Annotated in this window: 65 protein-coding genes and 1 other RNA gene (1 of these 66 running past the window's edge); 46 read left to right on the top strand and 20 right to left on the bottom strand. The window is 62.3% G+C overall.

Annotated features, from left to right (window positions below):
• Positions 1–53 precede the first annotated feature (53 nt).
• The 31 genes from V8J82_RS03355 to V8J82_RS03205 all read left to right on the top strand — a co-directional run bounded on the left by V8J82_RS03355 (position 54) and on the right by V8J82_RS03205 (position 26,566).
• Positions 54–419 carry an NADH-quinone oxidoreductase subunit A gene (locus tag V8J82_RS03355; RefSeq protein WP_339972146.1) on the top strand — a complete coding sequence of 122 codons (366 nt, stop codon included), beginning with the start codon at positions 54–56 and terminating at the stop codon, positions 417–419.
• Between the two features lie 315 nt (positions 420–734).
• The gene (locus V8J82_RS03350; protein WP_339972144.1) at positions 735–1,268 is read left to right on the top strand and encodes a NuoB/complex I 20 kDa subunit family protein; all 534 of its coding nucleotides are present in this window, start codon (positions 735–737) and stop codon (positions 1,266–1,268) included.
• 13 nt (positions 1,269–1,281) lie between these two features.
• Complete coding sequence (locus V8J82_RS03345; RefSeq protein WP_339972142.1) at positions 1,282–1,893, top strand: NADH-quinone oxidoreductase subunit C; 612 nt, start codon at positions 1,282–1,284, stop codon at positions 1,891–1,893.
• On the top strand, positions 1,890–2,312 hold the full coding sequence (locus V8J82_RS03340) for a GFA family protein (protein WP_339972140.1): 423 nt from the start codon (positions 1,890–1,892) through the stop codon (positions 2,310–2,312). The genes V8J82_RS03345 and V8J82_RS03340 overlap by 4 nt, the downstream gene beginning before the upstream one ends.
• A 65-nt stretch (positions 2,313–2,377) precedes the next feature.
• Entirely contained in the window at positions 2,378–3,253 is an 876-nt protein-coding gene (locus V8J82_RS03335; protein WP_339972138.1) for a sulfotransferase family protein, read from the top strand.
• A complete protein-coding gene (locus tag V8J82_RS03330) occupies positions 3,253–4,494 on the top strand; it encodes an NADH-quinone oxidoreductase subunit D (protein ID WP_439650028.1) in 1,242 nt (413 codons plus the stop codon). Before V8J82_RS03335 ends, V8J82_RS03330 begins: the two co-directional genes overlap by 1 nt.
• Positions 4,495–4,625: 131 nt before the next feature.
• Positions 4,626–4,931, top strand: a complete 306-nt coding sequence (locus tag V8J82_RS03325; RefSeq protein ID WP_339972136.1) for a hypothetical protein — start codon at positions 4,626–4,628, stop codon at positions 4,929–4,931.
• Positions 4,932–5,215: 284 nt separating this feature from the next.
• Entirely contained in the window at positions 5,216–5,695 is a 480-nt protein-coding gene (locus tag V8J82_RS03320) for a hypothetical protein (RefSeq protein ID WP_339972134.1), read from the top strand.
• 102 nt (positions 5,696–5,797) lie between these two features.
• On the top strand, positions 5,798–6,904 hold the full coding sequence (locus V8J82_RS03315; RefSeq protein ID WP_339972132.1) for an NADH-quinone oxidoreductase subunit E: 1,107 nt from the start codon (positions 5,798–5,800) through the stop codon (positions 6,902–6,904).
• Positions 6,905–7,049: 145 nt separating this feature from the next.
• On the top strand, positions 7,050–7,739 hold the full coding sequence (locus V8J82_RS03310) for a helix-hairpin-helix domain-containing protein (RefSeq protein WP_339972130.1): 690 nt from the start codon (positions 7,050–7,052) through the stop codon (positions 7,737–7,739).
• Between the two features lie 34 nt (positions 7,740–7,773).
• The gene (locus tag V8J82_RS03305; RefSeq protein ID WP_339972128.1) at positions 7,774–8,322 is read left to right on the top strand and encodes a helix-hairpin-helix domain-containing protein; all 549 of its coding nucleotides are present in this window, start codon (positions 7,774–7,776) and stop codon (positions 8,320–8,322) included.
• Between the two features lie 4 nt (positions 8,323–8,326).
• Positions 8,327–8,572: a DUF5337 domain-containing protein gene (locus tag V8J82_RS03300; protein WP_339972126.1), complete on the top strand. Its 246-nt coding sequence runs from the start codon at positions 8,327–8,329 to the stop codon at positions 8,570–8,572.
• A gap of 30 nt (positions 8,573–8,602) precedes the next feature.
• On the top strand, positions 8,603–9,898 hold the full coding sequence (gene nuoF / locus V8J82_RS03295; RefSeq protein ID WP_339972124.1) for an NADH-quinone oxidoreductase subunit NuoF: 1,296 nt from the start codon (positions 8,603–8,605) through the stop codon (positions 9,896–9,898).
• 194 nt (positions 9,899–10,092) lie between these two features.
• Positions 10,093–10,605, top strand: coding sequence for a DUF3291 domain-containing protein (locus tag V8J82_RS03290; RefSeq protein ID WP_339972122.1), 513 nt, complete (start codon positions 10,093–10,095; stop codon positions 10,603–10,605).
• A 119-nt stretch (positions 10,606–10,724) separates the two neighbouring features.
• Positions 10,725–11,036, top strand: a complete 312-nt coding sequence (locus V8J82_RS03285) for a hypothetical protein (RefSeq protein ID WP_339972120.1) — start codon at positions 10,725–10,727, stop codon at positions 11,034–11,036.
• Between the two features lie 126 nt (positions 11,037–11,162).
• Positions 11,163–11,594: a DUF5333 domain-containing protein gene (locus tag V8J82_RS03280; RefSeq protein ID WP_339972118.1), complete on the top strand. Its 432-nt coding sequence runs from the start codon at positions 11,163–11,165 to the stop codon at positions 11,592–11,594.
• Positions 11,595–11,651: 57 nt separating this feature from the next.
• Complete coding sequence (gene nuoG, locus V8J82_RS03275; protein ID WP_339972116.1) at positions 11,652–13,670, top strand: NADH-quinone oxidoreductase subunit NuoG; 2,019 nt, start codon at positions 11,652–11,654, stop codon at positions 13,668–13,670.
• Between the two features lie 62 nt (positions 13,671–13,732).
• On the top strand, positions 13,733–14,071 hold the full coding sequence (locus V8J82_RS03270) for a YNQ4 family lipoprotein (protein WP_339974499.1): 339 nt from the start codon (positions 13,733–13,735) through the stop codon (positions 14,069–14,071).
• A gap of 42 nt (positions 14,072–14,113) precedes the next feature.
• On the top strand, positions 14,114–15,151 hold the full coding sequence (gene nuoH, locus V8J82_RS03265) for an NADH-quinone oxidoreductase subunit NuoH (protein WP_339972114.1): 1,038 nt from the start codon (positions 14,114–14,116) through the stop codon (positions 15,149–15,151).
• A gap of 245 nt (positions 15,152–15,396) precedes the next feature.
• Positions 15,397–15,891 carry an NADH-quinone oxidoreductase subunit NuoI gene (gene nuoI / locus V8J82_RS03260; protein ID WP_339972112.1) on the top strand — a complete coding sequence of 165 codons (495 nt, stop codon included), beginning with the start codon at positions 15,397–15,399 and terminating at the stop codon, positions 15,889–15,891.
• Complete coding sequence (locus V8J82_RS03255) at positions 15,888–16,274, top strand: carboxymuconolactone decarboxylase family protein (RefSeq protein WP_339972110.1); 387 nt, start codon at positions 15,888–15,890, stop codon at positions 16,272–16,274. Before nuoI ends, V8J82_RS03255 begins: the two co-directional genes overlap by 4 nt.
• The gene (locus V8J82_RS03250) at positions 16,271–16,684 is read left to right on the top strand and encodes a carboxymuconolactone decarboxylase family protein (protein WP_339972108.1); all 414 of its coding nucleotides are present in this window, start codon (positions 16,271–16,273) and stop codon (positions 16,682–16,684) included. The genes V8J82_RS03255 and V8J82_RS03250 overlap by 4 nt, the downstream gene beginning before the upstream one ends.
• Position 16,685: 1 nt before the next feature.
• On the top strand, positions 16,686–17,303 hold the full coding sequence (locus tag V8J82_RS03245; protein WP_339972106.1) for an NADH-quinone oxidoreductase subunit J: 618 nt from the start codon (positions 16,686–16,688) through the stop codon (positions 17,301–17,303).
• A 2-nt stretch (positions 17,304–17,305) separates the two neighbouring features.
• Positions 17,306–17,740, top strand: a complete 435-nt coding sequence (locus tag V8J82_RS03240; RefSeq protein ID WP_339972104.1) for a hypothetical protein — start codon at positions 17,306–17,308, stop codon at positions 17,738–17,740.
• A 119-nt stretch (positions 17,741–17,859) separates the two neighbouring features.
• Entirely contained in the window at positions 17,860–18,168 is a 309-nt protein-coding gene (gene nuoK, locus V8J82_RS03235) for an NADH-quinone oxidoreductase subunit NuoK (RefSeq protein ID WP_339972101.1), read from the top strand.
• Positions 18,169–18,171: 3 nt separating this feature from the next.
• On the top strand, positions 18,172–20,343 hold the full coding sequence (nuoL, locus tag V8J82_RS03230; protein WP_339972099.1) for an NADH-quinone oxidoreductase subunit L: 2,172 nt from the start codon (positions 18,172–18,174) through the stop codon (positions 20,341–20,343).
• Positions 20,344–20,349: 6 nt separating this feature from the next.
• Positions 20,350–21,894, top strand: coding sequence for an NADH-quinone oxidoreductase subunit M (locus tag V8J82_RS03225; RefSeq protein ID WP_339972097.1), 1,545 nt, complete (start codon positions 20,350–20,352; stop codon positions 21,892–21,894).
• An 11-nt stretch (positions 21,895–21,905) separates the two neighbouring features.
• Positions 21,906–23,351: an NADH-quinone oxidoreductase subunit NuoN gene (gene nuoN / locus V8J82_RS03220; RefSeq protein ID WP_339972095.1), complete on the top strand. Its 1,446-nt coding sequence runs from the start codon at positions 21,906–21,908 to the stop codon at positions 23,349–23,351.
• Position 23,352: 1 nt separating this feature from the next.
• Entirely contained in the window at positions 23,353–24,093 is a 741-nt protein-coding gene (locus V8J82_RS03215; protein WP_339972093.1) for a biotin--[acetyl-CoA-carboxylase] ligase, read from the top strand.
• A 20-nt stretch (positions 24,094–24,113) separates the two neighbouring features.
• Positions 24,114–24,893 (top strand): type III pantothenate kinase, encoded by a 780-nt coding sequence (locus tag V8J82_RS03210; protein ID WP_339972091.1) that lies wholly within the window; start codon positions 24,114–24,116, stop codon positions 24,891–24,893.
• Positions 24,890–26,566: a ribonuclease J gene (locus V8J82_RS03205; protein WP_339972089.1), complete on the top strand. Its 1,677-nt coding sequence runs from the start codon at positions 24,890–24,892 to the stop codon at positions 26,564–26,566. Before V8J82_RS03210 ends, V8J82_RS03205 begins: the two co-directional genes overlap by 4 nt.
• 6 nt (positions 26,567–26,572) lie before the next feature.
• Here V8J82_RS03205 and V8J82_RS03200 read toward each other — a convergent pair whose 3' ends face one another.
• From V8J82_RS03200 to V8J82_RS03175, 6 genes are all read right to left on the bottom strand, one after another.
• Positions 26,573–28,420 (bottom strand): DEAD/DEAH box helicase, encoded by a 1,848-nt coding sequence (locus tag V8J82_RS03200; protein ID WP_339972087.1) that lies wholly within the window; start codon positions 28,418–28,420, stop codon positions 26,573–26,575.
• A gap of 153 nt (positions 28,421–28,573) precedes the next feature.
• Complete coding sequence (locus V8J82_RS03195; RefSeq protein WP_339972085.1) at positions 28,574–29,080, bottom strand: hypothetical protein; 507 nt, start codon at positions 29,078–29,080, stop codon at positions 28,574–28,576.
• A gap of 35 nt (positions 29,081–29,115) precedes the next feature.
• Positions 29,116–29,730 carry a hypothetical protein gene (locus tag V8J82_RS03190; RefSeq protein ID WP_339972083.1) on the bottom strand — a complete coding sequence of 205 codons (615 nt, stop codon included), beginning with the start codon at positions 29,728–29,730 and terminating at the stop codon, positions 29,116–29,118.
• Positions 29,731–29,922: 192 nt separating this feature from the next.
• The gene (locus V8J82_RS03185) at positions 29,923–31,524 is read right to left on the bottom strand and encodes a peptide chain release factor 3 (RefSeq protein ID WP_339972081.1); all 1,602 of its coding nucleotides are present in this window, start codon (positions 31,522–31,524) and stop codon (positions 29,923–29,925) included.
• Positions 31,525–31,574: 50 nt separating this feature from the next.
• The gene (locus V8J82_RS03180) at positions 31,575–31,877 is read right to left on the bottom strand and encodes a hypothetical protein (RefSeq protein ID WP_339972079.1); all 303 of its coding nucleotides are present in this window, start codon (positions 31,875–31,877) and stop codon (positions 31,575–31,577) included.
• A gap of 158 nt (positions 31,878–32,035) precedes the next feature.
• Complete coding sequence (locus tag V8J82_RS03175; protein ID WP_339972077.1) at positions 32,036–32,413, bottom strand: hypothetical protein; 378 nt, start codon at positions 32,411–32,413, stop codon at positions 32,036–32,038.
• Between the two features lie 221 nt (positions 32,414–32,634).
• On the opposite strand from V8J82_RS03175, the gene V8J82_RS03170 reads away from it, so the two are divergent.
• The 8 genes from V8J82_RS03170 to V8J82_RS03135 all read left to right on the top strand — a co-directional run bounded on the left by V8J82_RS03170 (position 32,635) and on the right by V8J82_RS03135 (position 38,819).
• Entirely contained in the window at positions 32,635–33,003 is a 369-nt protein-coding gene (locus tag V8J82_RS03170; protein ID WP_339972075.1) for a SnoaL-like domain-containing protein, read from the top strand.
• Positions 33,004–33,121: 118 nt separating this feature from the next.
• The gene (locus V8J82_RS03165; RefSeq protein WP_339972073.1) at positions 33,122–33,901 is read left to right on the top strand and encodes an SDR family oxidoreductase; all 780 of its coding nucleotides are present in this window, start codon (positions 33,122–33,124) and stop codon (positions 33,899–33,901) included.
• A gap of 100 nt (positions 33,902–34,001) precedes the next feature.
• On the top strand, positions 34,002–35,135 hold the full coding sequence (locus tag V8J82_RS03160; protein ID WP_339972071.1) for a YhaZ family DNA alkylation repair protein: 1,134 nt from the start codon (positions 34,002–34,004) through the stop codon (positions 35,133–35,135).
• 38 nt (positions 35,136–35,173) lie between these two features.
• Positions 35,174–36,256, top strand: a complete 1,083-nt coding sequence (locus V8J82_RS03155) for an ABC transporter ATP-binding protein (RefSeq protein ID WP_339972069.1) — start codon at positions 35,174–35,176, stop codon at positions 36,254–36,256.
• Between the two features lie 120 nt (positions 36,257–36,376).
• Complete coding sequence (locus V8J82_RS03150; RefSeq protein WP_339972067.1) at positions 36,377–36,610, top strand: twin-arginine translocase TatA/TatE family subunit; 234 nt, start codon at positions 36,377–36,379, stop codon at positions 36,608–36,610.
• 33 nt (positions 36,611–36,643) lie between these two features.
• Positions 36,644–37,093 (top strand): Sec-independent protein translocase protein TatB, encoded by a 450-nt coding sequence (gene tatB / locus V8J82_RS03145; protein ID WP_339972065.1) that lies wholly within the window; start codon positions 36,644–36,646, stop codon positions 37,091–37,093.
• Positions 37,090–37,971 carry a twin-arginine translocase subunit TatC gene (gene tatC / locus V8J82_RS03140; protein WP_339972063.1) on the top strand — a complete coding sequence of 294 codons (882 nt, stop codon included), beginning with the start codon at positions 37,090–37,092 and terminating at the stop codon, positions 37,969–37,971. The genes tatB and tatC overlap by 4 nt, the downstream gene beginning before the upstream one ends.
• A gap of 5 nt (positions 37,972–37,976) precedes the next feature.
• Positions 37,977–38,819 (top strand): ATP-binding protein, encoded by an 843-nt coding sequence (locus V8J82_RS03135; protein ID WP_339972061.1) that lies wholly within the window; start codon positions 37,977–37,979, stop codon positions 38,817–38,819.
• On the opposite strand, the gene V8J82_RS03130 is transcribed toward V8J82_RS03135, so the two are convergent.
• Positions 38,816–40,033 carry an alkane 1-monooxygenase gene (locus tag V8J82_RS03130; protein ID WP_339972059.1) on the bottom strand — a complete coding sequence of 406 codons (1,218 nt, stop codon included), beginning with the start codon at positions 40,031–40,033 and terminating at the stop codon, positions 38,816–38,818. The two genes, V8J82_RS03135 and V8J82_RS03130, sit on opposite strands and share 4 nt — an antisense overlap.
• Positions 40,034–40,191: 158 nt before the next feature.
• Between V8J82_RS03130 and ftsY the strand changes: the two genes are divergently transcribed.
• From ftsY to V8J82_RS03110, 4 genes are read left to right on the top strand one after another with little or no spacing between them, the layout of a single operon-like run.
• Positions 40,192–41,346 carry a signal recognition particle-docking protein FtsY gene (gene ftsY / locus V8J82_RS03125; RefSeq protein WP_339972057.1) on the top strand — a complete coding sequence of 385 codons (1,155 nt, stop codon included), beginning with the start codon at positions 40,192–40,194 and terminating at the stop codon, positions 41,344–41,346.
• Entirely contained in the window at positions 41,343–42,230 is an 888-nt protein-coding gene (locus tag V8J82_RS03120) for a hypothetical protein (protein ID WP_339972055.1), read from the top strand. Before ftsY ends, V8J82_RS03120 begins: the two co-directional genes overlap by 4 nt.
• Before the next feature lie 12 nt (positions 42,231–42,242).
• Positions 42,243–43,145, top strand: a complete 903-nt coding sequence (locus V8J82_RS03115; protein WP_339972053.1) for an EamA family transporter — start codon at positions 42,243–42,245, stop codon at positions 43,143–43,145.
• A gap of 9 nt (positions 43,146–43,154) precedes the next feature.
• Complete coding sequence (locus tag V8J82_RS03110; protein WP_339972051.1) at positions 43,155–43,775, top strand: inner membrane-spanning protein YciB; 621 nt, start codon at positions 43,155–43,157, stop codon at positions 43,773–43,775.
• On the opposite strand, the gene V8J82_RS03105 is transcribed toward V8J82_RS03110, so the two are convergent.
• Positions 43,735–44,538: a pseudouridine synthase gene (locus V8J82_RS03105; protein ID WP_339972049.1), complete on the bottom strand. Its 804-nt coding sequence runs from the start codon at positions 44,536–44,538 to the stop codon at positions 43,735–43,737. The two genes, V8J82_RS03110 and V8J82_RS03105, sit on opposite strands and share 41 nt — an antisense overlap.
• 52 nt (positions 44,539–44,590) lie before the next feature.
• Here V8J82_RS03105 and V8J82_RS03100 point away from each other — a divergent pair, with 52 nt between their 5' ends.
• A complete protein-coding gene (locus V8J82_RS03100; protein WP_339972047.1) occupies positions 44,591–45,040 on the top strand; it encodes a nucleoside deaminase in 450 nt (149 codons plus the stop codon).
• A 167-nt stretch (positions 45,041–45,207) separates the two neighbouring features.
• Here V8J82_RS03100 and rnpB read toward each other — a convergent pair.
• The 6 genes from rnpB to V8J82_RS03070 all read right to left on the bottom strand — a co-directional run bounded on the left by rnpB (position 45,208) and on the right by V8J82_RS03070 (position 49,531).
• An RNA gene (rnpB, locus tag V8J82_RS03095) (RNase P RNA component class A) lies at positions 45,208–45,570 on the bottom strand.
• 101 nt (positions 45,571–45,671) lie between these two features.
• Entirely contained in the window at positions 45,672–46,394 is a 723-nt protein-coding gene (locus V8J82_RS03090; protein WP_339972045.1) for an N-acetylmuramoyl-L-alanine amidase, read from the bottom strand.
• 6 nt (positions 46,395–46,400) lie between these two features.
• On the bottom strand, positions 46,401–47,000 hold the full coding sequence (locus tag V8J82_RS03085) for a hypothetical protein (RefSeq protein WP_339972043.1): 600 nt from the start codon (positions 46,998–47,000) through the stop codon (positions 46,401–46,403).
• 36 nt (positions 47,001–47,036) lie between these two features.
• On the bottom strand, positions 47,037–48,521 hold the full coding sequence (gene gatA, locus V8J82_RS03080; protein ID WP_339972041.1) for an Asp-tRNA(Asn)/Glu-tRNA(Gln) amidotransferase subunit GatA: 1,485 nt from the start codon (positions 48,519–48,521) through the stop codon (positions 47,037–47,039).
• Complete coding sequence (gene gatC / locus V8J82_RS03075; RefSeq protein WP_339972039.1) at positions 48,522–48,809, bottom strand: Asp-tRNA(Asn)/Glu-tRNA(Gln) amidotransferase subunit GatC; 288 nt, start codon at positions 48,807–48,809, stop codon at positions 48,522–48,524.
• Positions 48,810–48,868: 59 nt separating this feature from the next.
• Positions 48,869–49,531, bottom strand: coding sequence for a hypothetical protein (locus tag V8J82_RS03070; protein WP_339972036.1), 663 nt, complete (start codon positions 49,529–49,531; stop codon positions 48,869–48,871).
• A gap of 69 nt (positions 49,532–49,600) precedes the next feature.
• Between V8J82_RS03070 and V8J82_RS03065 the strand changes: the two genes are divergently transcribed.
• Positions 49,601–50,296, top strand: a complete 696-nt coding sequence (locus tag V8J82_RS03065) for a metal-dependent hydrolase (RefSeq protein ID WP_339972034.1) — start codon at positions 49,601–49,603, stop codon at positions 50,294–50,296.
• 169 nt (positions 50,297–50,465) lie between these two features.
• On the opposite strand, the gene V8J82_RS03060 is transcribed toward V8J82_RS03065, so the two are convergent.
• From V8J82_RS03060 to V8J82_RS03035, 6 genes are all read right to left on the bottom strand, one after another.
• Positions 50,466–51,002, bottom strand: a complete 537-nt coding sequence (locus V8J82_RS03060) for a GNAT family N-acetyltransferase (RefSeq protein WP_339972032.1) — start codon at positions 51,000–51,002, stop codon at positions 50,466–50,468.
• Positions 51,003–51,082: 80 nt separating this feature from the next.
• A complete protein-coding gene (gene rpmG / locus V8J82_RS03055) occupies positions 51,083–51,250 on the bottom strand; it encodes a 50S ribosomal protein L33 (protein WP_011454349.1) in 168 nt (55 codons plus the stop codon).
• A gap of 104 nt (positions 51,251–51,354) precedes the next feature.
• A complete protein-coding gene (gene chrA / locus V8J82_RS03050) occupies positions 51,355–52,638 on the bottom strand; it encodes a chromate efflux transporter (protein WP_339972030.1) in 1,284 nt (427 codons plus the stop codon).
• Positions 52,635–53,330, bottom strand: coding sequence for a rhodanese-like domain-containing protein (locus V8J82_RS03045; protein WP_339972028.1), 696 nt, complete (start codon positions 53,328–53,330; stop codon positions 52,635–52,637). Before V8J82_RS03045 ends, chrA begins: the two co-directional genes overlap by 4 nt.
• Positions 53,331–53,491: 161 nt before the next feature.
• Positions 53,492–54,277: a Bax inhibitor-1/YccA family protein gene (locus V8J82_RS03040; protein WP_339972025.1), complete on the bottom strand. Its 786-nt coding sequence runs from the start codon at positions 54,275–54,277 to the stop codon at positions 53,492–53,494.
• 140 nt (positions 54,278–54,417) lie between these two features.
• Entirely contained in the window at positions 54,418–54,654 is a 237-nt protein-coding gene (locus V8J82_RS03035) for a DUF1127 domain-containing protein (protein ID WP_339972023.1), read from the bottom strand.
• Positions 54,655–54,777: 123 nt separating this feature from the next.
• Here V8J82_RS03035 and V8J82_RS03030 point away from each other — a divergent pair, with 123 nt between their 5' ends.
• On the top strand, positions 54,778–55,153 hold the start of the coding sequence (locus V8J82_RS03030) for a LysR family transcriptional regulator (RefSeq protein WP_339972021.1). It continues 479 nt past the right edge of the window; only the first 376 of its 855 coding nucleotides appear in the window; its start codon is at positions 54,778–54,780; the stop codon falls past the right edge of the window.

The raw sequence follows: 55,153 nt of genomic DNA, 5'->3' as shown, positions 1-55,153 counted from the left end.
GACCGGCCCAGGCGGCTTGCGTAAACCGCTGCTGGACGACCAAAGGACGATCTATGTCTGAGCTTCTTTCGAATTACGCACCGATCCTTATTTTCCTGGCCTTGGCGATTGGCCTGGGATTGGTGCTGATCCTGGCTGCGGTGGTTTTGGCCGTGCGCAACCCCGATCCCGAGAAGGTCTCGGCCTATGAATGCGGGTTCAACGCCTTCGATGACGCGCGGATGAAATTCGACGTGCGCTTCTACCTGGTCTCGATCCTGTTCATCATCTTCGATCTCGAAATCGCATTCCTGTTTCCTTGGGCCGTCGCGTTCCCGGGCCTGAGCGATGTGGCCTTCTGGTCGATGATGGTGTTCCTGGCCGTCCTAACGGTCGGTTTCGCCTATGAATGGAAGAAAGGCGCGCTCGAATGGGAATAGATGCGCCGAATGTCGCGTCTGGCCCGAGTGCCGTTAAGATTTAGTCGTGATCGGTTTCGGACGCAGTGATGGCTGAAACGTCATCGACGGCGATCTTCCGGTTATGAAATACGGCTTTTGATATCCATTTGACGTCAACCAATCTCGAAACCTGTCAGTCTCGGTCGGACAAAGACGTGGCAAAGCGTCGGCTTGATGCCATGCGCTGCGATGTCAGGTGCGACAAGGATACCCGGTGGCAATTGGGCCGCCCACGTTGACCGCCGGGGCCTGCGGTCGTATCTGATCATCAAAGGACCAAAAGGGTGAGCCACAATGGGTGTAGCGACCAACCCCAACCATGCCGGAGTTGACCTGGAGGTCGGCACCGCCGAGCTGAACCGCGAATTGCAGGACAAGGGCTTCCTCGTCACGTCGACGGAAGACATCATCAATTGGGCGCGCACGGGCTCGTTGCATTGGATGACCTTCGGCCTGGCCTGCTGCGCGGTTGAGATGATGCACACCTCCATGCCGCGCTATGATGCCGAACGCTTCGGAATCGCACCGCGCGCCAGCCCACGCCAATCGGATGTGATGATCGTGGCGGGCACGCTGACCAACAAAATGGCCCCGGCGCTCCGCAAGGTCTACGATCAGATGCCAGAGCCGCGCTACGTGATTTCGATGGGATCCTGCGCCAATGGCGGCGGTTACTACCATTACAGCTATAGCGTCGTGCGTGGCTGCGACCGGATCGTGCCCGTGGACATCTATGTGCCCGGCTGCCCGCCGACAGCCGAAGCGCTGCTTTACGGTATTCTTCAGTTGCAGCGTAAGATCCGCCGCACCGGCACGATTGTCCGTTGAGGGGAGCGATCTGATGACCCAAGCCCTGCAAGAGCTTGCCGATTACCTGTCCGAGAAACGTGCCGATGACGTGATCTCCACCGCGATCAATGCGGTCGGTGAATTGTCGGTCGAGGTCGCGCCCGCAGAGATCGCGGGCTTTGTCGAGTTTCTGAAAACCGACCGGACCTGCCGCTTTTCGACCCTGACTGACATAACGGCCGTCGATTACCCGACCCGCGACCGCCGCTTCGATGTCGTCTATCATTTCCTCAGCATGTATCAGAACCACCGCATCCGCCTGCGCGTGGCGATCCGCGAGGATGAAACGCTGCCGTCGATCAGCGGCATCCACTCCTCGGCGGGCTGGTACGAGCGCGAGATCTACGACATGTTCGGCATCCTGTTCACCGGCCATGCCGATCTGCGGCGTATCCTGACCGATTACGGGTTCCGCGGGCATCCGTTGCGCAAGGATTTCCCGACCACGGGCTATACCGAGGTTCGGTATGATGAAGAGTTGAAGCGCGTTGTCTATGAGCCGGTGAAACTGGTCCAGGAATACCGCCAATTCGATTTCATGTCGCCCTGGGAAGGTGCGGAATATGTGTTGCCTGGCGACGAAAAGGCGGAGGAAAAGGCATGAGCACCCCGCAAACCGGCACCTGCTTGTGCGGGGCCTGCACCTTCACCGCGGTTCCGATGGACAATGCGGGCGCGTGCCATTGCGGGATGTGCCGTAAATGGTCGGGCGGTATGTATCTGTCGGTGTCCTGCGAAGATGTGAAGATCGCCGAGGGCGCGCCGATTGGCATCTATCGCGGCAGCCCCTGGGGCGAGCGTGTGTTTTGCCGGGAATGCGGCGCCTCGCTGATGTGGCGGTCTCAGGACGGGGCACATAACAACGTGTCAATTCAAGCCTTTGAGGATCCCAGCCAGTTCGAGCTGGAGATGCAGCTGTTCATCGACAAGAAGCCCGCCAATTACGCGCTGACCAATCAGACGAAGACGATGACGGAAGCCGATGTGTTCGCCCTCTATGCCCCGCAGGACGACGCGCAATGAGCGATCTTGGTCCTTCTGCCGGTATCTCTCGCGCCGGGCCTTCGGGCACTGCGAAGGGATAGGCTGTGGCGGGGTCACCGATCATCATGCTGGGTGTTGGGGCCACCAAGGCCGGGACAAGTTGGCTTCACCGCTATCTGTCCAGCCATCCAGATTGCCATTTCCGCTTGATGAAGGAATTGCACTATTTCAATTCCATCGATTTTGGCCGGGTCGATCGGCGCATAGATGAATTGACGGCTGAGATCGACAGCATCGAGGCGCGGATGTCGCGCGAGGCGCCCACAGCTCAGATGATCACGCGCCAAACCGACCGCGCGGATCTGCGCCAGCTTTTGATGCGGGGCGACGATGCGGAAGGGTATCTGGCCTATCTGCGCGAAGGGGCGGGCGAGGCGCCTGTCGTGGGCGAGGTGACGCCTGCCTATGCCCTGCTGTCATGGCCGCGCCTGCGCGCGATGGCACAGATGGCCGCGGATGTGCGGTTCGTGTATCTTATCCGCGATCCCGTGGCTCGGTTGTGGAGCCATGTGCGTATGATCGCAACGCGCCGCGGCGACGGTCTGACGCCCGACCCCCGGCGGGCTGCGCGGATCCTCAAGCGCGTTTTGCGTGGCGACGAACAGGAAATCGCGCGCCGGGGGGATTATCGCGCGGCCCTGGAAAAGCTGTCGAAGGCCGTCGACCCGAAAAAGCTATGTGTGATCGCCTTCGAAGATCTTGTTTCGGGGCGGGATATCGACCGGCTGTGTCGGTTTCTGGGTCTGAAGCCTCACGCGCCTGACCTAAGGCCGGTCAATGCCGGTGACGACATGACGATGACATCCGAGCAACGGCACGATGCGCGCCGCTGGCTTGACGACCAATATGAATTTGTTGCCGATTGGCTGGGGCGGCGCCCTACCGGTTGGGCATATGAGCTTGCAGAGGAAAGCGACTGATGGACGGCGATATTCGCACGAACACCTATGACGACGGCTCGACCGACGCGCAAACCGGCGAGCAGCAGATCCGCAACTTCAACCTGAATTTCGGGCCTCAGCACCCGGCGGCCCACGGCGTGTTGCGCCTGGTGCTGGAGCTGGACGGCGAGATTTGTGAACGCTGCGATCCGCATATCGGTCTGCTGCACCGCGGCACCGAAAAGCTGATGGAAAGCCGGACCTACCTGCAGAACCTGCCCTATTTCGACCGTCTGGATTACGTGGGGACGATGAACCAGGAACATGCCTGGTGCCTGGCCATCGAGAAGCTGACCGAGACCGAAGTGCCGCGCCGGGCGCAGTTGATCCGGGTTCTGTATTGCGAGATCGGGCGCATCCTGAACCACCTGCTGAACGTCACGACGCAGGCGTTGGATGTCGGTGCGCTGACCCCGCCGCTCTGGGGGTTCGAGGAGCGCGAAAAGCTGATGATCTTCTACGAGCGGGCCTCGGGCGCGCGTCTGCATGCGGCCTATTTCCGGCCCGGCGGCGTGCATCAGGATCTGCCGCCCGAGCTGATCGATGATATTGATGAATGGGCGGATAATTTCCCCAAGGCGCTGGATGATATCGACACGCTGCTGACGGAAAACCGCATCTTCAAACAGCGCAATGCGGATATCGGGATCGTCACCGAGGAGGACATCCAGGATTGGGCGTTCTCGGGTGTGATGGTGCGCGGATCGGGCTTTGCCTGGGATCTGCGCCGCGCGCAGCCCTATGAATGCTACGATGAGTTCGAGTTCCAGATCCCCGTCGGCAAAAACGGCGATTGTTATGATCGCTATCTCTGCCGCATGGCCGAGATGCGCGAGAGCCGCAAGATCATCAAACAGGCCTGCGAAAAGCTGCGGATGCCGGAAAACCAGGGCGATATCATGGCGCGCGGCAAGATGACCCCGCCGACGCGCGGCGACATGAAGACCTCCATGGAGGCGCTGATCCACCACTTCAAACTTTACACCGAAGGCTTCCACGTGCCCGAGGGTGAGGTTTATGCCGCCGTCGAAGCCCCGAAGGGCGAGTTTGGCGTGTATCTGGTCGCCGACGGCACCAACAAACCGTACCGTGCGAAGTTGCGCGCACCCGGCTTCCCGCATCTGCAAGCGATGGATTACCTGTGCAAGGGCCACCAATTGGCCGATGTGTCGGCGATCTTGGGCTCACTCGACATCGTGTTCGGGGAAGTGGATCGGTGAAGCCTTCGGCTGTGGCGTTGGCCCGTGCCGGTTCCGATCAGCATTTGCATCGGTCCGCGCGGGGCTCGGATCCACGCGCAGGCATGGCGAAACACCGTCGAAGGGGCATTTTTGCGGGGCGCCCGTCCCGGTTGTCTACCCTCATCGCCTGTTTGACGATCTGCCCTGCGGCGACGGCTCAAATCGCGGCAGCCCCCACGCCCATCGGCCATCCCGGCCATGACATCGCGCAGGTGATTGCGCAGGCGGGATGCGTTCTGACCGAGGACAACACCAATCTGCTGCTGTTCGAGGCTGGCATTCAGCCCGATGACTTTCCGCCCATGCTGGTGGCCCTGATCCAGGATGGGATCATCCGCCCCACCGGCAATGGCACGCTGACCCTGGTCAATTGGGGCCCGTGCACCGGCGGCGATCTGCCTGCTCCGACAGAATAGGTTACGGATTCCCTCCGTTGTGGCTCGGCCACATCGCAAGGCATGCTGATCTCACAGCGACGTGAGCGTCGTGTGAGCATGCCCCGGTCGACACCCCTTCGGAACCCCGTCGCCCTTTGCGGATATGCCACGAAATCGAATGATATTCGCCTGGCGGAAAGAAGGGGTCCAGTCGGGCGAGGGCGCCTTTCCTCAGTAGAATGGGGAAAGGCGCTCGCATCTGTGACCGAGTGATTTCTAGACATGATCCCGACTTGCTGGCAGCCTGAGCATCAGGGGGTGCCATGCGCGGATCGATTGCGATTGTCTTGTGTCTGTGCGGCGCGTTCATCCCCGATCCCACCGGGGCGGTTCCGAAATGGGAGCAGGACGGCGCGGCGTCGCTGGTCGATCGCATCGAGGCCTTGAGCGAGGCCGATATCACCCGGATCTTCAACGAGGCCTTTGCACAGATCGGCTGTGTTTTGCCCTCGGATCTGACCGATGTCTTTGAATACTATCTCGTGGGTCGCGTCATGGCACATCTTGGCGCACCGGTTGAGCCGCACTGGGCCCAGGCGGGCTATTTTGGCGCGCGACATCCGCGCCAGCCCCTCGACCACATCAACGGAGAGGCGATTCGCGCCGCGGCAATCAGCATCCAGGGTCGGCTCTACGAGGATATCCTCTCGGGCCGCCTGGGCCTGCGCAACGGCGTGTTCCAGATGCCCGATTGCATGCCGCAAGGAACGATCTTTACCCTTGCGCCCTATGATCGGGATTGACCCCAGTCCGGCTTTGGCATGAGTGCGGCACCCCGCGCATGGACATCGCCGGGCTTTTGCGCGAAACCCATGCCGACCTAACGACCGCCAGGGACGACCGACATGCTGCGACGCCTGCACCCCGAGCAACCCGATAGCTTTGCCTTCACACCAGACAACCAGGCGTGGGCCGAAGCGCAGATCACGAAATACCCCGAGGGCCGCGAGGCCAGCGCGATCATCCCGCTGTTATGGCGGGCGCAGGAACAGGAAGGTTGGCTGAGCCGCCCGGCGATTGAGGCTGTGGCCGATATGCTGAACCTCGCCCATATCCGCGCGCTTGAGGTGGCGACATTCTACTTCATGTTTCAGCTCCAGCCCGTGGGGTCGGTTGCGCATATCCAGATCTGCGGGACGCTGTCCTGCATGATCTGCGGCGCCGAAGATCTGGTTGCCGTCGCCAAGGACAAGATCGCCTCCAAGGCCCATCAGCTCAGCGCCGATGGCAAGTTCAGCTGGGAAGAGGTCGAATGCCTTGGCGCCTGTTCGAACGCCCCGATGGCGCAGATCGGCAAGGATTACTACGAAGATCTCACCGCCGAGAGCTTTGCCGGTCTGATTGACGCGATGGCAGCGGGCGAGGTGCCGACGCCTGGCCCCCAGAACAATCGCTATGCCTCGGAACCGGCGGGTGGTCTGACCTCGTTGAAAGCGCATGAGGCAGACCGGGATGATCTGAACATCTCGGCACGTCTGGCCACGGATATCGGCGATACGATCAAGCGGATCGACGGGACCGAAGTACCGCTTCTAGCGCCTTGGGGGCGCCAATCGGGTAACGGCGTGCCACAGGAACCCGCGCGCCCCGTCCCCGCCAACCGCGCCAAGACCACGGCCGATGCCACAGGCGTCACCAAGGCCGAGGCGAAGGCGGTCTCCAAGGCCAAGCCGCCGTCAAAGGCCGACCCGGTCGCGGCGGATGCGGTCGAAGAGAGCGAGCCCGAATTGCTGAGCCAGGCCCGCGAGGGCGGTGCCGACGATCTCAAGAAGATCGCCGGTGTCGGCCCGAAGCTGGAAGGCGTTTTGAACGATCTGGGCTTTTACCATTTCGACCAGATCGCCGCCTGGGGCCCCGCCGAGATCGCCTGGGTCGATGCGCGCCTGACCTTCAAAGGCCGGATCGAGCGGGACAATTGGATCGACCAGGCCAAGGCGCTGTCCGAAGGCTGACGCCCGAAAAAACCGTTATCGGCGCGAAAGTTGCCGTCTGTCTCGACGTGCGACATTTTAGCATATGAGTAGAAGACAGACGCGTTTTCCTGCGCTAACCTCCGACCCGACGGAGAAATGAAGCGGAGTTTGGGGGGTTATCGATATGGATAGATCCGGCGGGATAGAATGTGTTGCCTGGACCTGGGGCATCGCGACGCTGGTCGGTGTGTTCGTCGCAGCGGCTTTGTGGGTCTTGGGCGGGTGGAGTTTCATGCAGGGCGCCTTCATGGGGGTGCTGGCGTTGCTGACCCTGGGCGCGATCCTGACGATCACGGTGTGTCGCGCGCCACCACCGCCCATCACGCAACCGGGCACGCAAACGGCAGCGGCTCCAACAGCCTCGGCCCCCGCCGCGGCTGCCCCGGCCCCGGCGCCCGAACCGGAGGCTGCCCCTGAACCCGCGCCGGAACCCAGACCCGCGCCGGAACCCGAAGCCGTTGCCGAACCGGATCCCATTCCAGAGCCTGAGCCCGCACCGGCGCCTGCCTCGGCCGATCTGGGAGAAGGGACACGCCCCGAAGCCCTGGATGGGCCGCGGGAGGGCGGCGCCGATGATCTCAAGCAGATCAAAGGGGTGGGTCCGAAGCTGGAAAAACTGTGTAACAGCCTCGGCTTCTACCATTTCGACCAGATCGCGAATTGGACCGCCGATGAAGTCGCCTGGGTCGATCAGAACCTGCAGGGCTTCAAGGGCCGCGTCTCGCGCGATGAATGGGTGTCTCAAGCGCGCCTTCTGGCCGCAGGGGGGGAGACCGAATTTTCAAAGAAAGTTCAGGACGGTGATGTATATTAAGTCCTGAGCCGAGCAACGGATCAGAGTCTACATGATGCAAACACTGAACGATATGTGGCTGCGCGGCCAAGCGGCGCAGCACTCCATTCTCCAACTGGCGACGTATAACGCCGCCTTCGTCGGTACCGCTGGAATGCAGGTCATGCGTGCCGGATGGACCGGGCCACAGACCTTCTGGGCCGCGATGGCTCGGGCGACCGCACAATCGGCGCCCGCGCCAAGCGCAGCGCCCAAGCGGCAGCCCGCCGCTGCCAAGCCCAAGACCAAGGCCGTGCCGGTCAAGGCCGCGCCCGCCTCGGTGGTCGAAGCCAAGCCAGCCAACACCCCCGCCCCCTCTGCGTCCAAGAAGAAGCCCGCAAAGGCGGTGGTGAAAGCGCCTATCACGCCCGACGATCTGACCCAGTTGAAAGGCGTTGGCGCCACCCTGGCGATTGCGCTGAACAAGGCGGGGATTGAAACCTTCGCCCAGCTTTCCAAGCTGACGCCAAAGCGGATCGACAAGCTGGATGAAAGCCAGAAGGGCTTCAAGATGATCGCGGCGCGCTACAAATTGGTGGATCAGGCGAAGGCGTTGGCGAAGTAATATCGTGCCCGCGCGCCGCCCCATCCCAGACCAGGACCGCAGACGGGTGCATCAGATCCGCAGGGCCGCCATTGTGATGGCCTGCGCCATGGTGCTTTGGGTCGGCGGGCAGATTGCAGGCGGCCTGTTGGGGTGGCCCGTCCGTGTGATCTTCCTATTCGACCTTGCGGCGATTGCGGCACTGGTCTGGGCCCTTGTGGTGACGTATTGGGTGTGGAAAGAGCGAAAGCAAAGCGAGCCGCGTGGATAGACCCCGCGCGAGGATCAAGGATCAAAAGCCATGTTGCAGGATAAAGACCGGATCTTCACCAACATCTATGGGATGCATGACCGGACGCTTGCAGGCGCCCAGTCCCGCGGCCATTGGGACGGCACGAAGGATCTGATCGGCCTGGGCCGTGACAGGATCGTTGAGATCATGAAGGCCTCGGGTCTGCGTGGGCGCGGCGGGGCGGGGTTCCCGACCGGTCTGAAATGGTCGTTCATGCCCAAGGAGAGCGACGGGCGCCCGGCCTATCTGGTGGTCAATGCCGACGAATCCGAGCCCGGCACCTGCAAAGACCGTGAGATCATGCGCAATGATCCCCACACGCTCATCGAAGGCTGCCTGATCGCCAGTTTCGCGATGAATGCGCATGCCTGCTACATCTATATCCGCGGCGAATATATCCGAGAGCGCGAAGCGCTTCAGGCCGCCATTGATGAGGCTTACGAGGCCGGGTTGCTGGGCAAGAACGCCGCCAAATCCGGCTGGGATTTCGACCTCTACCTGCACCATGGCGCGGGCGCGTATATTTGCGGTGAGGAAACGGCGCTTCTGGAAAGCCTGGAGGGCCGCAAGGGCATGCCCCGGATGAAGCCGCCCTTCCCGGCAGGGGCGGGCCTTTATGGCTGCCCGACCACCGTGAACAATGTCGAATCGATTGCCGTGGTGCCCACGATCCTGCGCCGCGGCGCGGAATGGTTCGCCGGTTTCGGGCGCCCCAACAATGCGGGTACCAAACTGTTCGCCATCTCGGGCCATGTGAACCAGCCCTGCGTGGTGGAAGAGGCGATGTCGATCACCTTTGAAGAACTGATCGAAACCCATTGCGGTGGCATTCGCGGCGGGTGGGATAACCTCAAGGCGGTGATCCCGGGCGGATCGTCTGTTCCCTGCGTGCGCGGTGAGAACATGAAAGATGCCATCATGGATTTCGATTACCTGCGCAACGAGCTGGGCTCAGGCCTGGGCACGGCAGCGGTGATCGTGATGGATCAGTCGACCGATATCATCAAGGCGATCTGGCGGCTGAGCGCGTTCTACAAGCACGAAAGCTGCGGCCAGTGCACGCCGTGCCGCGAAGGCACCGGCTGGATGATGCGGGTGATGGACCGCCTGGTGCGCGGCGAGGCGCAGGTCGAGGAGATCGACATGCTGTTCGACGTGACCAAACAGGTCGAAGGCCACACGATCTGCGCGCTCGGCGATGCGGCGGCCTGGCCGATCCAGGGCCTGATCCGCCATTTCCGCGACGAGATCGAGGATCGCATCCGCATCCGCCGCGACGGCACCGTCCAGGTTGCGGCGGAGTAGTCGAAATTCTTCGTCTACTGGGTCTTAAATGCCCTTCATGCGGGCATATTCCATACTTCGGCACGTTGATGAATTGCCGGCGCTGCGGGTATGATCCGTTGGCGTTTTCGGCCGATCCAAAGCGCTGGATATGGTTCGTAGTCGCCTTGATCTGTATCGTTGTGGTTGCCGTCAGTCTGAGCGATTAGAGGAAAATGCACCTCGCTGAATTCAACATCGGTATCCTGAAATATGATTGGGACGATCCGCGCGTCGCGGATTTTGCCGACAATCTGGATCGGGTCTTTGCCCTGGCCGAACGCTCCCCCGGCTATGTCTGGCAGATGGGGGAGGATGAGATGGACGCCGCACAGCTTGAACCGGGCGGCGTGTTGGGCGGCAATCCCCGGACGGCCTCGACCCTGTCGGTGTGGGAGAGCCTTACCGCGCTGGAGCATTTCGTTTGGCGTACCGTTCATAAGCGATTCTATGATCGACGGGCCGAATGGTACGATCCTGCGGATCAGCCGACCCGGCTTGTCATGTGGTGGGTGGATGCGGACCACCGGCCAACAATCGCCGAAGCCGCCGCACGGCTTGCCAAGCTGACGCGCGATGGCGACACTGACGACGCGTTTGGGTGGGACTATGCGCGGCGGCGTTGGGCGAAGGATGGAACAGATGTGTCACGGGGCGATGGACCCAAAACTGTTGATGCGGGAAGCTGAGGCGCGGATGTCGGCGGTGATCCAGTCCGTGGATACAATAGATAGCAACACAGAGATCCCGCCTGAATTGATGGGCGGTGTACGCGGGATCTGGGCGCGCTTGACCCGACGGTTTGCCTTTGCACATCACTAGGTCAGCCTTGCTTCTGGCGATGCTCGCGGGCTGCGTTTCACCCGATGCCGAGCCAGAATTCTCCGTCACAGAATCGGCCTTTGGAGCAGGTGCCGCGACGGCCCCGGTGATCCTGGTTGCGCGGCCCCATGATCCGCTGACGCGGGAGGATTGGGCGATCTCGGAGCAAGCTGCACGGGATTATTGCGCAGAGCGCGGTTTGGCCTTCGATCTGCAACCGGCCTCTGACCGTTACACGCAAGTCAGCTACGAGGACGGCGAATGGTCGTTTGTGGCAGCCTGTCTTCCCGCCGTCTGACACCTTGAACACCGGCAGTTTGGTGCACATCTTACAGATAACCATGTTGTGTCATTGAATAACCGTGTGGCCTGTACCCATGTCAGTTTTGGGAAACGGCGTAAAAAACATCACGGATAGAAAAAGATGATCACTCCATTTCGCATTGTGGCGGCGTCAGGCGTGCTGCTGGTGACGACCTTGTTTACCACGCTGGGCCATGCCCAGGACGCCCGATGGGCGCCGCTCAGGGCGGATGTGCATATCGAAAGCGGCCTGCTGGTGATCATGGCGGGCACCTTTATCGTGGAAGGCTGCCCCGAGATCGATGTGCGGCGCGTCCGCTCGACGCCTTATATGCTTGGGCTTGCGCGCCGGGCCATCGGGTTGGGCTTCAGCCGGGCTGAGGTCGAGGAATTCATCGACGATCCGACCGAACGGGCGCGGGTCGAGGCACGTGCAGATGCGTGGCTGGCGCAACGCGGGGCCAGCCGCGCAGATCCCGCAAGCCTATGCCAGGTGGGGCGCGACGAAATTACCGCCGGTTCGCCGATTGGCAGATTGCTCCGGCGGGGGTAGAAGACGGGCCAGACACGGCGTTCGGCCACGGATGCCCGCGGGAAAAGGACCGGTCCCATGAGCGATTTGCGCAAGATCATCATCGACGACAACGAGATCGAAGTTGATCCAGCCATGACCCTAATTCAGGCCTGCGAAGTGGCGGGAATCGAAATCCCGCGCTTCTGCTACCATGAGCGCCTCAGTATCGCGGGCAATTGCCGGATGTGCCTGGTCGAGGTTGTGGGCGGCCCGCCCAAGCCCGCCGCCTCCTGCGCGATGCAGGTCAAGGATCTGCGGCCCGGGCCCGAAGGTCAGCCGCCTGTGGTCAAGACGAACTCGCCCATGGTGAAGAAGGCGCGCGAAGGGGTGATGGAGTTCTTGCTTATCAACCACCCGCTCGATTGCCCGATCTGCGACCAGGGCGGCGAATGCGATCTGCAAGACCAGGCCATGGCCTATGGCGTGGATTTCAGCCGGTTCCGCGAGCCCAAACGCGCCGTCGACAATCTGGAACTTGGGCCGCTGGTCGGCACTGCCATGACGCGCTGTATCTCCTGCACCCGCTGTGTGCGCTTCATCACCGAGGTCGCCGGCATGCCCGAAATGGGCCAGACGGGCCGCGGCGAGGATGCGGAGATCACGTCCTATCTGGGCGCGACGCTCGAATCTGAGATGCAGGGCAACATCGTGGATCTTTGCCCGGTCGGCGCGCTGACCTCCAAGCCCTATAGCTTCACGGCTAGGCCCTGGGAATTGACCAAGACCGAGTCGATTGACGTGATGGATGCGCTTGGCTCCAACATCCGGGTCGATACCAAGGGCCGCGAAGTGATGCGCATCCTGCCGCGCAACCATGACGGCGTGAACGAGGAATGGCTCAGCGACAAGTCTCGCTATGTCTGGGATGGTCTGCGGCGCCAGAGGCTCGATAAACCCTATATTCGCGAAAACGGCAAATTGCGTCCGGCCTCGTGGGGGGAGGCGTTCAAGCTAGCCGCCGAAAAGATCAAAGGCGCCACCAAGCTTGCGGGATTGGTTGGCGATCTGGCCTCGACCGAGGCAGCCTATGCGCTGAAACAGCTGGTCGAAGGGCAGGGCGGTGTCGTCGAATGCCGCACCGATGGGGCCAAGCTGCCGAGCGGCAATCGCGCCGCTTATGTTGGCACAGCCTCCGTCGAAGAGATCGACGACGCCGAATACGTCATGTTGATCGGCACCAACCCGCGCGTGGAAGCTCCGGTGCTCAACGCGCGTATCCGCAAGGCCTGGTCGAAGGGGGCCAATGTGGCGCTGATCGGTGAAGCCGTTGATTTGACATATGAATACGTCCACATGGGCACGGATCGCGCGGCGCTGAAGGCGTTGACGGAGCATAGCTTCGGCGAGGTGAAAGAGAAAAATTCCATTGTCATCATCGGGCAGGGTGCGCTGCAGGGTGAGGATGGTGAAGCGGTTTTGGCCCATGCTCAGGCTGCAGCGGCTGCGATGAATTCGAGCCTTCTGGTGCTGCACACAGCGGCTGGCCGCGTCGGCGCGATGGATGTGGGGGCGACGAACCGCGATGCCATGGCGGCGGTGCAAGATGCCGATGTGATCTACAATCTGGGCGCCGATGAGATCGATATCGCCGCCGGAGCGTTCGTGATCTACCAGGGCTCCCACGGGGATCGGGGCGCGCACCGCGCCGATGTGATCCTGCCGGGCGCGGCCTACACCGAGGAGCAGGGCCTGTTCGTGAACACCGAAGGGCGCCCGCAATTGGCGATGCGCGCGGGCTTCCCGCCGGGTGATGCACGCGAAAACTGGGCGATTCTGCGCGCTTTGTCAGCTGAACTGGGCGCCACGCTGCCCTTCGACACGCTGGCCGCGTTGCGGGAACAGATGGTTGCCACCGCGCCGCATCTTCGCATGATCGACGAGGTGCCGGAGAATACCGGAGATGCGTTGGAACCTGGATCGCTTGGCACGGGCAATTTTGCCTCGCCCATCACGGATCACTACCTGACCAACGCGATCATACGCGCCTCAAGCCTCATGGCAGAGCTATCAGCGGCGGCCAAGGCACGGTCGCAGACCAAGATCGCTGCGGAGTAACCGATGTGACGCGGTGGGGCGGCTTTCCCCTGGCGGCGCTGGCGCTTGCAGCCTGCCAGCCAATGTCAGATCCTGTGCGCGGGCCCGATGCCCCTGCGCAATATAACGGGATCGAGACGCGGCTTTTGGATGTCGATCTGGTGAATTTTCGGGCTCGGATGAGCGGCGCGGCCAGTCGAGAGGCGGTTGACGCCTATGCGCGTTGCGCGGCTGTCGGCTATGCCCTGATCCGTGGCTACGGCTTTGCGCGACATGTGCGCACAAGTATTGAGGAAGAGGCTGGTATTTGGATCGCGGATGCGGTTTACACCATCTCGCCGGAACGCCCGCTTGGGTTGCAGACGCTCGACGCTGAGGTGGTTGCGGCAGATTGCGCGGAGCAAGGGATACCGACGGTCTAAGAAGTGGGCCGCAACGGGCCCGAGCCAAGGAATGAACGACCCATGGACGGCTTTTTTTCCACCACCCCCGGGATCATCCTGATCATCGCGGCGCAATGCCTGCTGGTCATTGGCTTTGTGATGGTCAGTTTGCTGTTCCTCGTCTACGGCGACCGGAAGATCTGGGCGGCTGTGATGATGCGGCGCGGGCCCAATGTTGTGGGCGTCTTCGGCCTGCTGCAAACCGTCGCCGACGCGTTGAAATACGTGGTGAAAGAGGTGGTGATCCCCGCTGGCGCGGATAGGCCCGTCTTCATGCTGGCGCCGATGACCAGCTTTGTTTTGGCCGTGATCGCCTGGGCGGTGATTCCGTTCAATGAAAGCTGGGTGCTTGCGGATCTGAACGTGGCCATCCTCTATGTCTTCGCCATGTCCTCGCTTGAGGTTTACGGCGTGATCATGGGCGGCTGGGCGTCGAATTCGAAATACCCGTTCCTGGGTTCGCTGCGCTCGGCGGCGCAGATGATTTCCTATGAGGTCTCCATCGGCCTGATCATCATCGGTGTGGTGATCTCAACCGGATCGCTCAACTTTGGGACGATCGTGGCCGCGCAGGACGGCAATCTGGGCCTGTTCAACTGGTATTGGCTGCCGCATCTGCCGATGGTCATGCTGTTCTTCGTCAGCGCCCTGGCTGAAACCAACCGCCCGCCCTTCGATTTGCCCGAGGCGGAGTCGGAATTGGTGGCGGGCTACCAGGTGGAATATTCATCAACGCCCTTCCTGCTCTTCATGGCGGGCGAATACATCGCTATCTTCTTGATGTGTGCGCTGATGACGCTGCTGTTCTTTGGCGGCTGGCTGTCGCCCATCCCCGGCCTGCCCGATGGGGCGCTGTGGATGGTGGCAAAAATGGCGATCTTCTTCTTCATCTTCGCGATGGTGAAGGCGATCGTGCCCCGGTATCGCTACGACCAGTTGATGCGGCTGGGCTGGAAAGTGTTCCTGCCATTCTCGCTCTTCTGGGTCGTGTTCGTGGCGTTCATGGCGAAATTCGAACTCTTTGGCGGCGCCTATGCCCGTTGGGCGATTGGAGGGTAAGGCATGGGTCCAGAAGTTATCGCTACCGAAACTCTGCATTATCCAGAGCTCTTGGAGTTCTGTAGGCAAGGCGCCACTCTGATGTTGGGTTCGATCGCATTTGACGGCAATAGCGAGTCTGCTGACCTTCGATTTGACGCGTGCGGCCTAGCCGAAAGCGCATCTGAAACGGCCTTCGATATCTGTATGATGTCCCAATCAGACGACATGCAAACCTGCATTAACCGCCAACTTGAGGCTGCTCAATGACCCAGATCGACTACACCCGCGCGGCGAAGTACTTTCTGTTCGTCGACTTCTTCAAAGGTTTCAAATTGGGGATGAAGTACTTCTTCTCGCCCAAGGTGACCGTGAATTACCCCCATGAAAAGGGCCCGCTGAGCCCGCGGTTCCGCGGTGAACATGCGTTGCGGCGCTACCCGAACGGGGAAGAGCGCTGCATCGCCTGCAAATTGTGCGAGGCCGTCTGCCCCGCCCAGGCGATCACCATCGATGCCGAACCGCGCGAAGATGGCAGCCGCCGCACCACGCGCTACGACATCGACATGACGAAGTGCATCTATTGTGGCTTCTGCCAAGAGGCGTGCCCGGTCGATGCCATCGTGGAAGGTCCGAACTTCGAGTTTGCCACCGAAACCCGCGAGGAACTCTACTACGACAAGGCCAAGCTGCTGGATAACGGTGAGCGGTGGGAAGCGGCGATTGCCAAGAACCTGGAACTGGACGCCCCCTACCGATGAGCCAATCCGACGCATATAAGCGTGGCAAAGCCATGGCCGAGGCGACGAATCCCGGCATCGAGGCGACCCTGGCCGAACGCTATGACGCGATCCTGCCGGGGTTTTCGACCTCGATGATGGAGGTTGCCTTTGGCCATTACTACACGCGCGACGGGTTGGACGACAAAACGCGTTATCTCACCACGGTTGCGGCTTTGACCGCTCTGGGCGGGCAAACGGCGCCGCAGCTCAAGGTCCATATCCGCAACGCCCTGCGCTCGGGTGCAACGCAGCGCGAGGTGGCCGAGGTGATCAACCAGATGGCGCTCTATGGCGGCTTCCCGGCGATGATCAATGCTTTGAACACGGCATTGGACGTGTTTGACGAGGAAGATGCCGCATGACCGAGACCCCGCAAAACCCGTTTGAGGCGCTGTTCAAGCAGACCCAGGAGATGACCCAGGAATGGGTCAAGGCGGTGAACCCGGCCATGGCCTCGTTCAATCCCACGCAGATGGACAAGATGTGGCCCACGCTGCCCGCCGAGGTGCTGGAGGCGTTCATGGGCAAGCAATTCAATCCCGAAGGCTTGGAGGCGAAGACCCGGCTTTTGCTGACGCTACAGGGTCTGACGATCCAGGGCGCCGTGGCTGAACCGCAGATCCGTCTGACCGTGCGCCACGCCATGGAGGCGGGCGCCACCAGCCAAGAGATTGCCGAAACCATCGGTCTGGCCGCGATGTTTGGCGGCGTGCCTGCGATGAACAAGGCGATGCAACTGGCCCAAGAGGCCATTGAAGGAGGCGAGGCGTAATATGGGCGTCGTTGATTTCACCTTTTACCTCTTTGCGCTGTCGGTTGTGATCGGCGGGCTGCTGACGGTGACGGCCAAAAACCCGGTCCATTCGGTCCTGTGGCTGATCCTCAGCTTTCTGTCGGCGGCGGGCCTGTTCGTGCTGCTGGGCGCCGAATTCGTCGCGATGCTTCTGATCATCGTCTACGTGGGTGCGGTCGCGGTGCTGTTCCTGTTTGTCGTCATGATGCTGGATGTCGACTTTGCCGAACTCAAGGCGGAGATGTCGAAATACATTCCGCTCGCGGGTCTGATCGGTGTGGTTCTGTTGATGCAATTGGCGCTGGCCTATGGCGTCTGGGAAACCGCCGAAGGTGTCGAGATGAGCGCGACGCCCATCGGCACGCCCGAAGGTGCGGGCGATCACAACACGCAAGCGCTGGGTCTGATCCTTTACGATCAATACTTCCTGGCATTCCAGGTTTCGGGTCTGATCCTGTTCGTTGCGATGGTGGGCGCCATCGTGTTGACCCTGCGCCACCGTGTGGATGTCAAACGCCAAAGCCCCGTTGCGCAGATGATGCGCGATCCCGCCACAGCGATGGAGTTGAAAGACGTCAAACCGGGGCAGGGTCTGTAACGGTGAAGCGGGCGGCGCTCATATCTCTGGCCGGGTTGGCGGCTCCCGCGGCACAGGCCTGCGTCGTGGAGGTGCAATCCTGCTATCCCGCGGCAGATGTCCACGCCGAATATGGCGGACATCGCGACTCGGTTGTGTTGTTCAGCGAATACGGCCCCGGCGACGCGCACAGATCCGTCGTTGTGGAATGCCGGACGCGGCAGGCCCTGTCGGTGCAGCCCGACAACCCGGACGATTGGGGCCGTTTTTGGGATGCGGAGGGCATCATGTCCGACGCCGTATACGACGATGCGGCCCAGACGCTTCGGCAAGTGGCCCGCCAGATCAACCGCCAGACCGGGATCGAGGCCCAGCTTTTCACCTTGCCGGGATCCCATTGCGGGTGCGATTTGCCCGCAATCCCGCCACCGCCAACCCATTGCCCGGCTGATTTCTGACGCCGGGCGCAGACAAGATCCGGGGGCACGGCCAGCAAAAAGGCCCGCCCCAGCCAAGACCAAGCGGGCGACACGGCCCAGACGCATTGGGGCGAACCGGCCCCGGAGGGACGACCAAAATGACCATAGGTCTCGAACATTACCTGACGGTGGCGGCGGCATTGTTCGTTATCGGCATCTTCGGCATCTTCCTGAACCGGAAGAACATCATCATCATTCTGATGTCGCTGGAGCTGATGCTGCTGAGCGTGAATATCAACATGGTGGCGTTCTCCTCGTTTCTGGGCGATCTGACGGGTCAGGTCTTCACGCTGTTCATCCTGACGGTGGCGGCGGCTGAGGCGGCGATCGGCCTTGCCATCCTGGTCTGTTTCTTCCGCAACCGCGGCACGGTCGACGTGGAAGCCGTCGACAACCTAAGGGGCTAAGACATGGAACAAATCCTTCTCTTCGCCCCCCTTGTCGGTGCGCTCATTTGCGGGTTCTCCTGGCGGTTGATCGGGGAACAGGCGGCCTGTGTGGTGGCGACCGCCTTCCTGGGGCTGTCCTGCCTGCTGAGCTGGCTAATCTTCCTGACATTCGATCCTTCGGCCCATGACAACGGATCGTATTCTGAATCCATCCTGACCTGGATCGAAAGCGGCACGCTGTTCACCGATTGGGCGATCCGCATCGACCGGCTGACGGCGATCATGCTGATCGTGATCACCTCGGTCTCGGCTTTGGTGCACCTCTATTCGTTTGGCTACATGGCCCATGACGAGAACTTCAAAGAGGGCGAAAGCTACCGCCCCCGGTTCTTCGCCTATCTCTCGTTCTTCACCTTCACCATGCTGATGCTGGTGACCGCCGACAACCTGCTGCAACTCTTCTTCGGGTGGGAAGGCGTGGGCGTTGCCTCGTACCTTCTGATCGGGTTCTACTACCGCAAACCTTCCGCGGGCGCCGCGGCGATGAAGGCCTTCATCGTGAACCGCGTGGGGGATTTCGGTTTCCTCTTGGGGATCTTCGCGCTGTTCTGGATGACGGATTCGATCGAGTTCGACATCGTCCTCGGCATGGGCGCGGAGTTGTCGGAGATGTCGATCACGTTCCTCGGCATGGAGTTGAACGCGGCCGAGACCATCGCCTTCCTGCTCTTTATCGGCGCGATGGGGAAATCGGCGCAGCTGTTTCTGCATACCTGGCTGCCCGACGCGATGGAGGGGCCGACACCCGTTTCGGCCCTGATCCACGCGGCCACGATGGTGACGGCGGGTGTGTTCCTGGTCTGCCGCATGTCGCCGGTGATCGAATATGCTCCCATGGCGGGTAACTTCATCATCATCCTGGGTGCCTGCACCGCCTTCTTCGCGGCGACCGTCGGGCTGGTCCAGAACGACATCAAACGCGTGATCGCCTATTCGACCTGTTCGCAGCTGGGCTATATGTTCGTGGCTGCAGGCGTCGGCGTCTATTCGGTGGCGATGTTCCACCTGTTCACCCACGCCTTCTTCAAGGCGATGCTGTTCCTCGGGGCCGGGTCGGTCATCCACGGGATGCACCACGAACAGGACATGCGGAACTATGGCGGCCTGCGCAAAAAGCTGCCCTATACGTTCTGGGCGATGATGATCGGCACCCTGGCCATTACCGGCGTGGGCGTGCCTGTGGCGCTGTTCACCCTGGGCGGTGTGCCGCTTGGCTTTGCCGGGTTCCTCTCGAAGGATGCCGTGATCGAAAGCGCCTTTGCCTTCGGTCCCGGGATCGGTGAATTTGCCTTCTGGTCCCTGGTGATCGCGGCCTGCTTCACCAGCTTTTATTCCTGGCGCCTGATCTTCATGACCTTCTTCGGCGAGCCGCGCGGCGACAAGCACACCCATGAACATGCCCATGAATCGCCCACTGTCATGCTGGTTCCGCTGGGGGCTCTGGCCATCGGCGCGGTGTTCTCGGGGATGGTCTGGTACAATTCCTTCTTCGGCCATACCGACGATGTGGGCCGCTTCTTTGGCGTGCCTTACGCCGAGGCCGCCCATCACGGGGATGAGGCCCATGACGAAGGCCACGGCGAAGACGCAGCGCATGCGGAGGAGAGCCACGGGGACGATGCCTACGCCGCAGACGGCGCCGCAGGATATGGCGACGAGCATCACTATTCCCTTGTCGGCGCGCCCGGCGAAGGCGCCATCCATGCCGCCCCCGACAACGACATCCTGAACGAGGCGCATGCCGTCTCCTACTGGGTGAAGACGGCGCCGTTCTTCGCGATGCTGATCGGCCTGGCCTTTGCCTATCTGTTCTACATCGTCGATCCGACGATCCCGGGGCGCCTCGCGCAACAGCAGCGGCCGCTCTACAACTTCCTGCTCAACAAATGGTACTTTGACGAAGCCTATAACTTCCTCTTCGTGCAGCCCGCGCGGTGGCTGGGCCGGTTCCTGTGGAAGGGCGGCGACGGGGCCGTCATCGATGGCGGGATCAATGGGCTTGCCATGGGGATCATCCCCTTCTTCACCCGCCAACTGAACCGGGCGCAGTCCGGCTACATTTTCCACTATGCGTTTGCGATGGTGATGGGGATTGTCCTCCTGGTCACCTGGATCTCGCTGAGCGCCGGGTAACGACCAATGGCCAACTTGATCTCTTTCGTGACCTTCCTGCCGCTGATCGCTGCCATCATCATGGCGGTGTTCCTGCGCGGCGACGATGAAGCGGCGCAGCTCAACGCCAAGCGCCTGGCCCTGGCTGCCACCAGCGCGACCTTCCTGGCGTCGATCTTCCTGCTGGTTCAATTCGACGCGCAAGATACCGAATTCCAACTGGTCGAAGAATATGACTGGATGTTCGGCCTGACCTACAAGGTTGGCGTCGACGGCATCTCGATCCTGTTTGTGATGCTGACGACCTTCCTGATGCCGATCACCATTGCCGCCTGCTGGGGGGTCGAGCATCGCGTCAAGGAATACATGATCGCGATGCTGGTGCTTGAAACGCTGATGATCGGCGTCTTCGTCGCGCTGGATCTGGTGCTGTTCTACCTGTTCTTCGAGGCGGGCCTGATCCCGATGTTCCTGATCATCGGCATCTGGGGCGGCAAGGACCGCATCTATGCCAGCTTCAAGTTCTTCCTCTACACGTTCCTGGGCTCGGTCCTGATGCTGGTCGCCATGGTGGCGATGTATGTGGATGCGGGCACAACAGACATCCCGACCCTGCTGAACCACAATTTCGGAACCGAGACCTTCAGCGTGCTTGGCATCCAGGTCGTCGGCGGCATGCAGACGCTGATGTGGCTGGCCTTCTTCGCCAGCTTTGCGGTGAAAATGCCGATGTGGCCCGTGCACACCTGGCTGCCCGACGCCCACGTGCAGGCGCCCACCGCCGGGTCCGTGGTGCTGGCCGCGATCCTGCTGAAGATGGGCGGCTACGGCTTTCTGCGGTTTAGCCTGCCGATGTTCCCGGTCGCCTCCGATCTGTTGGCGCCGCTGGTCCTGTGGATGAGCGTGATTGCCATTGTCTACACCTCGCTTGTCGCGATGGTGCAGGAGGATATGAAAAAGCTGATCGCCTATTCCTCGGTCGCGCATATGGGGTTCGTGACGATGGGGATCTTCGCCGCCAACCAGCAAGGCGTGGATGGCGCGATTTTCCAGATGATCAGCCACGGGTTCATCTCGGGCGCGCTGTTCCTCTGTGTCGGCGTGATCTACGACCGGATGCATACCCGAGAGATCGACGCCTATGGCGGGTTGGTCGTGCGAATGCCGGCCTATGCGCTGATCTTCATGCTGTTCACGATGGCCAATGTGGGCCTGCCGGGCACCTCTGGCTTTGTCGGGGAATTCCTGACCCTGGTCGGGGTGTTCCAGGTGAACACCTGGGTCGGTGTCTTTGCCGCGACCGGTGTGATCCTGTCGGCTTGCTACGCGCTGTGGCTGTACCGCCGCGTCGTCTTTGGCGATCTGATCAAGGAAAGCCTCAAGACCATTTCCGACATCACACCACGCGAGCGGGCGATCTTCGCCCCGCTGATCGTGATGACCTTGCTTCTGGGCGTCTATCCCAGCCTGGTGACCGATATCATCGGTCCCTCGGTGGCCGCCCTTCTGACCGATTACGACCTGGCCGTTGCGGCATTTGAGCCCGCAACCCACGTCGCCGCTAACCACTGAGGGCCCCCCCGATGATCGGATCTGATCTCGCCGTTATGACCCCGGAAATCGTGCTGTCGTTGTTTGCGATGGGTGCGCTGATGGCTGCCGTCTACACCAGCAAAGACGCCTTGGCGCCCGCGCTGACCTGGGGCACGGCAGGGCTGTTTGTGATCATGGCGATCTATATCGCCGTCACCGGGGAGGGCAGCCGCGAGGCCTTCGATGGCATGTTCGTCGATGACGCGTTCAGCCGGTTCGCCAAGATCACGATCTTGCTCTCGGCGGCGGCGATCCTGGCGATCTCGCATGATTACATGCTGAAAAGCGATCTTCTGCGGTTCGAGTTTCCGGTTCTGATCACCCTCGCCATCGTGGGTATGATGATCATGGTCTCTGCCGGGGATCTGATCGCGCTCTATATGGGGTTGGAGCTGCAATCCCTGGCGCTCTACGTCGTGGCCTCGCTCCGCCGCGACAGCGTGCGATCCACCGAAGCGGGCCTGAAATACTTCGTTCTCGGGGCGCTCTCCTCGGGCCTGTTGCTTTATGGGGCGTCGCTGACCTACGGCTTTGCGGGCACCACGTCATTCGATGGGATCATCGCCGCGGCCCAGGGGGAGATCGGGGTTGGCCTGCTGCTTGGCCTGGTCTTCATCACGGCGGGCCTCGCCTTCAAGGTCTCCGCCGCGCCGTTCCATATGTGGACACCGGACGTGTATGAAGGCTCGCCCACACCCGTGACAGCCCTCTTCGCTACGGCGCCCAAAGTGGCCGCCATGGCGCTGTTTGCGCGTGTCGTGCATGACGCGTTTGGCGGTGTGGTCGGCGATTGGCAGCAGGTCGTTGCCTTCCTGTCGGTCATTTCGATGTTTGTGGGGGCCATCGCCGCGATTGGCCAAACCGACATCAAACGCCTGATGGCCTATTCCTCAATCAGCCATATGGGCTTTGCCCTGATGGGTCTGGCCGCGGGCACGGCCCAGGGCGTTGAGGCGATGCTGATCTACATGGCGATCTATGTGGTGATGAATATCGGCACCTTCGCCTTCATCCTCACGATGGAACGCGACGGCCGCCCAGTCACCCAGATCTCATCGCTCGCCGGGTTTGCCAAGCGCGAAGGGACCAAAGCGGGTGCGCTTCTGGTTCTGCTGTTCAGCCTGGCCGGTGTGCCGCCCTTCCTGGGCTTCTTCGGCAAATACGCCGTCCTGCTTGCGGCGGTGGATGCCGGGCTTGTGTGGTTGGCTGTTCTGGGCGCTGTGGCCTCGGTCATCGGCCTGTTTTACTACCTGCGCATCGTCTACCTGATGTATTTCGGTGAGGAACGTGACGCGCTGGATGGCGGGATGGGTCTTGTCCAATATGCGGGTCTGATGGCGATGGCCGCGATCCTGTGTCTCGGGTGGTTGCCGGGCGTGAACCTGTTCGGGATCGAAGCGCCCGCCCAGGCTGCCGCCGCGATGCTGACCCGCTGACATGGCGGATTGGCCCGATGGCGTGGGCCGCCGGGTCCTGACCCAGACCGATAGCACGATGGCAGAGGCGGCGCGTTTGGCGCCCGACCTGTCCGGCCCGGAATGGATATTGGCGCTGTCCCAAAGTTCAGCCAAAGGCCGTCGCGGTCGCGCGTGGTCGATGCCGCGCGGAAACTTCGCCGCCTCTTTGGTGATGCGCCCCGACGGGCCTGTGGAACAGATCGCGCTGCGGTCCTTCGTGGCGGCATTGGCCTTGCGGGACGCCCTGATCGCAACCGGCGCAGAGCCCGAATCCCTCAGCCTGAAATGGCCCAATGACGTGTTGCACTATGGCGGCAAGCTGGCCGGGATTCTGCTGGAAAGCCTCGGTGATGGGCGCGGCGGTGTGGTTCATCTGATCATCGGCATCGGCGTGAACCTGGCCCAGGCGCCCGAGACGGCCGAGTTGGAACCGCGCGCCGTGCCGCCCGTGGCCCTGGGCCGCGCAATCAGTCCCGAAGCCTTTCTGGACGTGTTGGCCCCCGCCTTCGCCGCGCGCGAGGCCAGCCTGGTGACCTATGGCTTCGGTCCGACCCGGACCGAATGGCTGGCCCATGCTGCGCGTCTGGGCGAGGTCATCACCGCCCGCCTACCAAGCGAAGAAATCACCGGCACGTTCCAAGACGTCGATGAGACCGGCAATCTGATCCTCGAGACGCCCAAAGGGCGCCGCGCCATCTCTGCGGCTGATATCCATTTCTGATATATCCGGAGGCCTCTGATATGCTTCTTTGCATCGATTGCGGCAACACCAACACCGTCTTCTCGATCTGGGATGGCGAGGATTGGCTGTGTACCTTGCGCACCTCCACCCACCATTCGCGGACGGCGGATGCCTATTTCACCTGGTTTTCCACCCTGCTGTCCCATTATGGGATCAAGCCGGAGATCGATGATGTCATTATCTCGTCGACCGTGCCGCGTGTTGTCTTCAACCTGCGGGTCTTCTGCGACCGCTTCTTCAATCTGCGCCCTTGGGTGGTCGGCAAACCCGATTGCGCGCTGCCCCATGACCCGCGTGTCGATTTCGGCACCGGCGTGGGGCCGGACCGCCTGGCCAATGCGGCGGGTGCCTTTGCCCGGCATGGCGGCGATTGCGTGGTGGTCGATTTCGGGACCGCCACGAATTTCGATGTGGTGGCCGAAGACGGTGCCTATGTCGGCGGTGTGATCGCACCGGGCGTGAACCTGTCGCTAGAGGCGCTGGCGCTCGGCGCCGCCGCCTTGCCCCATGTGGACATCACCAAACCCGACGCCGTCATCGGCACCAACACCGTGGCTTGTATCCAATCGGGTGTGTTCTGGGGCTATGTCGGATTGATCGAAGGCATCACCGCGCGGATTAAATCCGAGTATGGCAAGCCGATGAAGGTCATTGGCACTGGTGGCCTTGCGCCCTTGTTTGCACAAGGGGAACTGCTATTTGACACCATCGAAGATGATCTGACGATGTACGGGCTGACGGTCATTCACAAATACAATAAGGACAACAAACGCATATGAGTGACCGAACACGTCTGATGTACCTCCCCCTCGGTGGCGCGGGGGAGATTGGCATGAATTGCTATGTCTATGGATATGGGCCCGAGGGGGCAGAGCGGCTGATCGTGGTGGATATCGGTGTGGCTTTTCCGGACATGGACGGCCAGCCCGGTGTCGATCTGATCTTGCCAGATGTGGCTTGGCTGGAAGAACGGCGCGACCGGATCGACGGGATCTTCATCACCCATGCGCATGAGGATCACGTGGGCGCCGTCGGGCATCTTTGGGGGCGGTTGAAAGCGCCGGTCTATTGCCGGAAATTCACCGCCATCCATGCGATGCGCAAGCTGGAAGAGGCGGGCCATGACCCAGAAATTGTGCGCGTTGTCGAGGCTTACCCTCAGGTGATCGAAGCCGGGCCGTTCCAGGTGCAATTCGCGCCCGTTTCCCACTCGATCCCCGAAAGCTCGGCCCTGCTGATCGACACGCCCGCGGGCCGTGTGGTGCATTCCGGCGATTTCAAGATCGACCGCGATCCGGTGGTGGGCGAGCCCTTTGACGAAGATATGTGGCGCCAGATCGGGGCCGATGGTGTGCTGGCTTACATCTGCGACAGCACCAATGTGTTTAACCGAAATCCCGGCCGATCTGAGTCGCAATTGCCGGAAAACATCACCGCCTTGGTGCAGGAGGCGAAGGGGATGGTCGTGGCCACCACATTTGCCTCGAACATCGCGCGGTTGAAGACGCTCGCCGATGCCGGTGTCGCGGCGGGGCGCTCGATCTGCCTGATGGGTCGCGCCATGCAGCGGATGGTGCGCGCGGGCGTGGAATCCGGCGTGCTGACCGCGTTTCCCTCCACTGTCTCACCGGAAGAGGCGCTGGATATCCCCCGCGAGAACCTGATGCTGATCGTCACGGGCAGCCAGGGGGAACGCCGCGCCGCCTCCGCCGCCCTGTCACGGGGCAAGTATCTGGGCCATGAATTGGCCGAGGGCGATATGTTCCTGTTTTCCTCGAAAACGATCCCCGGAAATGAGGTCTCGGTCGGCTATATCCAGAACGCCCTGGCCGAGAAAGGCGTTGAAATCGTTGACGATAATGCCGGATTTTACCATGTCTCAGGCCATGCGAACCGCCCCGATCTGGAGGCGATGCACGATATCCTGCGCCCGCAGATCCTGATCCCGAACCATGGCGAGTTCCGGCATATGCGCGAACATGCTCGCCTGGCGGCGTCGAAGGGGATGCGCGGGCTGATCGCGGCCAATGGCACCATGCTGGAACTGACCGGCAATGCGCCCGGCGCCGTCGAGCATATTGAGGTGGGGCGCACCTATCTGGACGGCGATGCGTTTGTCGGCGCCTTTGACGGTGTGATCCGCGAACGCATGAAGATGGCGCTGAACGGGATGGTAGTCGTCGCGCTGATTATCGATGAATCCGACGAGGTGCTGGAAGATGCCTGGGTTGCCCTGCGGGGTCTGCCAGAGGTGGGATCCTCCGGCGCACCGCTGCAGGACCTGATCGAAGACGATCTTGCGCGCCTTCTGCCCCGGCTGGATGCGAAGGTCATTGATGACGATGACAAGCTGGAAGAGAGCATCAAACGCGTGGTCCGCAATGTCTGCAGCCAGGAAATCGGCAAGAAGCCCGAGCTGACCTTGTTGGTCAGCCGTCTGATGGCGGAATAACCGCCCTCAGGATTCTGCCGAGGGCGTTTCCGCAGGTTCTTCCGCCGCGGCTTCGGTCGGCGCTTCGGCGTCGGCCTTTTTCTTGCGCGGAGCGCGTTTGCGCTTTGGCTTTTCGGCGGGTGCGTCTTCGGCCTCCGCCGGCGCGTCTACCGCTGCATCCTCTGCGGGTGCCTCGACTTTCTTCCGACGACGGCGTTTGGGTTTTTCCTCGGCCGTGGGCTCGGGCTCGGGGTCCGGGGTCGGGTCTGCCTCGGTCTCTGTGTCTTCCGCTTTCGGTTTGCGGGTGCGGCGACGCTTGGGCTTTGGCGCCTCTTCAGCCATTTCCGCGTCAACCGTTTCGACGACCGCCGTTTCAGTTGCGGGCGTGGTCGCAGGTGCGGCCTCGGCCTCGGGCGTCGGTTCCACCGCATCTTCGGCGGTTTCAGTCAGGTCTCGTGCCGGGCCGCCGCGTCGCTCGTCAAAGCTGAGCGCGATGAAGTCGGGCATATGATCACCCATGCCAACGATCTTGCCGCCCCGATCATTCTCGCGTCCACGACCGCGTCCGCTGCGAGACCGGCTGCGCTTTTCTTCGGGCTCAGACGGTGTGGTCTCGACGGGTTCAGCCTCGGCCTGCGCCTCATCCGATTTCCGTCCACGACGACCACGGCGCGGCTTGTCAGCCTCGGCCTTGCCGTCATCCGACCGGCCCCGGTTATCCTTGACCTCCATCGGAGCTTCCGCGCGCGGGATCGGCTGTTCGATCAGATTCTCGATCGCGCTCAGATACTTATCGTCAGCGGGCACCGCCAAGGTGATCGCCACGCCGTTCCGACCTGCGCGACCGGTGCGTCCGATCCGGTGCACATAATCTTCCGCATGGCTGGGCATGTCGTAGTTCAAAACATGGCTGACATTGGGAATATCGAGACCGCGGGCGGCCACATCGGAGGCGACCAAGAACCGGATCGATCCGTCGCGGAACCCATCAAGCGTGCGCATCCGATGCGATTGATCCAGATCGCCGTGGATCGGCTCGGCGTTTAGACCATGTTTCTTGAGGGATTTTGCGACGATATCCACATCGACCTTGCGGTTGCAGAAGATGATCGCGTTGGTGCAGGCCTCGCCTTCAGCGGTGATCGCGGCGCGCAGCATATCGCGTTTTTGCTTTGCGGCCATGTCGCGGCGCGTCGGTTTGAACTCGATCAGACGCTGTTCAATCGTGTCGGAGGTCGTGGATTGCCGCGCCACCTCGATCTTTGCAGGATTCGACAGGAAGGTATTGGTGATCCGCTCGATCTCGGGCGCCATGGTTGCGCTGAAAAACAGCGTCTGGCGGGTGAAGGGGACGAGGCCGAAAATCCGTTCGATATCAGGGATAAAGCCCATATCCAGCATCCGGTCCGCTTCGTCGACGACCATCACCTTCACATCGTTCAGGATCAGCTTGCCGCGTTCGAAATGGTCCAGCAAGCGACCGGGCGTGGCGATCAGAACATCGACGCCTTTGTCGATGGCCGTTTCTTGTTCCTTGAAACTGACCCCACCGATCAGCAGCGCTTTGCTGAGTTTCACATGTTTGGCATAAACATCAAAGTTTTCAGCGACTTGTGCGGCCAATTCCCGTGTCGGGCACAGCACCAGGCTGCGCGGCATCCGCGCGCGAGCGCGGCCACGGGCCAGCATGGTGATCATCGGCAATGTGAAAGAGGCGGTCTTGCCGGTGCCGGTCTGGGCAATGCCCAGAACGTCGCGGCCCTCCAATGCGGGCGGTATCGCGCCCTCTTGGATCGGGGTCGGGGTTTCATAGCCCGCCTCGGTGATGGCCTTTTGCACCTTGGGATTGAGCTGAAGCTCGGAGAATGTGGTCATTTGCGTCCAATCGGTCCGCGAGCAAGTCGCGGCATAGGTGATGGAGCGCAATTACCCGGCGCGCTCCGCGTTCGGTTCCGTGCGGATCACGGAACAGCGCAGGACATAAGGCAAATCCACCGACCCGTCAAATCTGATGGTGCTGCGCCGTGGCTAAGGCAACACACCCATCAACTGCGCCTGTCTCAATGCCTGTTGGAACTGCTCGGCGGGGACAAAGATCTCGACCATGGCATCGGGTCCAATGAGGTGGGCGCGCAATCCCCGGCGCGCGGCATCGGAGAAGTCTTGTGCCGAAAGGTGAATGAAACCAGTGCGATACCCACGGCATCCAAAGCCGGGGGCGCAATATTCCTCGCGGCGCGAGACGCCGTCGAACCGCAAGGCCGCGCCGTCGCGATAGGCGTCGTCCATGCGCAGACGATAGTGACGACCGTCGATGGCCTGTCCGATTTCGACTGTGAGAGAGGTTTGCCCCGCTTGACGCAGGGCCAGAACTTGTCCGTAAAGCAGGTGGTCCCGATCCACTGAAATCAGCGTTCGCTCAGAGAATCCCCCCTCAATCCCGGTGATGTCCGAGCGGTGCATGCCGGGTCCCGCGGGGGCACAGGCCGACAGCGCCAGCAATACGGGAACGAGAAGGTAAAAACGCCAAGTCATGGCGCAGAGTTACGGTGGAATTGGTTAATGGCGGCTTAAATCTGTGCGCTGTCATGTAGAACTGGCCGATAGCCTCCGCGCAACACTCCGACACTAGGGGCCGGTGTTAAGACGGTGATCTGACCGCTCGGGCGGTTTTGCGGCGGGCCATATCCCGTCGGCGCATAAGGCAGCATCGCATCACCCAAAAGCACGTGTGGCGTCGTGCCGCTCAGAATGAATGTCCCATCCGGCAGGTCATCGGCCTCGGCCTGATGACGGACTTGTTGACGGATTCGGGTTACGCGGGCGCGGTGCAGCGCGCTGTCCATCGCCATCCGCTCAGCCGCTGCGCCGGTGGCAGCCTCCCACGCGGCGATCCAGGCGCGATACGCGTCGCGACGGCAATAATGGCAGGGACGGTGACCGGCGGCGACGGCCACGGCCTCATCCAGAAAGAACAGGGCCGACCAGCCGCGATCGGGCATCGGCCCGTGATATTTGCCGCGCGGATGCGTCAGTGTGCAGACCAGCCAATGCTTGTGGCTCCACCGCGACGTGCCAAGGGTCCCATCGGGGCGATGGATGATCCCACGGTTGCCGGTGAACAGGCCACGGGCCGGATCGACCACAATCTCACCTGTCGGCAGAACACGATTTTGAAGCGGCATGGCGGCACCTCATGGTGGGATGCCCAGAGATTACCTAAATTTCTAAACCATGTGAACGATCATGCGGGATGTCGGATATAAACAACAATCCAGCGTGAATCAGCCAAATTTGACTGTGGATAGATTGCAAAACCACATCATCTGTTGAGACCACACGGCGCCACTTGACCGGGTCGCGCCATGGGCTAAGACTTAGATCATCAATTCTTTCGTCGATGATAACGTGATGTCGGGATAGTCGCGCTCCACACGATCGATGTCCCATTGCAGGCGCGTCAGATAGACGGGGTCACCATCGTTGTCCTCAGCAATGTGCTGTTTGTTGGCGGCGGCAAATGTTTCGACCGCCTCTTTTGGTCCATGCACCCAGCGGGCAGAGGTGAATTGCGACGCTTCGAACCGAACCGGCAGGCCGTATTCCAACTCGATCCGACTGGCCAGAACCTCGAATTGCAGGGCCCCCACGACACCGACGATAAAGCCCGAGCCAAAGGTCGGCTTGAACACCTTGGCCGCGCCTTCCTCGGCGAATTGCATCAGCGCCTTTTCCATATGCTTGGCCTTCATCGGGTCACCCGCGCGGACCGATTGCAGCAATTCAGGCGCGAAAGAGGGGATGCCGGTGAACCGCAGGCCCTCGCCCTCGGTCAACGCATCGCCAATCCGCAATTGGCCGTGATTGGGAATGCCGATAATGTCGCCCGCCCAAGCCTCTTCGGCAAGCTCACGATCGGAGGCCAGGAACATGACCGGATTGCTGATCGCCATCGGCTTTTTCGACCGCACATGGGTCAGCTTCATGCCGCGCTGAAAATGCCCGGACGCCAGGCGCAGAAAGGCCACGCGGTCGCGGTGCTTGGGGTCCATATTCGCCTGCACCTTGAACACAAAGCCCGCGACCTTCTTTTCCTCGGGCGCCACCTCGCGCGGTTCGGCGTTCTGCACCTGCGGCTCGGGTCCGTATTCGGCGATGCCGTCCATCAGCTCTTTGACGCCAAACGAATTGATCGCCGACCCGAACCAGATCGGCGTCAGGGTGCCCTGCAAAAAGGCGGTGCGGTCCATGGCGGGCAGCAATTCGCGGGCCATTTCAACCTCTTCGCGCAGCTGCGCGAGCAAGGCTTCAGGGATGTGGTCGTCCAGTTTCGGATCATCCAACCCGTCCATCGAAACCGACTCAGCCACCTTGTTGCGGTCGGCCCGATCCATCAGCTCCAGCCGGTCATGGATCAGATCATAGCAGCCCAGGAAATCGCGCCCGACCCCGATGGGCCAAGAGGCAGGGGTGACATCAATCGCCAGATTTTCCTGGATTTCGTCAATGATCTCAAACGTATCGCGGCTTTCACGGTCCATCTTGTTACAGAAGGTCAGGATCGGCAGATCGCGCAGGCGGCAAACCTCGAACAGCTTCTGGGTTTGCGATTCCACCCCTTTCGCGCCATCGATCACCATGATCGCGGCATCAACGGCGGTCAGCGTGCGATACGTATCCTCGGAAAAATCGCTGTGGCCCGGCGTGTCGACCAGATTAAAGCGATAGCGCCCGTCAAAGTCGAAGCTCATCGCCGAGGCGCTGACCGAAATGCCGCGATCCTTTTCCATCTGCATGAAGTCCGACCGTGTGCGCCGCGCCTCCCCTTTGGCGCGGACCTGACCGGCCATCTGAATGGCACCGCCATACAGCAGGAACTTCTCGGTCAGCGTGGTTTTCCCCGCATCGGGATGCGAGATGATCGCAAAAGTGCGGCGACGGGCGATTTCCGGGGGCAGGGTGGGGCGATTGTCCAACATGGGCGCGGTATATTCCCGCGCGCGCCGTGGGACAATCGCCTTCGTTCAGCTTAGTTGCAGCCCAGCACGTAGCCTTGGGCACCGTTGGGTTCCGGCGGCGAGCCGGGCTGGATGATCTGCCAGTGCAGCTGGCTGCCGGCCCCGCAGATCGAGTGGCTTCCAACGCCGCCGCCCGTCGGAACTCCATGGGTCGCGCCGCCGGTCCGGGTCAGGGACTGCGCGCTTTGGGCCAGAGGCACCATTGGGACGGCGGTTGTCGGGGCAGGCGCCGTGCGGACCTGCATCTGAGCCGCGGCAAGGGTGGGGGTCAGCGCGACACACGCGCAAAGGGTCAGTTTCAATAGTCGGGTCATCGAATTTCCTTTCAGATCAATGATCCCGTTTCCCATCGCCATCCTGCCCAAAAGGGCCTTTGCGCGCCATGGCGGAAAACCCGAACAATCGGCGGCTTCCAGACGAGAAAACCCGGCGCAGGGCTGCGCTGGGTCGATGGGTTTGCGATGTGTGGCGATCAGTTGCGCAGGCGGCGCACGCATTCGCGTTCTAGCGTGCCGGGGATCGGCTGGCCCTGGGCATCGGCGTGGTAGGTGGTGACCCAGCGGCCGAACAGGCACCCGCCATTGCCCGAGGCGCGGCGTGTGGTGGAGGATGAGATGGTGTTTCCGTCATCATCGCTGAAACCGCCCCCGCCATTACCGCCACCACCGTTGCCGCCGCCGTTGCCACCGTTATCGCCAGGGCCGGGCTCGTTTCCGCCACCCAAATCCGGCGCCTCGACATCGCCCGGCCCGCCGGGCCCAGGACCGTTATCGATCTCGGGCGCTGCGACGTCCAATGCGGCAGACGGCACGGTCGACAGGCCAAGGCCAATTGCAAAAACGCTCAGCATAATCAAAGAATGTATTTTCATATCAATGGGTTCCTAATTTAATATGTATACCAATTATTGGTGTGCGCTCTATAATCGGAGATCACGGCGCCGTGAAACTACGGAAATCCGGACACTCCCCTGACACAATGCTGTCAGGAGTTTGCCTTGGCAGGAGGTGACAGGGAGGCCGGGCTCCGGCACGATATCCTTGGTACAGCACAGAGAACGGAGACGGTGAGATGGATTTGAAAGCAATCGCAGATACCCTGGTCGAGGCATGTCGCGCTGAAAATGAGACCTCTCTATTGGAAAACCACTATCATCCAGACGCGGTATCGGTTGAAGCCGCCGATTATTCTGGGATGGGCCGAGAGACCAAGGGTCTGGACGGGATCAAAGGCAAACATGCCTGGTGGGACGCCAATTTCGAAATGCATAGCAGCGACGTGCAGGGGCCGTTCCTGCATGGCGACGACCGGTTCGCGGTGATTTTCGAAGTGGATTGCACCGAGAAGGCCACCGGCAACCGGATGCCAATGAAAGAGGTCGCGATCTATCACGTGGCCGATGGCAAAATCGTCCGCGAAGAGTTCTTCGGAACCGGGTGAGCGAACAGCGGGTCAGGCGCCGGTTTCCGTCGCGCCTGATCCTTAGGCGCGTCCAGGCTGGCGGTGCGCCCGGGTGGCTGGTAAGCCGGGACAACGCTGTTTGAAGAGGACTGGCCGAATGGATCTTGGGATTACGGGAAAGCGCGCGTTGGTCTGCGCGTCGTCAAAAGGGCTTGGGCGCGGCTGTGCCGAGGCATTGGCCGCCGCCGGTGTGGATCTGGTGCTGAACGCGCGCGGCGCGGAGGCGCTGGAGGCCACAGCCGAAGCGATCCGGGCAGATCACGGCGTGCAGGTCACCGCTGTGGCCGCCGATATCACCAGTGAAGACGGGCGCGCCTCGGTCCTGGCCGAGGCGGGCGATCTGGACATTCTGGTGACAAATGCGGGCGGTCCGCCGCCCGGCCTGTGGTCCGATTGGGCGCGGGAAGATTTCATCGCCGCTTTGGACGCCAACATGCTCACCCCGATTGCGCTGATGACCGAGCTGATGCCGAAGATGATCGACAAAGGCTGGGGCCGGGTGGTCAACATCACCTCGCAATCGGTGAAGGCGCCGATCCCGCAACTCGGGCTGTCAAACGCCGCGCGCACCGGGTTGACCGGCTATGTCGCGGGCACAGCGCGCCAGGTGGCGCCGTTTGGCGTGGTGGTCAACAATATGCTGCCCGGCATCCACGCCACGGATCGCGCGATACAGCTTGACGGCGGCGTGTCCCAAAAAGAGGGGATCAGCCTGGAAGAGGCCAAGGCGCGCCGTGAGGCCACGATCCCCGCGCGGCGCTACGGCACAGCAGCGGAATTTGGGGCGATGTGCGCCTTCCTCTGCTCGCAACATGCGGGGTTCATCGTAGGCCAGAACATCTTGCTGGATGGCGGCGGAACGAATGCAACGATCTAGTTTACGTCTGTAAACACGAAATATCCGATTGAGATCAACTATTTGAAAATGGACCGGCCAGAGGCTTGCCGCAGCAGGCTCTGGGCCGGAAGGAACTTCCATGGCCGAAAAATTCTCCCTGAAAGACCATCTGTTCAATGCCGAGACGATCGGGCAATTGGCATCGGAATTTGCCCTTCTGCCCGGATTTGAGGCCGATGCCTTCGCGGCCGAGGTCTTGTCGGGCTTCGATGGGCGCGAACTGTTGGAGCGGCTCGACTGGATCGCCGATTGCCTTGAGCCGCGCCTCGCATCGGATTTTCCCACCATGGCGGATCAGGTGCAGGCCGCCATGCCCGCGCCGTTGGACCCGACACTTCGCGACGATGATTTCGGGCAATTCATCCATGCCGTGCCGGGCATCCTGGCCGTGCGTCACGGGTTGGAGGATCACCGCGACCGCGCGCTGGATCTGCTGGAGCAGGCAACGCAGCGCTTTTCGATGGAATTCTACATTCGCCCGTTCCTGAACCGCTGGCCCGATGAAACGCTGGCCCGGTTGCAGCGTTGGGCCAAGCACGACAATTACCACGTGCGGCGTCTTGTCAGCGAAGGTACACGTCCGCGTCTTCCTTGGGCCAAGAATATCGAGATCGAACCTCTGGTGCCGTTGCCCTTGCTGAACCAGTTGCACGCCGATCCGACGCGTTATGTGACCCGTTCGGTCGCGAACCATATGAACGATCTGAGCAAAGTGTCTCCGGATACCGTGTTGAAAACGCTGACGGATTGGCAGGCTGAGGGGCGGCAGAATCCGCGCGAATTGGCCTGGATGACCTCCCATGCGCTGCGCACGATGATCAAGTCGGGAGAGCCGCGTGCCATGGCGATGCTGGGCTATGAAGCCGAGGCCGACATCCGCGTCGATCGCCTGACAATGACACCGCCTGCGCCAAAAATCGGCGACAAGACCGTCGTTGAGATCGTGCTGAGCGCGGATCAGGACACGCCCGTTCTGGTCGATTATGCAATCCGTTTCACGCGGCCCTCAGGCGCCGAAACGGACAAGGTCTTTAAGGTGAAGCAAGGCATCGTGCGGGCGAGCAAGCCGCTGACGCTGAAAAAGACGCAAGTGTTCAAGGCCGAGGCGAGCACCTACACGCTGGTGCCGGGGTCGCATCGGCTGTCGCTGATGGTCAATGGCGGGGTGCGGGCGGTTTTGGACTTCGATCTTGGCGCTGCGGAGACAAGCTGATAAGCGCATTGGCCGACAAAAATGATCGGAAATCGCCCGTGACAGCCCCGCCGCGTTTGGAACTCGACCAGATCTCATGTCGGTTTGATGGCCGTACCGTTGTGCGAGACGTGTCTTTGTCGGTGCAAGCGGGCGACGTGTTGTGCCTGCTCGGGCCATCGGGCTGCGGCAAGTCCACAACGCTTCGGGTGGTCGCCGGGATCGAACGGCAGAGCGCCGGGACGGTCCGCGCCGATGGCGAAGTCTTGTCAGATTCCGATCTGCACACACCCCCAGAGGCCCGAGGCGTGGGTCTTATCTTTCAGGACTTTGCGCTTTTCCCACATTTGAGCGTCGCGCAGAATATAGCCTTTGGCCTGCGCGGATCGGGCGTGGATATCAATGCGCGCGTGGCGGAATTGCTGAAACGGGTGGATCTTGATGGCTACGGCGATACGCCGCCGCACATGCTATCGGGCGGTGAGCAACAGCGCGTGGCCCTGGCCCGTGCCCTGGCGCCCCGGCCCCGGATCATGCTGATGGATGAGCCGTTTTCCGGCCTCGACAACCGGCTGCGCGATGGCATCCGGGACGAGACACTGCACTTGCTCAAGGAAGAGGGCACCGCCGTGGTTCTGGTCACCCACGAGCCGGAAGAGGCGATGCGGATGGCCGATCAAATCGCCCTGATGCGCGACGGGCAGGTGGTGCAAATCGGGGCGCCCTATAACATCTACTCGTCTCCGTGCGACCGGGATGCGGCGGCATTCTTTAGTGATGTCAACGTCTTGCGGGGGCGTGTGGAAGGTGCGTTGACCGACACCGCCTTTGGTCAATTCCTGGCCCCCGGCGTGCCCGATGGCACCGATGTCGAGATCGTCTTTCGCCCCCAGCATGTGAAGATCGACTTTGATCGTGGCGGGCGTGGCCCGAACCCGACCCCGTCCGAAGGAGTGCCCGCCCGCGGCATTGTCGAGCGGGCCCGATTCATGGGCCATGAAAGCCTGGTCGAGTTTCGCATGGATTTCGATGCCCGAATCCTGAAAGCGACCGTTCCCGGGGTGTTTCTACCCAAACCGGGTGTCGCCTTGTGGTTAACGATCCGGCGAGATCGCTGTTTTGTGTTTCCAAACCGCGGCTGAGCGCCCCGAAATGCGTTTTTGGGCTTTGATCTGTGGGCGCGAGCCCATACCTATGCACAAGGAATTTCAACAAACCGGGTTCTGCCGCGACACCACGCGGGCGCCCTGGAGGGAGAGAACATGCTTAACAATATTGGGCCAGCTGGCCTTCTGCTGATCGCGGTCGTGGTCTTGGTTCTGTTCGGGCGCGGCAAAATCGCCGGTCTGATGGGCGAAGTCGGCAAGGGCATCACAGCCTTCAAACGCGGCGTGAAAGACCCCGAGGGCAATGAGATCGAAGATGCCACAGCGACCGCCGACGGCAGCGCCGCGCGCGACGTGACCCCCGAAGAGCGCGAGCGCGACAACGCGTAAGCCCCTCAGCGATGCAGGGCCGAGGAGCGGTGGATGCCTGACATTGGCATGATGGAGCTGTTGGTGATTGGGATCGTGGCGTTGATCGTCGTCGGTCCCAAAGACCTGCCGAAATTGTTCCAGCGTGTGGGGCAGATCGTGGGGCAGGTGCGCGGCATGGCACGCGAATTCAGCCGCGCGATGAACGAGGCCGCCGACGAGTCCGGCATGACCGAGATGACGAAAGATTTGCGCGCCGCGTCAAAGTTCACCAATCCCGGCAAGATGGCCAAGGATATCGTGGGCGACGTGATGGACGATATCGACCCGACGAAGTTCGAGGAAGGCTCGGAAACCCGTATCATCGCCGAGAAAAAGGCGAAGGCGCAGGCCGAAGCGCGCGCCAAGGCCGACGCCCTGCGCGCGGCCCGTGAGGCGGAAACAAGCGCCGAGCCCGAAGAGCCGCCCGCGCCCGCGCCCGAGCCGCAGGTTGATCGCCCATGAGCCAGATTGAAGACCACAGCGCCGAGGATGAGCTGGCCGATAGCGCCGCGCCGCTGATCGAGCATTTGGCCGAGTTGCGCACGCGACTCATCCGGTCGGTCGCGGCGTTTCTCGTGGGCATGGTGGCGATGTTCACCGTGGCCGATCCAATCCTGACCTTCATTTCGCAGCCCTTGGCGGATGTTCTGCGCGACCGGGGCGAGGATGCGCGGCTGATCTTCACCGCGCCGCAAGAGAAATTCTTCGTCTTGATCCGCATCTCGATCATCATGGGCTTCGCGGTATCGTTCCCGATCATCGCCCATCAGCTTTGGCGCTTTGTCGCGCCCGGCCTTTACAGGTCTGAGAAAAATGCGGTTCTGCCCTTTATCATCGCCTCGCCCGTCCTGTTCCTGATCGGTGCGAGCTTTGCCCATTACGTCGTCACGCCGCTGGCGATGACCTTCTTCATCGGGTTCTCCGATGCCATCCCGGCCTTGGCGAATTTGCTGGCGGGGGACGGGACGTTTTCCAACCCCGAAGCGGACAATGAATTGCGGACGGTGTTCCTGGGCTCGGTCCGGGAATCCCTGGATCTGGCGCTGAAATTCATTTTCGCCTTCGGGCTTTGTTTCCAATTGCCGGTCCTGCTGACCCTGATGGGCAAGGCGGGGCTGGTCACGGCGGAGGGTCTCGGCAATGTGCGCAAATGGGCGGTTGTCGGCATTCTGACCCTGGCCGCTTTGGTGACCCCGCCCGATGTCATCACCCAGGTTATCCTGTTCACCGTCGTCTACGGCCTTTACGAAATCTCCATTCAATTGGTGCGATTGGTAGAGGCACAACGGATCCGTCGGCTGCGCGCCGAGGGCATCCTTGACGAAGGTGAGGAGCTTTAGGCCCAGTGTCGGACCAGGATGTGTTGATCCGTATCGCGGAGGCGTTGGAGCGGTTGAGCCCACCGCCTGCGGCCCGCCCCGATTGGTCCGCCGCCGAGGCCTTCGTGTGGCATGCCGACCCCGATCATCTTGAACCGGTGACGCAGGTGAACCGGGTGCCGCTGGAATTGCTGCACGGCATCGACGGGGCCCGCGACACGCTGCTGAAAAACACACGGCAATTTGTGCAGGGCCTGCCGGCCAACAACGCGTTGCTCTGGGGCGCGCGGGGGATGGGCAAAAGCTCTCTGGTCAAGGCGGTCCATGGCGCGGTCGTCGATGAGATGCCGGGGCTGAAACTGGTGGAAATCCAGCGCGAGGATCTGCCGTCGATCGGGCGGCTCTTGCGGCTGCTGCGCGGGGCTGAGGAACGGGTAATCCTGTTCTGCGACGACCTCTCGTTCAGCCATGACGATCAGCATTACAAATCGCTGAAAGCGGTGCTGGATGGCGGTGTGTCGGGGCGCCCGGACAATGTGGTGTTCTATGCGACGTCGAACCGGCGGCATCTGATGCCGCGCGATATGATCGAGAATGAGCGCTCGACTGCGGTGAACCCGTCGGAGGCGGTGGAAGAAAAGGTGTCTTTGTCGGATCGGTTTGGCCTGTGGCTGGGCTTCCATGCTTGCGGGCAGGACGCCTATCTGACGATGATCCGCAGCTATTGCGACGCCTATGGCGTGACCATTTGCGATGAGGATCTGCGCGCCCAGGCAATCGAATGGCAGGCGACGCGCGGCGCGCGGTCGGGCCGGGTCGCGTGGCAGTTCTTCACCGACTTGGCCGGGCGGCACGGCGTCTCGATCTAGCTGATCGCCTTTTGCACGCGGGCCATGAGCGCGTCACTGTCTTCAGCTGCTGCTTCCGGCGAAGGCTCGGCATCTGCGCGAGGGATGGGCGGCGACGGTTCAGCCGCGGGCTTAGCGCATGGCTGGGGCGAGGTCGTCTGACGCTGGTCCGAAGGCGTGGGCGCTTTTGGCCGCAGCCGGTCGGCCTCGGCGGCCTCCGTCACGCGAACGGCCCGTTTGTCCATGATCCCGTGCCAGACGCTGGGGATCATGGCCAGCACCGCCATGATCGGCATGGGATAGGGCAAAACGGGGCCCGGCGCATCGGGGGCCAGCGCGTCAAAGCTGCGGCCCGGATGCATATGATGTTCCGAATGGGACGGCGCATTCAGCATCAGATAGGAGGAAAAGCCCCGCGGTGCGTTCCACGAATGATGCGGACCGACCGGCTCGTACCGGCCATTGGGCAGCAGCAGACGTTGCAGGCCGTAATGCTGAAGGTAATCCGACATCAGGATCTGTGCGCCGGTCAGCGCGGCGAGGCCCACGAACAGGAGCACACCGCCAATGCCACCCAGGACACTGGCCGCGATCAGCGCAAGCAATGCGCCGCCAATCCAGATCCAATAGGGATTGTGCGGACTTTTTTCTGGGCGGCCCTGCTGGTCCAGCCGGTCAATCTCGACCTCAAGCCCCGCCTCGAACGATCCGCGCCAGGCGCGCGGCAGATAGGCGTAAAAGCTTTCGCCCGGCAGCGGGGTATTGGGGTCTGCGTCGGTGCCGACATGGGCGTGATGCACCAGCCGGTGGGCGGATACGTGGTGTCCAAACCCGACCGAGATATAGACGGCTGCGCCCAGCATCCGGAGCGGGCGCGGGGCCCGGTGGATCAGGTCGTGGGCATTGGGGTGGCTGACCTGACCAAAGAAAGACGCCGTCCCGAAAAACAGCGCGAGGCCCTGGCCAAAGGTCAGGCCCGCCGCGCTGAGCGCCGCAAGGGTGACGGCCAGCAGGGCAAAATGACCGATTGCCAAAGCCACGGAGAGGCGTGTCGCCCAACGCGTGTCGCCCTCCGGGTCGGGGGCAGGCGGTTGCAGGATCTGATCGCCGATGGCCGCGACCAATGTCAGCCAGATCAAGGCAAGGACGGCAAAGCCACCCCAGACCAGCCCGCCCAGCAGAAGCAGCGCCAGGGGGGCAAGCGTCGCAATGGCATAGCGGGCGATAACGGGCATGGGCGCGCGATCCTTGCGGGTTTGGGCGGCATTGCGGGCGGTGCCCGCAGGCTGCGCGGGCTTTGTGGCGAAAGAATGGCCGCCCGCGCACCTCTTTCCAAGGGCGCGGCGTCGTATTAGGTGAGTTTAAGACGATTTCAGCCAGAGGCGTGCCCCCCGTGTCCTTTTTCCGCAAAATGAAAGATCGGATGTTCAAATCCTCCTCCAAACTGGATGAGGGGCTGGATGCGATCATCGATGAGGGGGCAGACGAGGCGCCGCTTGCGGAGGCGCCCGCGCCGAAACCTGCCGCACCGCCTGAGCCTGCCCTAGATCCACGGCGCGAGCCTGAGCCGGATCCGCGGCCCGAACCCGTCGCCCAGGTGACGCCCGATCCCGCCCCCGAACCCACGCCCGCGCCATCCCCCGAAGCGGCGGAACCGGAGCCCAAGGCCGCGAAGCCCGGTCTGTTCGGGCGCATGTTGGGCCGCTCGGCCGAGCCGCGCCGGGCGCTGGACGACGACATGCTGGAGCAGTTGGAGGAATTGCTGATCACCTCGGATATGGGGGTCGACATCGCGCTGCGCGTGACGGCCAACATGGCCGAGGGGCGCTATGGCAAGATGATGTCGGCCAGCGAGATCAAAGACCTTTTGGCCCAAGAGATATCCGGTGTGATGGAGCCCGTCGCGCGCCCGCTGCCGATCTACCCCAAAACGCCGCAGGTTGTGCTGGTCGTGGGTGTCAACGGGTCGGGCAAGACCACAACCATCGGCAAATTGGCCAGCCAGTTCCGCGCCGCGGGTAAGAAGGTGGTGATCGCGGCGGGTGATACGTTCCGCGCCGCCGCCGTCGAGCAATTGCAGGTTTGGGGCGAGCGCGCGGGCGTGCCGGTTCTGACGGCGCCCGAGGGCTCGGACCCCGCCGCGCTGGCCTTCGATGCGATGGGCAAGGCCGAAGCGGAAGGCGCCGATTTGTTGATGATCGACACGGCGGGGCGGCTGCAAAACCGCGCAGATCTTATGGAAGAACTCGCCAAGATCGTGCGCGTGATCCGCAAGAAAGACCCGGATGCGCCCCATAACACCTTGCTGGTGCTGGATGCGACCACCGGTCAGAACGCACTGGGCCAGGTGGAGACGTTCCAGAAGATGGCCGATGTCAGCGGGCTGGTGATGACCAAGCTGGACGGCACGGCAAAGGGCGGTGTGCTGGTCGCCCTGGCCGACAAGTTCGGCCTGCCGATCCACGCGATTGGCGTCGGTGAACAGATCGACGATCTGGCCCCGTTCGATCCCGAGGACTTCGCCAAGGCGCTGGTCGGCGTGGAATGAGACGGGTGCTGCTCGGATTGGCTGTGCTGCTTGCAAGCCCCGCTTTGGCGCAGACCACACCGCAAGATTGCCTGCGATCCGGCCATATGCTGCTGGCGATGGCGGGGTGGCCCGTGGAGTTGCCAGAACCTGACATGGCAGATGGTATGTGCCGCGTGACGGATGCGGAATTTGAACAGGATCTACAGACAATCCGTGTCGATGTCATGGAATGGCGCATCGTCGGGCTTGAGGCTTTGATGGCCGGGCAAGACGCATCGTTTGAACTCGATATACGCGTCGAGGGGCTTCGGGTCTTTCCGAAAGCCGAGGGGTTTCCGCGCTTTGCCTACGCATTGGAGGCATTGCACGCATCGCAGCCGGGCGTGGCCCTTACCCTCTCCATGGCGATGGAGGAGGGTGTTTTGGTGATGGATCAGGCCATGGTCACGATGGACGGGCCTGACAACGCGGTCTGGGCCGATCTCGCTGCCTCCGGGGCGAATTTGACGGATCCGTCCGGTCTACAGCTCGATGGCCTCTCAATCGGCGCCCGGGCCGATGGGGTATTTGAGGCGATGGTGCTGCCGATCCTGATGCAGAGCCTGCCATTGGACGATGCGCAACCCATTGCGCCGCAGGTCGCGGCGTTGAAAACCGACCTCGTGGCGCAGATCCGCGATCTTCCCGATCCGATCTTTCCCGAAGCCACCCGCGCGGCTCTGGCTGAGGTCGTCACCGATTTCCCCGTCTTCCGCGGTCAACTCGATATCGTCCTGGATGTCGGTGACGGCCTGCCGCTGGTAGAGTTGGCCATCAATCCTCAGCCACCCGCCTCTCTGCCTGAGGCGCTGGAGATGTTGGAGGGCGTTCGGGTACTGGCTGATTACACGCCGGCAGAGTGACCCACCTTTGACATGAGCGCTTGGATCCAAAGCATCGAGGGGACGGATCAGGGCGCCACGGTCGCGCTGATCTTGGCTTTGCTTGCCGCGGTGCTGCACGCCGTGTTCGGTGCGTTGCAAAAGGGGCGGCACGATCCGATGCTGGCCCGGGGCGCAATCGATGCCAGCTATGGGCTGATGGCGGCCCCCTTCGCGCTGTTTGTCGTGCCCTGGCCCGAGCCGCATATGTGGCCGATCTTTGCGGGCGTCTTCGTGATCCATGCGGGCTACAAATTCGCCGTCCTCGCCGCCTATAGGCGCGGCGCCTTCACGGTGGTCTATCCGGTGATGCGCGGGACCGGTCCCTTGTTCACCATCGTCGGGGCCTGGTTGATCTTCGGCGAGACGTTTTCGGCTGTGCAATGGCTGGGCGTGGTGGTTCTGTTGGCCGGGCTTTATGGGCTAGCGGCCTTCAACATGGCGCGTGTGACCGTGGCGCGCGACACGCTGGTGCCCGCGCTGGCCTTTGCGGTGCTGACGGGGCTGTTTGTGGCGCTCTACACCACCTATGACGCCTATGGCATCCGCGCCACGGCGGATCCGTTCACCTTCCTGGCATGGTTCTTCTTTATCGATGGTCTGCTGTTTCCGGTGCTGGCCACGCGCTTCTACCGCCGGATGGGGTCGCCCCCGGCGCTCGGTCCGCTCGCCTTGCGCGGCGTGGTTGGCGGCGTCGTGGCCTTCGCCTCTTTCGGGTCGATCATGCTGGCCACGCGTCTGGATCAGGTGGGTGAGGCCGCCGTTCTGCGTGAAACCTCGACCGTTTTTGCGGCATTGATCGGCTGGCTGTTCCTGCGCGAGCCCGTTGGACCCGCACGAACCGCATTGATGGGGTTGATTGCTCTGGGCGCGGTGATAGTTGAGTTCGGTGGATAAGGAGCGGACATGGCCGAAGAACGACAGATCAACCCCTGGTTAAAAAACGGCTTGGAGCTGGGCCCGCCCATCCTGTTCTTCATCGCCTATCTGCGCCTGCAAGAGACCAGCGTGTCCATCGGCGGCACGGAATATGAAGGCTTTATCATCGCCACCGCCGTCTTTGTGCCGATCCTTCTGACGACCACGGCCATCCTGTGGAAGCTGACCGGGGTGATCTCTCGCATTCAGGTCTTCACGGCGATCCTGGTGGTGTTTTTCGGCGCGCTGACCGTCTGGTTCAACGACCCGCGCTTTTTCAAGATGAAGACGACCATCGTCTATGCGTTTTTCGCGCTGATGCTGGGGATCGGCTTGGCCCAGGGCAAAAGCTATCTCAAGTTCCTGATGGGGGACCGGCTGCCCATGGCCGATGAAGGCTGGATGATCATGACCAAGCGCCTCGCTTTGGCGTTTGTGGCCATGGCGGTGGCCAATGAGATCGTCTGGCGCACCCAGAGCGAGCAATTCTGGGTCACCTTCGAAACCTTCGGCCTGCCGATTTTCCTGTTTGCCCTGATCATGACGCAAGCGCCTTTGATCGAACGGTTCAGCCTTGCCGAGGATGAGGGCGAGGACGACGCGGCTTAGCCTTCTTTCGCTTGGCTTTGGGGGCGGCATGGCCCTCGGTCGCGGCCTCCAGGCCCAGTTGATCGCGCAAGACGCGGGGCCGGATCTCTTCCACCTCTCCGGGTTTCAGCTGCCCCAGCCGGAACGGGCCGTAGCTGACCCGCAGCAGGCGGTTCACGTCAAAGCCCAATTCACCCATGGCGCGCCGGATCTCACGGTTTTTGCCCTCGCGCAGGCCGATGGTCACCCAGGCATTGGCGCCTTGCTGGCGGTCGAGCGTGATCTCCATGGGTTGGAACCTGTCGCCCTCCACCACGATCCCGCGCCGCAGCGGCTCGAAATCCGCATCTTTGGGTGTACCTTTCATCCGCACGCGATATTTGCGCAGCCAGCCGGTCGACGGCAATTCCAGCTTGCGCTTCACCCCGCCATCATTGGTCAGCAGAAGCAGCCCCTCGGAATTCATATCCAGGCGCCCCACCGACATCACCCGCGGGAGCTCCGACGGCAGCGCGTCGAACACCGTCTCACGGTTCTTTTCGTCTGACATGGTCGTCACCAGCCCCGCGGGTTTGTGATAGAGCCAGACACGCGGGCGTCCGATCTCGGGCAGGGGGGCATTGTCGACCTCGATCACATCGGCATCGGTCACGTTCAGCGCCGGGCTCTCGATCACGGCGCCATTCACCGCAACGCGCCCCGCGGCAATCATCCGCTCCGCCTCCCGGCGCGAGGCAACGCCCGCCCGGCTCAGGCGTTTTGCAATGCGTTCTCCATCTGTCATGCCAGCGGGGTAAACGTTTGACAGCGCCGAGGAAAGCGGCAACCACGAGGATATGAGCCAATTCACCAGTTTCATGGGCGCCGCCCTGGCCGAGGCGCGCGCCGCCGCCGATCGCGGAGAGGTGCCGGTGGGCGCCGTGGTGGTGCGCAACGGAGATATCCTCGCGGCGGCGGGCAACCGGACACGCGCGCTCTGCGATCCCACCGCCCATGCCGAGATCCTGGCGATCCGCGCGGCCTGCGCCGCCCTGCAAAGCGAACGGCTGAATGAGTGCGATCTCTGGGTCACGCTGGAACCCTGCGCCACCTGCGCGGGCGCCATCGCGGCTGCCCGGATCGCCCGGCTCTATATCGGCGCGCCGGACCCGAAATCCGGTGGCGTCGCACAGGGCGCCCGCGTGTTCGACCATCCCCAAAGCCACCACCGCCCAGAAATCTACACCGGGATCCAAGAGGCGGAGGCGACCATCCTCCTAAAAGACTTCTTCGCCAGCCGCCGATAACGCGCCTGTCTTCCATTGGCTCCAAATACCCAAATCAACCATAGCAAGTCTGCGCAGGGCCCCGCCTCTGGCGAAAGCCGATCCAGAGGCGCTCGCCTGAGCGGCCCCGAAAGGGGCAAGCGAGGCAAATCGAATGCACCGAAGGTGCACAATATGACTAAAGGAAAACGCGCGGAGGGCCTGTAAGCCGGATTTTGTCTAGCCAGGGTGTCCCCGGCCGAGATGACCATTCCTCTCGGCCTGCTGTTGCCAACAGGCTCTAGCTGCCAACCCGGACCGCGGGGTGAAGCGCCCCATGGCGCGGTCCCTATTCGGCATTGCTCCCGGTGGGGCTTGCCATGCGAGCCCTGTTGCCAGGGCCCCGGTGGGCCTTACCCCACCGTTTCACCATTCCTATGCATGCATAGGTGTCTGTTCTCTGTGGCGCTGTCCGTCGGATTGCTCCGCCCGGGCGTTACCCGGCACCGCCGCTTCAAGGAGTCCGGACTTTCCTCGGCACGGTATTTGCTTCGCAAATCCGTGCCAGCCGTGGCAGTGCCTTTTCGCAGAAAAGGTCACGGGAACGGCCCGTTGGATCATTGCAGAGCAAATACAGCGCCGCGGCCATCCAGCCCTCCGCGCGGGGTCGTCCCTAGCCCTGCGCGCCGCCCCGATCAACCCCGAACCGCGCGGCCAGATCCGCCATGATCCCGCAATCCACCCCATCCAGCGGCCCCTTCGCCCAGGGCCGGAACCGTAGGCGCACCATATCGCGCAGCAGATCATCTTCCATCTCGCCATATCCGAAGGTCGTGGCGTCCCTGCGAAACTGCGCCGAAAGCGCCTGGGTGGTGGAGGTGGGATTTGGGTATTTTTGGCCATTGGAAGACCCGGTCGCGTGTGCGTCGGGCACATCCGGCCAGATTGAGAGCCCTTGCCGCGCCAGGCGCCGCCAATCAAAGCGCGGGCCGGGATCGATCTTGCGGCCCGGCGCCATGTCGGAATGGCCGATCACGCCCTGGGGCGGGATGTCCCAACGCGCCAGGATCTGCGGCAGCAGGCGTTCCAGCGCGGCCATCAGCGGCGCGGAAAAGGGGCTGGCGCCGTCATTGTCGAGTTCGATGCCAATCGAGCGGCTGTTGACATCGCCTTGCCCGTGCCAGGTGCCCTTACCCGCATGCCAGGCGCGCTGATCCTCATCGACAAGGTCCAGAACCGCACCATCGCGACCGATCAGGTAATGAGCCGAGACCTCCCGCGCCGGGTCGCACAGAACACGGGCTGCGGCGGCGCAGTCCGACATGGCGGTATAGTGCAACACCACCAATGTCGGTGTCAGGCCGTCGCGGCGCGGCCCGAAATTGGGCGAACGCATCGCCGATTATCCGGCAGCTTCCGCGCGCAGGGGGGCTGGATCGAACCCGCAGACAAAGCCGTCGCCATCGGGGTCCATCCCGAACGGATCGCGATCCGGCCCACCCTCGGCCAGGAAACGGTCCTGGGCGGTATCTGGGAAGTCGAACGTCTCACAGCCGATCTGGAACTGACGCCGCAGCGGGTTCCGGCGCCAGATGCGCTGACCCGGCGCGTGGGTGGTTTGCAACGCGAAGGCGGCGACGCGTGGAATGACGGGGCGCGGGGTCGGGTCGCCGTCCGGCGCGGCGGTAAAGATGCTGGTATCGCCCCCGGTGTTTGCCTCGGCCTCGGCAATGGCGCTTTCGGCGCTGGCGATCAGGCTGTCGGTGCCGCCATCCGGCGTGGATGCGGTCGGGATCTGGCCGGGCAGAGGATCGAAGCGCCCCGCGGGCGGGATCGCACCGGACGGTGTCACACCGTTGATCGGCGCCTGGGCGGCATTGGCGGGTACGACGCGGCCATCCAATGTGGAGGGGCTGCTTGGGGTCACACTCACATCACTCGGGGCCGGACCGCAGGCCGCCAGCCCCAAAAGGGCGAGCCCCAGAACACGCACAGAAATCATGACTTTGCCTTCACTGCCTTATGGTTGCCGAATAGGTTACCACCAACGGGCTGGCTTTTCCACAAAGCCCGCCGCGGCCTCCAGCGCATAGGCGGTGTTCAGCAACTCACCCTCTTCCCAAGGCTTGCCGATCAACTGCAATCCCAAGGGCAATCCGGTGCGATCCAGGCCCGTGGGCACAGCGATTCCGGGCAAGCCCGCAAGGTTGACCGTCACGGTGAACACATCGTTGAGATACATCTGCACCGGGTCGGCGACCTCTTGCCCAAGCTCGAACGCGGCGGATGGTGTGGCGGGCGTCAGGATGGCATCGACCCTGTCGGCGAAGACCTGTTCGAAGTCGCGCTTGATCAGTGCGCGCACCCGGCGGGCGCGGTTGTAATAGGCGTCGTAGAAGCCGGCGCTCAGCACATAGGTGCCGATCATGATCCGGCGCTTGACCTCAGGCCCGAACCCTTCGGCGCGGGTCTTTTCGTACATCTCGGTGATGCCGTCGCCCGGCGCCATCTTGGCGCGGTAGCCGAAGCGCACGCCGTCATAGCGCGCCAGGTTCGAAGAGGCCTCGGCCGGGGCGATCACGTAATAGGCGGGGAGCGCATATTTCGTGTGGGGCAGGGTGATGTCGCGGATCTCGGCGCCCGCATCCTTGAGCATCTGCGTGCCCTCGGACCACAGCGCCTCGATCTCATCGGGCATCCCGTCCATGCGGTATTCCTTGGGGATCCCGATCACCTTGCCGCGGATATCGCCGGTCAGCATCGCCTCGAAATCCGGCACCGGCAGATCGGCGGAGGTGCTGTCCTTTTGATCGTGGCCCATCATCGCGCGGCCCATGATCGCCGCGTCCCGCACCGTCTTGGTCATCGGCCCCGCCTGATCCAGCGAGGAGGCGAATGCGACAATGCCCCAGCGCGAGCAACGGCCATAGGTGGGCTTCAGGCCCACAATGCCGGTGAAGGCGGCGGGTTGGCGGATCGAGCCGCCGGTATCGGTGCCCGTCGCGGCCAGGCACAAATCGGCGGCCACGGCGCTGGCGGAGCCGCCAGACGATCCGCCCGGCGTCAGCGCAGCATTGGAATTGCCCGCGCGCCAGGGGTTCACGGCGTTGCCGTAGACGCTGGTTTCGTTGGACGAGCCCATGGCGAATTCGTCCATGTTCAGTTTGCCCAGCATCACCGCGCCCGCATCGCGCAACTGGCCGGAGACGGTGGATTCGTATTCCGGGGTGAAGCCTTCCAGGATCTTGGACGCGGCCTGCGACGCCACACCTTCGGTACAGAACAGATCTTTGATCCCCACGGGAATGCCGCACATATCGGGCGCGTCACCCTGGGCGATCCGCGCATCGGCGGCCTTGGCGCGTTCGATCGCGATCTCGGGCGTCTTATGCGCAAATGCTCCAAGCGCATCGGCACCTTCGATGGCGCTGAGGCAAGCTTCGGTCAATGCCACCGAGGTCGTTTCTCCGGTGCGCAGCGCGTCACGCGCCGCGGCGATGGTCAGTTTTGTCAGATCGCTCATTTATTCGACCACCTTCGGAACCGAGAAAAAGCCTTCGCGCGCATCGGGGGCGTTGGACAGAACTTTGCCGGGCTGATCGCCATCGGTGACGATATCCTCCCGGCGTTTCAGCCGTTGCGGGGTGACCGAGACCATGGGCTCGACGCCATCGACATCCACCTCTTCGAGTTGTTCGATGAAACCCAGGATGGCGTTGAATTCCTGGGCAAGGGCGGGCAGGTCACCCTCGGCCACTTGGATGCGGGCGAGTTTGGCGACCTTCGCGGCGGTCTCGGTATCGATGGACATATGCGGCAAGGCTCCTTTGGCGGGTCCAGTCGGCGGTTTAGCCGCGAGTGCGGGCGCCTTCAAGCATCAGTCGCGGTTTCCAGGCGCTGCACTTGCTTTGCATAGGTGCGGATCACAATCGCCAAGAGCAGGCCGTTGAAAAGGTGCCACAGGAAATGCGTGCCGCGCGGGATCGCCTCGCACAGCGCCATATCCACGGAGCGGAAGGTCAGCGACACGAGCAGCAGCCCGCCCGCCACAAGCAGCCCGCGCGCGAAGATCGGCGTGCGGTGCCGTAGAAACAGCGCGGCGGCGAAGATCAGAAGCGCGACGGGCCAATAACTGGCCGAGATGGCCAGGGGCGGGATCAGGGCGGCCAGGGCCCCGAAGGCCGCCGCATAGGGAAAGAACAGCGCCACGGTCAGAAGGCCGGCCCAGATCGGCCAAGCGAGGATCGTGCGGGCCGTGGCGAAGAGCGCGATCAGGATGAAGAGCAGGATCGGGATCACATCGCTGAGCGCGGCCCAGCCGGTGGCGAAGGTGTGAAACAGGCCAGAGCCGATGCCGATGGCGGCCAGGCAGACAACCAGCGCCCAGGCATAGGGCTGACGCCCCCGGATCGCCGTGGCGGCCCAGATCGCGCCCACCAGAAAAGCCAGATTGGTCAGCGCATTCAATGGCTCGGCCCAGAGGCCCGGCCCCAGACGCTCGCAATAGATGTCGATTTGCGCGGTCAGATCCATGCTCTCACAGCTAGGCCCCTGACCCGCACTGCGCTAGGGTTCCGACGTCACAAAACGGGAGACGACGCGATGCGATATACCTGGTTGGGCCATGCGAGCATACGGTTGGAGATCGGCGGTGAGGTTTTGCTGATCGATCCCTGGCTGGAGGGCAACCCGTCCTTTCCCGATGCGCAGCGCGATGTAGCGTTAGAAGGTGCGACGGCGATTCTGGTGACCCATGGCCATTTTGATCACGCGGCGGAGATCCCGGCTTTGGCCAAGGATTTGGGGCTGAAGGTCTATGGGATGATCGATCTGACGCAGATGTGGGAAAAGCAGCACGGCATCGAGGCGGTGGGCTTCAACAAGGGCGGCACGGTGCGGATCGGCGATGTGATGGTGACGATGGTGTCGGCCACGCATTCCTCGGCGATTTTCAATGCCGACGGGTCCACCGCCTATACCGGCGAGGCCGCGGGTTTCATGATCGAGGGCGAGGGGCGGACGGTCTACGTGTCGGGCGATACCGATGTGATGGCCGACATGTCCATATTGCAGGATCTGCATGAGCCCGAGATCGGCATTCTCTGTGCGGGTGGCCATTTCACAATGGATATGGCGCGGGCGGCTTATGCGGCGTCGAAACTGTTTCGGTTCAGCACCGTGATCCCGGTCCATTACAAGACGTTTCCGATGCTGGAACAGTCTGCCGACACCCTGAAGAACGCATTGTCAGGCGTAACGGTCTTGGATCCGGAGGTTATGGAGAGCGTCGATCTTTAAAAAGCGGCGGGAGAACGACCCCACCCACCCACCCACCCGTCGCTCTCCCGCCCCTTTTGGAGTGCCTGAGAGTGCGGTGCAGGTTTGGGCCCGTTTCCGTTAGGCCTTCGGGTTTGGTCTGTCGAAGATTGGTGCCGCGCCCGAAAAATCGGGCGCGGCGTTGGGTATGCTAGAGTGCGCGGATCATCTCCACCGCCGGAAAACCGATGCCGGGGCGCAGCATGATCTCGATCTCGCCCCGGCGCTGGAAGCCCATCGCCGAGTAGAACGGCTCTGCCGTGCGGGTTGACTGGCACATCATCCACCGGACCCCGCTGGCCCGCGCTGTTGCAAAGCACCGCTCGAGGATCGAGCGGGCCAGCCCCCGCCGTGTCGCTTTGGGATGGGTTACGACATGGCGGATATGGCCGACATCGCGGGGCCCCACGCCGCCCTGGGGGGCGTTGTGGGTCCAGCCCCCCGCCGCCAACGCTCTGCCATCGCCCTCATGGGCCATGAAGTAGCTGCCCGATCGCAACAGTTCCGGGCGGGCCCGTGTGATCAACGGCAGGCATGTGACCAGGGTGGAAGGCGCATAATCGGGCTTCAGCAATACCGGGTAGCTGGCCGTCAACAATGCGTCGACCGCTGGCAGGTCTGCTGCGCTGGTGATCCGTATCGTTATGTCTTCAACCATGGCCTTATCCTCCATCTCAAGGCCGCCCATGCCGGATTTGGCGTTTGGGCAAAGAAAAAGGGCCGCGTCGATTGCTCGGCGCGGCCCCTCGTCGGTACTGTTAGGTCGGCTTACTTGATCTTGCCTTCCTTGTATTCGACGTGTTTGCGCGCCACCGGATCGTACTTTCGTACGACCATTTTCTCTGTCATTGTGCGGGCGTTTTTCTTGGTCACGTAGAAGTGGCCGGTTCCCGCGGACGAGTTGAGGCGGATTTTAATTGTGGTCGGCTTCGCCATGTCTGCGGCTCCTGTTCGGATCTATCGGGGCGGAGGCGCTGCGCCTCACGCGAATAACGGGTAGAGACGCGCCTTTTACCGGGACAGGGGCGCGAGTCAACACCTCAAATGCCGGTTGTAACGCTCTGCGCAAGGATCCCCGCCAGACCCATGACGGGCAAGACCAGCAGAAGATCCCATTTGCGCCAGATCAGCAGCACGGCTGCCAAGGCCGACAGGATCAGCGCTACGGGCGAGAAACTTGTCACCTCCGGCATCCAGAGGCCGATCTCGTTCCGGGCCACCTCTGCGAACCAGACATTCAGCGCAAACCACACCGACAAATTGGCGATGACGCCCACGACCGCGGCGGTGATCGCCTTGAGCGCGCCGGTCAGGCGGGGGCGCGTCGCGATCCATTCCACGTAGGGGGCGCCTGCGAAAATCCACAGGAAACAGGGCGTGAAGGTGACCCAAAGCGTCACCAATGCCGCGGCCAATCCCAGCCACCAGCCGCCCTGTTGCGCGCCTGCGAGAAAGCCCACGAATTGGGTCACGAGGATCAGCGGGCCCGGCGTGGTCTCGGCCAGGCCAAGCGCGTCCATCATCTGCCCCGTTGTCAGCCAACCGAAGCCGCCCACAACCTCTTGCACCATATAGGCCAAGACTGCGTAGGCGCCGCCGAACGTCACCACCGCAAGGGTTGAGAAAAACACCGCCACATCGGTCAGGAGGCCGGGCACAAGCGCCCAAAGCGCCGCGAGCGGGACAAGCCAGATCGCGCCCCACAGGGCGATGGTGCGCAGAGTATCGGCGCCCGAGACCGCCACCGGTGGTGCCGCTGCTGCACTACCGCGAAGGATCACGGCGCCGATCAGGCCCGCCGTCGCGATGATCAAGGGGAATGGCACCTGAAACACGAAGATGGCGACAAAGGCGGCAGCGGCCAGCGCCACCGGCACCGCGCCTTTCAGCGCTTTGGCGGACACCTTCAAAAGCGCTTGCAGCACGATGACGATCACCGTGGCCTTGATGCCCAAGAACAACGCGGTCACCCAAGGCACATTGCCATAGGCGGCATAGAGGCTTGCAAGCGCCAGGATCACCGCCGCGCCGGGTATCACAAAGAGCAGACCCGCGATCAGCCCGCCGCGCGTGCCGCGCAGGCGCCAGCCCGCATAGGTGGCCAACTGCATCGCTTCGGGACCGGGCAACAGCATGCAGAAGCTTAGGGCATTCAGATATTGCCGCTCGGTCAGCCAGGGCCGATCCTCGACCAACTCCTTGTGCATCAGGGCAATTTGCGCCGCCGGGCCACCGAAGCTGAGCACACCGATGCGGCCGAAGACCCGGAACAGGTCGGTGAGGGGGAGGGCGGCAGGGGGCGTATCGGGGGCAAGGGATGTCATGGCTGCTCCTTTCCCGCGCATATAGCCTGTGTCGCGGCATTTGGCGTGAAGGTTTCGTGACAGACCCAGCCGCGATAAGCGGCGTCGAGATGCGGGAAGGCGCCACGCGGATCGGATGCCGCGGCGCATTGGGCGCCGAAAAGCGCGCTGAGGCTGGCCTGAGCGAGCAGATCGTGAAGACCGGGCAGATCCGGTATATCGATGTCCGAGAATGCTACTGCGTCGAACCGCTGAGCCACGCCCAAAAGGTCGGCGCGCGGGACGGCCAGCATCTCTGCCATAGGGACGCGGAAGCGGGCAATGGCCCAGATTTGGGCGGTTTCGGCAGGCGTCGCGGCCAACGGCGCAAGCACTGTGTTCGGTGCCTCGGTCAGGACGGGGAAGCCTGCATCGATCCAGCCGATATGACCCCCCTCCAATCGCCACGCATTCACGCCGGCATTGCGAAGGCGGGCGGTGACGCCTGCGCTGATCTTCAGGCCCTTGTGACAAATCACGACAGCGCCGTTTCGGGCCGCAAGCGCCTGCAGGGTCTGGGTGTCTTGGTGGGGGACGGCCAAGGCGCCGGGCAGGTATCGCGCCGGGTCGGCGATATCTTCGGCCAGACGCACATCCAGGAGGCACGGCGCCGTTTCGGAGGCCATCGCGGAGAGGAGGCCCTTTGGGGTGAGGGTCGGGAATGTGTGGATCATGGGGCGCTCCTTTCAAGCAAACACAGGATGACTGTGCGGTGCTTGGGTCGAAGACCTGAAGGGGAGCCGCATCCCCGTACCGCACCGTGCCGCGACCGGAGCGATAGCGCAACAAAAAAGGGCCGGGAAATCCCGGCCCTTCGATCTGAATGCGTGTGTGGTTATTCCTGGCTGCCCATGAACATCAGCAGGAACTGGAACATGTTCAGGAAGCTGATGTAGAGGCTCAACGCGCCATCGATGGCGGCTTTGTCCAACCATTCCACATCGCCATGGGCCGCGTGTGCCACATAGGTGTTCTTGATGTCCTGCGTGTAGAACGCAGTCAGACCAGCGAAGATCAGCACGCCGATGGCCGAGATTGCCATCATCATCATGCCGGACTGGAAGATGAACATGTTCAACAGCATCGCAACAAGCAATCCGATCACACCCATGATCAGGAACGATCCCCAGCCGGAGATGTCCTTTTTGGTTGTGTAGCCCCAGAGGCTGAGACCGGCGAAGGCAATGGCCGTCACCAGGAAGGTCTGCACGATGGAGACCGTCGTGAACACGATGAAGACCGAGCTGAGCGATAGGCCCATCGCAGCGGCGAAGGCGAAGAAGCCGAACGACACGGCTGCGACGGATCCGCGGCGCATCAAGGCACCCCAGCCGAACAGCAGGAAGGCCAGAGGTGCGAACATGATCACCCAGCGCAGGGGCGACAGGTAGATCGATGCGCCCAAGCCGGTCAGCAACGTGCCGTTACCAAGCTGCGCTGCCGCCTGCGAGGGATCGGTGGTGACGGCCAGGACCGAAATGGCCCACGCCGCTGCCGCTGTGATCAGCATGCCGATCGACATCGTGCCGTAGACTTTATTCATGTGGGCGCGTAGGCCCTGGTCGATTTCCGCGGCGGAGGCGGTCACGCCCCGTGCGCGCATTGTCTGATATTCAGCCATAGGTTCCTCCAAAAACTGTGGGCCCGCAGAAACGGGCTTCTCAGGTAATATCGGCGAGGTCTGTGGCATTTTCAAGCAAACGACCTCCGCCGATAGGGCGAAGGTCGATAGTTTTTTCCTATTGATTGGTGTTTAGCTGATCAAAGGCGCCACGGATGTGGGGCGTCCCAAAGCGGGCGACCCATTTCGCGGTGCACATCGGCTTCTGTCAGGCCAATGTCGCGCAGCATGCGAGCGTCCAAACGCTCAAGCTGGCGCCGCTGTCGCCAGGCTGCACCGAGGCGCGCCCAGAAACTGGAACGGGTGACCACTTTGGTCAGCTGGGGGCCGCCGTTGGTCGCGCCAGCGGCGGGGCGGAAGAGAGACAAGTCGCCCATGACATTTTCCTTTCAATTTTGTGACGAAATGGGGAGAGATCATTCCGACGCTTGATATATGGACGAGTCGTAAGCATTTTGATAACGAATAATACTGAAGGTAGTTATCACGGGAATTGATATATGGCCCGCAATCTGGATCTGACCGCGCTGCGCGCATTTGTGACCGTTGTCGATGCCGGTGGTGTCACGAAGGCCTCGGGCTTTCTCAACCTGACCCAATCGGCGGTGTCGATGCAGTTGAAGCGCTTGGAAGAGGCACTGGGCGTGGCGCTGTTTGACCGGGCCGCGCGACGTCTGGATCTGACCGGTGCGGGTGAACAGATGCTGGGTTATGCGCGCCGGATGCTGGAACTCAACGACGAGGTGCTGGGCCGCCTGACCTCACGCGAGTATGAGGGCGAGATTTCGCTCGGCGTGCCCCATGACGTGGTCTATCCGGCGATCCCCGAAGTGCTGCAGCGGTTCAACAAAGCCTATCCGCGCATGAAGGTGCAAT

It is taken from the genome of Gymnodinialimonas mytili (genome assembly GCF_037544085.1).
Taxonomy (GTDB): domain Bacteria; phylum Pseudomonadota; class Alphaproteobacteria; order Rhodobacterales; family Rhodobacteraceae; genus Gymnodinialimonas; species Gymnodinialimonas mytili.
The sequence above is the reverse complement of the archived record's forward strand: the minus strand, read 5'-3'. Positions and strand labels throughout refer to the sequence as shown.

Coding starts and splice junctions, on each gene's coding strand:
- V8J82_RS03340 (WP_339972140.1), top strand. CDS start 1,890: ATGAGCACCCCGCAAACCGGCACCTGCTTGTGCGGGGCCTGCACCTTC.
- V8J82_RS03100 (WP_339972047.1), top strand. CDS start 44,591: ATGAGCCAATTCACCAGTTTCATGGGCGCCGCCCTGGCCGAGGCGCGC.
- nuoK (WP_339972101.1), top strand. CDS start 17,860: ATGACCATAGGTCTCGAACATTACCTGACGGTGGCGGCGGCATTGTTC.
- V8J82_RS03110 (WP_339972051.1), top strand. CDS start 43,155: ATGGCCGAAGAACGACAGATCAACCCCTGGTTAAAAAACGGCTTGGAG.
- tatB (WP_339972065.1), top strand. CDS start 36,644: ATGCCTGACATTGGCATGATGGAGCTGTTGGTGATTGGGATCGTGGCG.
- V8J82_RS03280 (WP_339972118.1), top strand. CDS start 11,163: ATGATCACTCCATTTCGCATTGTGGCGGCGTCAGGCGTGCTGCTGGTG.
- V8J82_RS03035 (WP_339972023.1), bottom strand. CDS start 54,654: ATGGGCGACTTGTCTCTCTTCCGCCCCGCCGCTGGCGCGACCAACGGC.
- V8J82_RS03290 (WP_339972122.1), top strand. CDS start 10,093: ATGCACCTCGCTGAATTCAACATCGGTATCCTGAAATATGATTGGGAC.
- nuoI (WP_339972112.1), top strand. CDS start 15,397: ATGACCCAGATCGACTACACCCGCGCGGCGAAGTACTTTCTGTTCGTC.
- V8J82_RS03200 (WP_339972087.1), bottom strand. CDS start 28,420: ATGACCACATTCTCCGAGCTTCAGCTCAATCCCAAGGTGCAAAAGGCC.
- V8J82_RS03315 (WP_339972132.1), top strand. CDS start 5,798: ATGCTGCGACGCCTGCACCCCGAGCAACCCGATAGCTTTGCCTTCACA.
- V8J82_RS03305 (WP_339972128.1), top strand. CDS start 7,774: ATGCAAACACTGAACGATATGTGGCTGCGCGGCCAAGCGGCGCAGCAC.
- V8J82_RS03160 (WP_339972071.1), top strand. CDS start 34,002: ATGGCCGAAAAATTCTCCCTGAAAGACCATCTGTTCAATGCCGAGACG.
- V8J82_RS03225 (WP_339972097.1), top strand. CDS start 20,350: ATGGCCAACTTGATCTCTTTCGTGACCTTCCTGCCGCTGATCGCTGCC.
- V8J82_RS03310 (WP_339972130.1), top strand. CDS start 7,050: ATGGATAGATCCGGCGGGATAGAATGTGTTGCCTGGACCTGGGGCATC.
- V8J82_RS03175 (WP_339972077.1), bottom strand. CDS start 32,413: ATGCTGAGCGTTTTTGCAATTGGCCTTGGCCTGTCGACCGTGCCGTCT.
- V8J82_RS03065 (WP_339972034.1), top strand. CDS start 49,601: ATGCGATATACCTGGTTGGGCCATGCGAGCATACGGTTGGAGATCGGC.
- V8J82_RS03115 (WP_339972053.1), top strand. CDS start 42,243: ATGAGCGCTTGGATCCAAAGCATCGAGGGGACGGATCAGGGCGCCACG.
- V8J82_RS03060 (WP_339972032.1), bottom strand. CDS start 51,002: ATGGGCGGCCTTGAGATGGAGGATAAGGCCATGGTTGAAGACATAACG.
- V8J82_RS03210 (WP_339972091.1), top strand. CDS start 24,114: ATGCTTCTTTGCATCGATTGCGGCAACACCAACACCGTCTTCTCGATC.
- chrA (WP_339972030.1), bottom strand. CDS start 52,638: ATGACATCCCTTGCCCCCGATACGCCCCCTGCCGCCCTCCCCCTCACC.
- V8J82_RS03355 (WP_339972146.1), top strand. CDS start 54: ATGTCTGAGCTTCTTTCGAATTACGCACCGATCCTTATTTTCCTGGCC.
- gatA (WP_339972041.1), bottom strand. CDS start 48,521: ATGAGCGATCTGACAAAACTGACCATCGCCGCGGCGCGTGACGCGCTG.
- nuoF (WP_339972124.1), top strand. CDS start 8,603: ATGTTGCAGGATAAAGACCGGATCTTCACCAACATCTATGGGATGCAT.
- tatC (WP_339972063.1), top strand. CDS start 37,090: ATGAGCCAGATTGAAGACCACAGCGCCGAGGATGAGCTGGCCGATAGC.
- V8J82_RS03165 (WP_339972073.1), top strand. CDS start 33,122: ATGGATCTTGGGATTACGGGAAAGCGCGCGTTGGTCTGCGCGTCGTCA.
- V8J82_RS03245 (WP_339972106.1), top strand. CDS start 16,686: ATGGGCGTCGTTGATTTCACCTTTTACCTCTTTGCGCTGTCGGTTGTG.
- rpmG (WP_011454349.1), bottom strand. CDS start 51,250: ATGGCGAAGCCGACCACAATTAAAATCCGCCTCAACTCGTCCGCGGGA.
- V8J82_RS03250 (WP_339972108.1), top strand. CDS start 16,271: ATGACCGAGACCCCGCAAAACCCGTTTGAGGCGCTGTTCAAGCAGACC.
- gatC (WP_339972039.1), bottom strand. CDS start 48,809: ATGTCCATCGATACCGAGACCGCCGCGAAGGTCGCCAAACTCGCCCGC.
- V8J82_RS03150 (WP_339972067.1), top strand. CDS start 36,377: ATGCTTAACAATATTGGGCCAGCTGGCCTTCTGCTGATCGCGGTCGTG.
- V8J82_RS03045 (WP_339972028.1), bottom strand. CDS start 53,330: ATGATCCACACATTCCCGACCCTCACCCCAAAGGGCCTCCTCTCCGCG.
- nuoN (WP_339972095.1), top strand. CDS start 21,906: ATGATCGGATCTGATCTCGCCGTTATGACCCCGGAAATCGTGCTGTCG.
- V8J82_RS03120 (WP_339972055.1), top strand. CDS start 41,343: ATGAGACGGGTGCTGCTCGGATTGGCTGTGCTGCTTGCAAGCCCCGCT.
- V8J82_RS03345 (WP_339972142.1), top strand. CDS start 1,282: ATGACCCAAGCCCTGCAAGAGCTTGCCGATTACCTGTCCGAGAAACGT.
- V8J82_RS03255 (WP_339972110.1), top strand. CDS start 15,888: ATGAGCCAATCCGACGCATATAAGCGTGGCAAAGCCATGGCCGAGGCG.
- V8J82_RS03180 (WP_339972079.1), bottom strand. CDS start 31,877: ATGACCCGACTATTGAAACTGACCCTTTGCGCGTGTGTCGCGCTGACC.
- V8J82_RS03130 (WP_339972059.1), bottom strand. CDS start 40,033: ATGCCCGTTATCGCCCGCTATGCCATTGCGACGCTTGCCCCCCTGGCG.
- V8J82_RS03185 (WP_339972081.1), bottom strand. CDS start 31,524: ATGTTGGACAATCGCCCCACCCTGCCCCCGGAAATCGCCCGTCGCCGC.
- V8J82_RS03215 (WP_339972093.1), top strand. CDS start 23,353: ATGGCGGATTGGCCCGATGGCGTGGGCCGCCGGGTCCTGACCCAGACC.
- V8J82_RS03330 (WP_439650028.1), top strand. CDS start 3,253: ATGGACGGCGATATTCGCACGAACACCTATGACGACGGCTCGACCGAC.
- V8J82_RS03040 (WP_339972025.1), bottom strand. CDS start 54,277: ATGGCTGAATATCAGACAATGCGCGCACGGGGCGTGACCGCCTCCGCC.
- V8J82_RS03070 (WP_339972036.1), bottom strand. CDS start 49,531: ATGGATCTGACCGCGCAAATCGACATCTATTGCGAGCGTCTGGGGCCG.
- nuoL (WP_339972099.1), top strand. CDS start 18,172: ATGGAACAAATCCTTCTCTTCGCCCCCCTTGTCGGTGCGCTCATTTGC.
- V8J82_RS03195 (WP_339972085.1), bottom strand. CDS start 29,080: ATGACTTGGCGTTTTTACCTTCTCGTTCCCGTATTGCTGGCGCTGTCG.
- V8J82_RS03205 (WP_339972089.1), top strand. CDS start 24,890: ATGAGTGACCGAACACGTCTGATGTACCTCCCCCTCGGTGGCGCGGGG.
- V8J82_RS03085 (WP_339972043.1), bottom strand. CDS start 47,000: ATGATTTCTGTGCGTGTTCTGGGGCTCGCCCTTTTGGGGCTGGCGGCC.
- V8J82_RS03170 (WP_339972075.1), top strand. CDS start 32,635: ATGGATTTGAAAGCAATCGCAGATACCCTGGTCGAGGCATGTCGCGCT.
- nuoG (WP_339972116.1), top strand. CDS start 11,652: ATGAGCGATTTGCGCAAGATCATCATCGACGACAACGAGATCGAAGTT.
- V8J82_RS03105 (WP_339972049.1), bottom strand. CDS start 44,538: ATGACAGATGGAGAACGCATTGCAAAACGCCTGAGCCGGGCGGGCGTT.
- V8J82_RS03350 (WP_339972144.1), top strand. CDS start 735: ATGGGTGTAGCGACCAACCCCAACCATGCCGGAGTTGACCTGGAGGTC.
- V8J82_RS03320 (WP_339972134.1), top strand. CDS start 5,216: ATGCGCGGATCGATTGCGATTGTCTTGTGTCTGTGCGGCGCGTTCATC.
- V8J82_RS03190 (WP_339972083.1), bottom strand. CDS start 29,730: ATGCCGCTTCAAAATCGTGTTCTGCCGACAGGTGAGATTGTGGTCGAT.
- nuoH (WP_339972114.1), top strand. CDS start 14,114: ATGGACGGCTTTTTTTCCACCACCCCCGGGATCATCCTGATCATCGCG.
- V8J82_RS03270 (WP_339974499.1), top strand. CDS start 13,733: ATGTCAGATCCTGTGCGCGGGCCCGATGCCCCTGCGCAATATAACGGG.
- V8J82_RS03090 (WP_339972045.1), bottom strand. CDS start 46,394: ATGCGTTCGCCCAATTTCGGGCCGCGCCGCGACGGCCTGACACCGACA.